Annotated in this window: 65 protein-coding genes and 2 pseudogenes (1 of these 67 running past the window's edge); 31 read left to right on the top strand and 36 right to left on the bottom strand. The window is 45.0% G+C overall.

The window, feature by feature from the left end; translation table 11 throughout:
• Positions 1–83: 83 nt before the first annotated feature.
• Positions 84–860 (bottom strand): ATP-binding protein, encoded by a 777-nt coding sequence (locus BLP57_RS01235; RefSeq protein ID WP_092068769.1) that lies wholly within the window; start codon positions 858–860, stop codon positions 84–86.
• A gap of 6 nt (positions 861–866) precedes the next feature.
• Positions 867–2,405 carry an IS21 family transposase gene (gene istA / locus BLP57_RS01240; RefSeq protein WP_092068772.1) on the bottom strand — a complete coding sequence of 513 codons (1,539 nt, stop codon included), beginning with the start codon at positions 2,403–2,405 and terminating at the stop codon, positions 867–869.
• 233 nt (positions 2,406–2,638) lie between these two features.
• On the opposite strand from istA, the gene BLP57_RS01245 reads away from it, so the two are divergent.
• From BLP57_RS01245 to BLP57_RS18410, 8 genes are all read left to right on the top strand, one after another.
• Positions 2,639–3,364 carry a LytR/AlgR family response regulator transcription factor gene (locus BLP57_RS01245; protein WP_092068775.1) on the top strand — a complete coding sequence of 242 codons (726 nt, stop codon included), beginning with the start codon at positions 2,639–2,641 and terminating at the stop codon, positions 3,362–3,364.
• Positions 3,357–4,646, top strand: a complete 1,290-nt coding sequence (locus tag BLP57_RS01250) for a sensor histidine kinase (RefSeq protein WP_092068778.1) — start codon at positions 3,357–3,359, stop codon at positions 4,644–4,646. Before BLP57_RS01245 ends, BLP57_RS01250 begins: the two co-directional genes overlap by 8 nt.
• A gap of 100 nt (positions 4,647–4,746) precedes the next feature.
• Complete coding sequence (locus BLP57_RS01255; protein WP_015528491.1) at positions 4,747–4,926, top strand: cyclic lactone autoinducer peptide; 180 nt, start codon at positions 4,747–4,749, stop codon at positions 4,924–4,926.
• Positions 4,898–5,476 carry an accessory gene regulator ArgB-like protein gene (locus tag BLP57_RS01260; protein WP_092068781.1) on the top strand — a complete coding sequence of 193 codons (579 nt, stop codon included), beginning with the start codon at positions 4,898–4,900 and terminating at the stop codon, positions 5,474–5,476. The genes BLP57_RS01255 and BLP57_RS01260 overlap by 29 nt, the downstream gene beginning before the upstream one ends.
• A gap of 14 nt (positions 5,477–5,490) precedes the next feature.
• Entirely contained in the window at positions 5,491–6,216 is a 726-nt protein-coding gene (locus tag BLP57_RS01265; protein ID WP_092068784.1) for a LytR/AlgR family response regulator transcription factor, read from the top strand.
• Entirely contained in the window at positions 6,216–7,505 is a 1,290-nt protein-coding gene (locus BLP57_RS01270; RefSeq protein ID WP_092068787.1) for a sensor histidine kinase, read from the top strand. Before BLP57_RS01265 ends, BLP57_RS01270 begins: the two co-directional genes overlap by 1 nt.
• A 77-nt stretch (positions 7,506–7,582) precedes the next feature.
• The gene (locus tag BLP57_RS01275; RefSeq protein ID WP_139148818.1) at positions 7,583–7,900 is read left to right on the top strand and encodes a response regulator transcription factor; all 318 of its coding nucleotides are present in this window, start codon (positions 7,583–7,585) and stop codon (positions 7,898–7,900) included.
• Positions 7,901–8,064: 164 nt separating this feature from the next.
• On the top strand, positions 8,065–8,196 hold the full coding sequence (locus tag BLP57_RS18410) for a hypothetical protein (protein ID WP_255363744.1): 132 nt from the start codon (positions 8,065–8,067) through the stop codon (positions 8,194–8,196).
• A gap of 34 nt (positions 8,197–8,230) precedes the next feature.
• Here the strand turns inward: BLP57_RS18410 and BLP57_RS01280 are convergent, their stop codons facing one another.
• Complete coding sequence (locus tag BLP57_RS01280; RefSeq protein WP_092068793.1) at positions 8,231–9,610, bottom strand: relaxase/mobilization nuclease domain-containing protein; 1,380 nt, start codon at positions 9,608–9,610, stop codon at positions 8,231–8,233.
• Positions 9,577–9,900, bottom strand: coding sequence for a MobC family plasmid mobilization relaxosome protein (locus BLP57_RS01285; protein ID WP_092068796.1), 324 nt, complete (start codon positions 9,898–9,900; stop codon positions 9,577–9,579). Before BLP57_RS01285 ends, BLP57_RS01280 begins: the two co-directional genes overlap by 34 nt.
• Positions 9,901–10,149: 249 nt before the next feature.
• On the opposite strand from BLP57_RS01285, the gene BLP57_RS01290 reads away from it, so the two are divergent.
• Positions 10,150–10,539, top strand: coding sequence for an MmcQ/YjbR family DNA-binding protein (locus tag BLP57_RS01290; protein ID WP_092068799.1), 390 nt, complete (start codon positions 10,150–10,152; stop codon positions 10,537–10,539).
• Between the two features lie 57 nt (positions 10,540–10,596).
• Here the strand turns inward: BLP57_RS01290 and BLP57_RS01295 are convergent, their stop codons facing one another.
• Together BLP57_RS01295 and BLP57_RS01300 are read right to left on the bottom strand one after the other, a co-directional pair.
• Positions 10,597–10,797 (bottom strand): helix-turn-helix transcriptional regulator, encoded by a 201-nt coding sequence (locus BLP57_RS01295; RefSeq protein WP_005344265.1) that lies wholly within the window; start codon positions 10,795–10,797, stop codon positions 10,597–10,599.
• 56 nt (positions 10,798–10,853) lie between these two features.
• Complete coding sequence (locus BLP57_RS01300) at positions 10,854–11,585, bottom strand: helix-turn-helix domain-containing protein (RefSeq protein WP_012744271.1); 732 nt, start codon at positions 11,583–11,585, stop codon at positions 10,854–10,856.
• Between the two features lie 194 nt (positions 11,586–11,779).
• On the opposite strand from BLP57_RS01300, the gene dinB reads away from it, so the two are divergent.
• The 5 genes from dinB to BLP57_RS01325 all read left to right on the top strand — a co-directional run bounded on the left by dinB (position 11,780) and on the right by BLP57_RS01325 (position 14,710).
• Positions 11,780–13,027, top strand: coding sequence for a DNA polymerase IV (dinB, locus tag BLP57_RS01305; protein WP_023922632.1), 1,248 nt, complete (start codon positions 11,780–11,782; stop codon positions 13,025–13,027).
• A gap of 14 nt (positions 13,028–13,041) precedes the next feature.
• The gene (locus BLP57_RS01310) at positions 13,042–13,254 is read left to right on the top strand and encodes a LexA family protein (protein ID WP_023922630.1); all 213 of its coding nucleotides are present in this window, start codon (positions 13,042–13,044) and stop codon (positions 13,252–13,254) included.
• A 12-nt stretch (positions 13,255–13,266) separates the two neighbouring features.
• Entirely contained in the window at positions 13,267–13,506 is a 240-nt protein-coding gene (locus tag BLP57_RS01315) for a hypothetical protein (RefSeq protein WP_005344271.1), read from the top strand.
• A 280-nt stretch (positions 13,507–13,786) separates the two neighbouring features.
• Entirely contained in the window at positions 13,787–14,329 is a 543-nt protein-coding gene (locus BLP57_RS01320) for a hypothetical protein (protein ID WP_227073814.1), read from the top strand.
• Between the two features lie 9 nt (positions 14,330–14,338).
• Entirely contained in the window at positions 14,339–14,710 is a 372-nt protein-coding gene (locus tag BLP57_RS01325) for a hypothetical protein (protein ID WP_055059686.1), read from the top strand.
• A gap of 76 nt (positions 14,711–14,786) precedes the next feature.
• On the opposite strand, the gene BLP57_RS18160 is transcribed toward BLP57_RS01325, so the two are convergent.
• Entirely contained in the window at positions 14,787–14,873 is an 87-nt protein-coding gene (locus BLP57_RS18160; RefSeq protein ID WP_330389289.1) for a hypothetical protein, read from the bottom strand.
• 8 nt (positions 14,874–14,881) lie between these two features.
• Between BLP57_RS18160 and BLP57_RS01330 the strand changes: the two genes are divergently transcribed.
• The 7 genes and pseudogenes from BLP57_RS01330 to BLP57_RS01360 form a co-directional block, all read left to right on the top strand.
• The gene (locus BLP57_RS01330; protein ID WP_092068802.1) at positions 14,882–15,115 is read left to right on the top strand and encodes a sporulation initiation factor Spo0A C-terminal domain-containing protein; all 234 of its coding nucleotides are present in this window, start codon (positions 14,882–14,884) and stop codon (positions 15,113–15,115) included.
• Between the two features lie 10 nt (positions 15,116–15,125).
• Positions 15,126–15,557 carry a hypothetical protein gene (locus BLP57_RS01335; protein ID WP_092068805.1) on the top strand — a complete coding sequence of 144 codons (432 nt, stop codon included), beginning with the start codon at positions 15,126–15,128 and terminating at the stop codon, positions 15,555–15,557.
• A 326-nt stretch (positions 15,558–15,883) separates the two neighbouring features.
• On the top strand, positions 15,884–16,357 hold the full coding sequence (locus BLP57_RS01340; protein WP_173021065.1) for a sigma factor-like helix-turn-helix DNA-binding protein: 474 nt from the start codon (positions 15,884–15,886) through the stop codon (positions 16,355–16,357).
• A 253-nt stretch (positions 16,358–16,610) separates the two neighbouring features.
• Positions 16,611–16,784, top strand: a complete 174-nt coding sequence (locus BLP57_RS01345) for a hypothetical protein (RefSeq protein WP_226840949.1) — start codon at positions 16,611–16,613, stop codon at positions 16,782–16,784.
• Positions 16,785–16,934: 150 nt separating this feature from the next.
• Positions 16,935–17,315, top strand: a complete 381-nt coding sequence (locus tag BLP57_RS01350) for a type II toxin-antitoxin system PemK/MazF family toxin (RefSeq protein WP_092068812.1) — start codon at positions 16,935–16,937, stop codon at positions 17,313–17,315.
• Positions 17,296–17,544 carry a DUF6870 family protein gene (locus tag BLP57_RS01355; RefSeq protein WP_092068815.1) on the top strand — a complete coding sequence of 83 codons (249 nt, stop codon included), beginning with the start codon at positions 17,296–17,298 and terminating at the stop codon, positions 17,542–17,544. The genes BLP57_RS01350 and BLP57_RS01355 overlap by 20 nt, the downstream gene beginning before the upstream one ends.
• Positions 17,545–17,652: 108 nt before the next feature.
• Positions 17,653–17,856: pseudogene (locus tag BLP57_RS01360) on the top strand (recombinase family protein); the annotation flags it as partial.
• Positions 17,857–17,919: 63 nt separating this feature from the next.
• Here BLP57_RS01360 and BLP57_RS01365 read toward each other — a convergent pair.
• The 7 genes from BLP57_RS01365 to BLP57_RS01405 form a co-directional block, all read right to left on the bottom strand.
• A complete protein-coding gene (locus tag BLP57_RS01365) occupies positions 17,920–19,596 on the bottom strand; it encodes a recombinase family protein (protein ID WP_002569190.1) in 1,677 nt (558 codons plus the stop codon).
• A 100-nt stretch (positions 19,597–19,696) separates the two neighbouring features.
• On the bottom strand, positions 19,697–19,924 hold the full coding sequence (locus tag BLP57_RS18415) for a transposon-encoded TnpW family protein (protein ID WP_004613661.1): 228 nt from the start codon (positions 19,922–19,924) through the stop codon (positions 19,697–19,699).
• A gap of 417 nt (positions 19,925–20,341) precedes the next feature.
• The gene (locus tag BLP57_RS01385) at positions 20,342–20,602 is read right to left on the bottom strand and encodes a helix-turn-helix domain-containing protein (RefSeq protein WP_002569189.1); all 261 of its coding nucleotides are present in this window, start codon (positions 20,600–20,602) and stop codon (positions 20,342–20,344) included.
• Positions 20,583–21,023: an RNA polymerase sigma factor gene (locus BLP57_RS01390; RefSeq protein ID WP_002569188.1), complete on the bottom strand. Its 441-nt coding sequence runs from the start codon at positions 21,021–21,023 to the stop codon at positions 20,583–20,585. Before BLP57_RS01390 ends, BLP57_RS01385 begins: the two co-directional genes overlap by 20 nt.
• A 101-nt stretch (positions 21,024–21,124) precedes the next feature.
• A complete protein-coding gene (locus tag BLP57_RS01395) occupies positions 21,125–21,310 on the bottom strand; it encodes a hypothetical protein (RefSeq protein ID WP_009243795.1) in 186 nt (61 codons plus the stop codon).
• A 250-nt stretch (positions 21,311–21,560) separates the two neighbouring features.
• On the bottom strand, positions 21,561–22,550 hold the full coding sequence (gene rlmN / locus BLP57_RS01400; RefSeq protein ID WP_002569187.1) for a 23S rRNA (adenine(2503)-C(2))-methyltransferase RlmN: 990 nt from the start codon (positions 22,548–22,550) through the stop codon (positions 21,561–21,563).
• Between the two features lie 23 nt (positions 22,551–22,573).
• Positions 22,574–22,753 carry a cysteine-rich KTR domain-containing protein gene (locus BLP57_RS01405; protein ID WP_002588768.1) on the bottom strand — a complete coding sequence of 60 codons (180 nt, stop codon included), beginning with the start codon at positions 22,751–22,753 and terminating at the stop codon, positions 22,574–22,576.
• Positions 22,754–23,137: 384 nt separating this feature from the next.
• On the opposite strand from BLP57_RS01405, the gene BLP57_RS01410 reads away from it, so the two are divergent.
• The 4 genes from BLP57_RS01410 to BLP57_RS01425 all read left to right on the top strand — a co-directional run bounded on the left by BLP57_RS01410 (position 23,138) and on the right by BLP57_RS01425 (position 25,710).
• Entirely contained in the window at positions 23,138–23,491 is a 354-nt protein-coding gene (locus BLP57_RS01410; RefSeq protein WP_002569186.1) for a helix-turn-helix transcriptional regulator, read from the top strand.
• Between the two features lie 267 nt (positions 23,492–23,758).
• Entirely contained in the window at positions 23,759–24,088 is a 330-nt protein-coding gene (locus BLP57_RS01415) for a plasmid mobilization protein (RefSeq protein ID WP_002569185.1), read from the top strand.
• Positions 24,049–25,395 carry a relaxase/mobilization nuclease domain-containing protein gene (locus BLP57_RS01420; RefSeq protein ID WP_002569184.1) on the top strand — a complete coding sequence of 449 codons (1,347 nt, stop codon included), beginning with the start codon at positions 24,049–24,051 and terminating at the stop codon, positions 25,393–25,395. Before BLP57_RS01415 ends, BLP57_RS01420 begins: the two co-directional genes overlap by 40 nt.
• Positions 25,396–25,458: 63 nt before the next feature.
• Positions 25,459–25,710, top strand: coding sequence for a helix-turn-helix domain-containing protein (locus BLP57_RS01425; RefSeq protein ID WP_002569183.1), 252 nt, complete (start codon positions 25,459–25,461; stop codon positions 25,708–25,710).
• A gap of 177 nt (positions 25,711–25,887) precedes the next feature.
• Here BLP57_RS01425 and BLP57_RS01430 read toward each other — a convergent pair whose 3' ends face one another.
• The 19 genes from BLP57_RS01430 to BLP57_RS01515 all read right to left on the bottom strand — a co-directional run bounded on the left by BLP57_RS01430 (position 25,888) and on the right by BLP57_RS01515 (position 45,749).
• Positions 25,888–26,253: a cysteine-rich VLP domain-containing protein gene (locus BLP57_RS01430; protein WP_002569182.1), complete on the bottom strand. Its 366-nt coding sequence runs from the start codon at positions 26,251–26,253 to the stop codon at positions 25,888–25,890.
• Positions 26,250–26,462, bottom strand: coding sequence for a transposon-transfer assisting family protein (locus tag BLP57_RS01435; RefSeq protein ID WP_004607965.1), 213 nt, complete (start codon positions 26,460–26,462; stop codon positions 26,250–26,252). The genes BLP57_RS01430 and BLP57_RS01435 overlap by 4 nt, the downstream gene beginning before the upstream one ends.
• Entirely contained in the window at positions 26,459–27,412 is a 954-nt protein-coding gene (locus BLP57_RS01440) for a hypothetical protein (RefSeq protein WP_002569180.1), read from the bottom strand. Before BLP57_RS01440 ends, BLP57_RS01435 begins: the two co-directional genes overlap by 4 nt.
• Positions 27,413–27,415: 3 nt before the next feature.
• Entirely contained in the window at positions 27,416–30,979 is a 3,564-nt protein-coding gene (locus BLP57_RS01445; protein ID WP_092068819.1) for a YodL domain-containing protein, read from the bottom strand.
• Positions 30,980–31,191: 212 nt separating this feature from the next.
• Entirely contained in the window at positions 31,192–33,282 is a 2,091-nt protein-coding gene (locus BLP57_RS01450; RefSeq protein WP_092068822.1) for a DNA topoisomerase 3, read from the bottom strand.
• A 15-nt stretch (positions 33,283–33,297) separates the two neighbouring features.
• On the bottom strand, positions 33,298–33,486 hold the full coding sequence (locus BLP57_RS01455) for a hypothetical protein (protein WP_002569177.1): 189 nt from the start codon (positions 33,484–33,486) through the stop codon (positions 33,298–33,300).
• On the bottom strand, positions 33,483–34,184 hold the full coding sequence (locus BLP57_RS01460) for a DUF4366 domain-containing protein (protein WP_002569176.1): 702 nt from the start codon (positions 34,182–34,184) through the stop codon (positions 33,483–33,485). The genes BLP57_RS01455 and BLP57_RS01460 overlap by 4 nt, the downstream gene beginning before the upstream one ends.
• Positions 34,177–34,455, bottom strand: coding sequence for a DUF4315 family protein (locus BLP57_RS01465; protein WP_002569175.1), 279 nt, complete (start codon positions 34,453–34,455; stop codon positions 34,177–34,179). The genes BLP57_RS01460 and BLP57_RS01465 overlap by 8 nt, the downstream gene beginning before the upstream one ends.
• Before the next feature lie 34 nt (positions 34,456–34,489).
• On the bottom strand, positions 34,490–36,559 hold the full coding sequence (locus tag BLP57_RS01470) for a C40 family peptidase (protein ID WP_002585096.1): 2,070 nt from the start codon (positions 36,557–36,559) through the stop codon (positions 34,490–34,492).
• Positions 36,560–36,594: 35 nt separating this feature from the next.
• The gene (locus BLP57_RS01475; RefSeq protein WP_092068825.1) at positions 36,595–37,554 is read right to left on the bottom strand and encodes a DNA-methyltransferase; all 960 of its coding nucleotides are present in this window, start codon (positions 37,552–37,554) and stop codon (positions 36,595–36,597) included.
• On the bottom strand, positions 37,551–39,989 hold the full coding sequence (locus BLP57_RS01480; RefSeq protein ID WP_002569172.1) for a VirB4-like conjugal transfer ATPase, CD1110 family: 2,439 nt from the start codon (positions 39,987–39,989) through the stop codon (positions 37,551–37,553). Before BLP57_RS01480 ends, BLP57_RS01475 begins: the two co-directional genes overlap by 4 nt.
• The gene (locus BLP57_RS01485; RefSeq protein WP_002569171.1) at positions 39,940–40,341 is read right to left on the bottom strand and encodes a PrgI family protein; all 402 of its coding nucleotides are present in this window, start codon (positions 40,339–40,341) and stop codon (positions 39,940–39,942) included. Before BLP57_RS01485 ends, BLP57_RS01480 begins: the two co-directional genes overlap by 50 nt.
• Positions 40,342–40,518: 177 nt before the next feature.
• A complete protein-coding gene (locus tag BLP57_RS01490) occupies positions 40,519–41,388 on the bottom strand; it encodes a VirB6/TrbL-like conjugal transfer protein, CD1112 family (protein WP_002595174.1) in 870 nt (289 codons plus the stop codon).
• Positions 41,389–41,407: 19 nt separating this feature from the next.
• A complete protein-coding gene (locus tag BLP57_RS01495) occupies positions 41,408–41,623 on the bottom strand; it encodes a Maff2 family mobile element protein (RefSeq protein WP_002569168.1) in 216 nt (71 codons plus the stop codon).
• 417 nt (positions 41,624–42,040) lie between these two features.
• Complete coding sequence (locus BLP57_RS17745) at positions 42,041–42,211, bottom strand: hypothetical protein (protein ID WP_002569167.1); 171 nt, start codon at positions 42,209–42,211, stop codon at positions 42,041–42,043.
• Positions 42,198–44,006, bottom strand: coding sequence for a VirD4-like conjugal transfer protein, CD1115 family (locus BLP57_RS01500; protein WP_002569166.1), 1,809 nt, complete (start codon positions 44,004–44,006; stop codon positions 42,198–42,200). The genes BLP57_RS17745 and BLP57_RS01500 overlap by 14 nt, the downstream gene beginning before the upstream one ends.
• Positions 44,003–44,479, bottom strand: coding sequence for a PcfB family protein (locus BLP57_RS01505; RefSeq protein WP_002569165.1), 477 nt, complete (start codon positions 44,477–44,479; stop codon positions 44,003–44,005). The genes BLP57_RS01500 and BLP57_RS01505 overlap by 4 nt, the downstream gene beginning before the upstream one ends.
• 41 nt (positions 44,480–44,520) lie before the next feature.
• Positions 44,521–44,742, bottom strand: a complete 222-nt coding sequence (locus BLP57_RS01510; RefSeq protein WP_002569164.1) for a DUF5348 domain-containing protein — start codon at positions 44,740–44,742, stop codon at positions 44,521–44,523.
• Between the two features lie 23 nt (positions 44,743–44,765).
• A complete protein-coding gene (locus BLP57_RS01515; RefSeq protein ID WP_002569163.1) occupies positions 44,766–45,749 on the bottom strand; it encodes a DUF6017 domain-containing protein in 984 nt (327 codons plus the stop codon).
• Between the two features lie 285 nt (positions 45,750–46,034).
• Between BLP57_RS01515 and BLP57_RS01520 the strand changes: the two are divergent.
• From BLP57_RS01520 to BLP57_RS01545, 6 genes and pseudogenes are all read left to right on the top strand, one after another.
• Positions 46,035–47,540 (top strand): annotated as a pseudogene (locus tag BLP57_RS01520) (recombinase family protein); the annotation flags it as partial.
• A gap of 1 nt (position 47,541) precedes the next feature.
• Positions 47,542–49,233, top strand: a complete 1,692-nt coding sequence (locus tag BLP57_RS01525; RefSeq protein ID WP_092068828.1) for a recombinase family protein — start codon at positions 47,542–47,544, stop codon at positions 49,231–49,233.
• A complete protein-coding gene (locus BLP57_RS01530) occupies positions 49,230–50,807 on the top strand; it encodes a recombinase family protein (protein ID WP_092068831.1) in 1,578 nt (525 codons plus the stop codon). The genes BLP57_RS01525 and BLP57_RS01530 overlap by 4 nt, the downstream gene beginning before the upstream one ends.
• A gap of 112 nt (positions 50,808–50,919) precedes the next feature.
• Entirely contained in the window at positions 50,920–51,102 is a 183-nt protein-coding gene (locus tag BLP57_RS01535) for a tyrosine-type recombinase/integrase (protein WP_226845253.1), read from the top strand.
• Positions 51,103–51,316: 214 nt separating this feature from the next.
• Complete coding sequence (locus BLP57_RS01540; protein ID WP_092068834.1) at positions 51,317–51,784, top strand: low molecular weight protein-tyrosine-phosphatase; 468 nt, start codon at positions 51,317–51,319, stop codon at positions 51,782–51,784.
• Positions 51,785–52,093: 309 nt separating this feature from the next.
• Positions 52,094–53,026: a DUF5688 family protein gene (locus tag BLP57_RS01545; RefSeq protein WP_092068837.1), complete on the top strand. Its 933-nt coding sequence runs from the start codon at positions 52,094–52,096 to the stop codon at positions 53,024–53,026.
• 163 nt (positions 53,027–53,189) lie between these two features.
• On the opposite strand, the gene BLP57_RS01550 is transcribed toward BLP57_RS01545, so the two are convergent.
• The 3 genes from BLP57_RS01550 to BLP57_RS01560 form a co-directional block, all read right to left on the bottom strand.
• Positions 53,190–53,984 carry an ABC transporter ATP-binding protein gene (locus BLP57_RS01550; RefSeq protein WP_021977269.1) on the bottom strand — a complete coding sequence of 265 codons (795 nt, stop codon included), beginning with the start codon at positions 53,982–53,984 and terminating at the stop codon, positions 53,190–53,192.
• A 2-nt stretch (positions 53,985–53,986) separates the two neighbouring features.
• The gene (locus BLP57_RS01555) at positions 53,987–54,901 is read right to left on the bottom strand and encodes an ABC transporter permease (protein WP_092068840.1); all 915 of its coding nucleotides are present in this window, start codon (positions 54,899–54,901) and stop codon (positions 53,987–53,989) included.
• An 89-nt stretch (positions 54,902–54,990) separates the two neighbouring features.
• Positions 54,991–55,601: the 3' portion of an ABC transporter substrate-binding protein gene (locus tag BLP57_RS01560; protein ID WP_022427132.1), read on the bottom strand. The gene runs 367 nt beyond the window's last position; 611 of the gene's 978 nt are visible here — the last part of the coding sequence; the start codon falls outside the window, past its right edge — the gene reads right to left on this strand; its stop codon occupies positions 54,991–54,993.

The raw sequence follows: 55,601 nt of genomic DNA on the forward strand, positions 1-55,601 counted from the left end.
ATGAATATTCCTGTGCGGTAACACCGCAAATCCGGCAGACGGGAAACCGTCTATCCGGTAATGCGGGAACCGCTTATGCGAGTTTACTCGCGTAACATTTTATCCAAGCCATACACCTCTCTCATAGAGATATCATGCTCAGCATCAATGCTTGTGATATTGATCCTGTAGCTGTCATGTGCGATTCGATCAATAATCGCATCGGCCAATGGACTGTCGTCACCACCAAGCTGATCATACCATTCTTCGAATCCATACTGAGAGCAGAAAATCGTAGATGATTTCTTGCGTCTCCGATGCAAAAGTTCAAAAATGTCCTTTTGCTCGATTTCAGTAGGTTTCAAAAGAAGCCACTCATCAAGAATAAGCACCAGTGGATTGGCATATTTGGCAAGAACTTTTCGGTAATTCCCTTCTGACCGTGCAATCTCAAGATCAATAAGCAGATCTGGAAGGCGGATATATTTAGTAGTGAAATACCGTTTACATGCTTCCATGCCAAAAGCACAAGCCATATAGGTTTTTCCACAGCCTGTTGCACCGGTAATAAAGAGATTCCGGTGTTCCGATATATACTCGCAGGTAGCAAGCCTGCTAATGAGGTTTTTATTAAGTTTACGTCCGGAAGTATAATTGATATCCATGATATTTGCTTCCGGTTGGTCGAATCCGGCATTATGAATCAGTCGTTTCAGGCGGTTGTTCTTACGGTTGCTGTATTCAATATCTACCAGCATCCCAAAACGATCTTCAAATGCAACTTCCTTAAATTCAGGATCATTGAGTTGGTTGCGAAATGCATCTGCCATTGATGTAAGACGCATCTCAATTAATTTATCTATTGTACTCTGATTTGTCATATGTGATTACCTCCGATAGTAGTCAGCACCTCTTGTGATGCCGCGTGCTTTGTGTGTGGTCTTGGAATCCGATGCTTCTGATTCCTGTTTTACAGAACCTGTTACAAGGATGTTTTTGATACTCTTGTAACTTGGCGATGCTGTATAGGATAACGCCTTTTTGCAGGCTGCTTCCAACATAGCTTCTGAATATTTATCCGTAAGCTTCAGAAGTCCCATACAACTTCGGTAAGTTTGTTGTTCCACACGTTTGGAGGTTAGTATCGCATTGACCACAGTGTACGTGTTTATCCCAATTCGCTCAGCCCATTTGCGGAATCGGTCGCCGTTCCATTCCAGATATTTCTGATGGTCTTCCGGCATATGTTCCGTGACAGTGCTGTACTTTCCAGGTCGTCCTTTCAGACGGCGGTGGGAGGCAATTCGGTTATGGTTGTAAAAAATTTCAATGGTGGTATCTGTTACTTTTACATCAACTTTCTTTTTGATGTATTCATAAGGAACTGAGTATAGCATTCCGTCCACAGATATGTGATAATTAAACTGAACGGTGGCTGTTTTCCAGTCGCTCAGTTCAAAACGGGAAGCGGGTAACGGTGCCAGTAATGGCTTTTCATCTTCAAGGAATAAACTGAGCCGGCTTCCCTCTTTCTTTTGAAAGAGCCTTTGGTTGAACTGCTCAAGCTTTTCTCTGATTGCACGATTCAATTCGGCAAGGGAAAAGAACTGTTCATTTCGAAGGGCTGCTGTTATCCAGGTAGAGATATTCCCTACTGTTCCTTCTGCATTCGGCTTATCCTTGGGAGTTCTGACACGCGCCGGAATGATTGCTGTACCGTAGTGCTCAGCCAGTTCCTGATAAGTTTCATTGATCTGCTGGTCTTTCCAGCCGCCATTGTGAACAACTGCTGTCTTGCAGTTATCCGGCACGAGAATTCTGGCAACACCGCCAAAGAACTCGTACATATGGACATGAGCAGTGATCCATGATTTTTGTTTCATATCCAGAAATGCTTCTATATACGCATACTGACTGTATGTCATCACACCAACAAATAGATAGGTTTTGATAATCTCTCTGGTATCAGGATCAATGATTGTTGCAGGATCACCCGCCCAGTCAACTTCCACCTGTTCACCGGGTTTGCGGTTGATATGCATGGTAGCACGTCGCTTTTGCTCATCCTGTTGGATGTGATAGCAGAATTGTGAATACATGAGCGGTTCATCGCCATTGGCACGGCAGTCTTCCATGTATTCTGTCCACAGGAGCTTTTTAGTGACTCCATTACGGAGTAGCTCCTTACGGATGTAATCATAGTCCGGCATCCGCTTAGTGGATGTGGTTTGCTTTGCAGAAGGGAAAAACTTTTCTGCAAGGGCAGCATCCGTGTCATTTTCTGCAAGCGGCCAGGAAATACCCAGTTCTTCTGCACGCTTTAAGACACGGTTTACTGTCTTTTTTGATACATTGCAGCTGTTAGCAATGTTTTGCTGACTGAGATTCAGGCTTTTAAGTCTGAGAATCTCTCGATATTTGGTCATGACTGTGACCTCCTTAAAATGTATTTACACCATTTGGTGCATGATTACATTCTAAGGATATAGAATAAAGGTTTCCACTACCGGAATGGTGGTTTCCTCAAAAACGGATTTACGGTTTCCTGAGTCCGGACAGCAGGGACACGGAGCCCGGATTATTCATCTGAAAACAAAGTGACTTTAAATCTGATCATGCTGAGGCTTTTGGAGGTACAAGCAAATGAGGAGGCTGAGTAATGCTGCGAATAGCTATATGTGATGATGATAAAATTTTAGTTACTCAAATAGAAGAGATGCTCAATCGTTATTTGGATAAAAAGATGATTGATCGTTATATAGATATTTTTTATGACGGAGCTTCTTTGGAAAGGATATATGAAAAAGGAGATCGCTTTGACATTATCTACTTAGATATAGAGATGTCTGGTAAAAATGGCATTGAGGCGGCAAAAAGTATCCGGAAATTAGATAGGGATGTACTTTTGATCTATGTTTCAAGCTATGAGACGTATTTTATGCAATTGTTTGAAGTTGAGCCATTTCGTTTTATTAAAAAACCAATCAAAGAGACAGAATTTGAAGAGGTTATTGACTTGGCATATGAGAGAATCATTGAGGAGGACGCATACTTTGAGTATAAATATAACAAAACGATTGGAAAGGTTCTGATAAGAAAAATTATGTATTTTGAAAGTGCGGGAAGGATTGTCAATATACATACGGAGGAGAGTACTTATCGGTATTATGGGAAACTGGATGAGGTTGAACGACGTTTGATCCAGAACAAGATTCCTTTTTTGCGTATTCACAAGTCGTTTTATGTGAATTTTCACTTTGTTGATAAAATTACTTTTTCAAAACTAATATTGTCGGATGGAACAGTTTTACAGATTAGTCAGGATAGACAAAATATTATTCGGAAAAGGTATTTGGATATTTTTGGGGGGACACTGAATGAGTGAGGTTAGGCTAGTCGTTGCTATTTTGGTTCCGGCCATTTTTACATTGATATTGAAAGATTTTTTTGATCTTTTCATGACGAATAGGTATGAGGGAAAAGTAAAACAGTACACTATTTGGATGCTTTATTTTTTATTAGATACAGTGATAAGTATGAATTTTAAATTTGTAGGCGTAATTAGTATGTTATACAGTTTTATTATTTTAATAGCATTTTGCGCTGTATTATATCGTGACGATATAAAGTATATTACACTTACGGTTCTCTTTATTATATGTATTGGGGCGGCTTCGGAGTTGATAGTTGCTTTGGGGATTAGAGCATTCTTGAATTCTTCACAGCTCCAACAGTTTTCTCTTTTTGGGTCTACATGTTCAAAACTAATTATTCTGATCATAGTCAGAATAGTGAAACTATTTCGCGTGTCTGGAATAAAAAGATTGGATTATATGAATTGGCTTGCTAATGTAAGTATGACAGCAGGGAGCCTATATATTGTATATAATCTTTATCTATTAAGTCTGAATGAAACAAAACTTTTGGGTTCAACCATGTCTTCAATTATTATCCTGCTTTTAAATGTTATATGTTTTAAGATGTTTGACAAGATTGCTGCAGATGCGGAAATCAAGCGTAAAAACGATATTTATAAACAAAGTATAGATATATATAAAAGGGAAATGGAAGAGCGTGAGGAACATAATGAAAAGTTGCGCCGTTTTCGACATGATATAAAAAACCATTTAATAGCAATAGAAAAATTAGCTCTTTCTAAAGAATACGACAGATTACGAGATTACATTCATCAACTTACTGATGAAAAAGGTGTTCTGCAGGTAACCACTATAAGTGGAAATGCACTTATTGATGGACTATTGGCAGATAAATTTGATGTTGCGCGTAAATATGAAATTGCTGTTGAATATCATATTGAAATTCCGACGAAACTTCCATTTGATGATGCCGACTTATGTATTATAGTTGGAAATGCATTAGATAATGCAATTGATGGGACAAAAGATATTGAAGGAGCTAAGAAGATTGAAATAAGTATGGGATTTAAACAAGGAAATTTTTTATTAAAGGTAAAAAACACTTTTAATCCAGAATTAATTAAATTCGACAACAATGGTAAACGCTTGCGTACAAGCAAAACAGATAAAAGTAACCATGGGATGGGAATTGGTCTCATTGAAGAAACTGCGCTGAAATATAATGGATTAATGGAAATAACTATGAATGAAAATCTTTTTTGCCTGTCCGTCTTACTCTACCAGAACTGATTTTTTACGAGTTGCTCAGGATTTTTTACGAGTATCCTCCATTTTCCTTTTTTTGTAGTATAATCCGTACTGTAAAAAATACATTCTTGGAGGTTGTGTTATGTTAAAAAAAACAGTTGCAGGTTATTTGGAAAATGTTGCAGATTTTACCGTAGACGTATTAAACGAAGGAATATGTTTCTTCCTGTTTCATCAGCCGCCATTTCCGGAAAATGCTCGTAAGATGAAAGAACATAAAGAAGAGGAAGAGAATGGAAAAAATAGCCGATTTACTAACTAAGTTTATGATTAGCGAGAGCAGTAGTGAAAATCTAGATTATGAAGTATGTAAATTTGGATTACTTATGGCTATTGAAGTGGCGATTAACACTGTTATTGCGTTATGTATATCGTTCTTGCTTGGAATGTTTAGATATGGAATTCTGTTTTTGACTTTTTTTTCATTGCTAAGAGCATTTGCAGGTGGAGTGCATTTGGAAAGATTTTGGAGTTGTACAGTGTTATCCGGTATGGTTTTGAGTACGGTTTTACTTATCGCAAAATATGCTGTTATACCGTCTATTTTTTCATTTGCTTTATGCCTTGTTATGGGAATTCTAATTTTTATTGTTGGGCCCATAGATGATAAAAATAGAAGGATATCCAGTGATGAGCGTTGCATATTTTATCGAAGGCTTGTATATGTGCTTCTATTTCTTGTTTTCACTTCTGCTTTGGGTGTTATATTGGATGCTAACCGTTTGGCTTTTATTGTATCCCTTACGATGGGGGTATTTCATATAGTACAAATTATCGGCAAAAATAAAAATATGAAATTATTGGAGCAATAGCAGGAGGTATTTCAGTGATTAATATAGCTGTTTGTGATGATGATCTAGAGATAACTAAGAGTATTAATAAACTGCTTATGAAATACCAGGATGAAAGAGATTTAGATTTTACCGTTGATCTTTTTAATGATGGAAGTGGCTTAAAGAGCAGTATACTAAAGGGTAAAAAATATGATCTGATTTATTTAGATATTGAAATGAGGCAGATGAATGGAATTGCTACTGCAAAATATATCAGAAGTATTGATACTACGGTACTGCTCATTTATGTGTCAAATTATGATAATTATTTGAAAGAATTGTTCGAAGTTGAACCTTTTAGATTTATGTCGAAGCCAATTAATGATAAACGGTTTTATATGTTTCTTGACTTGGCGATAGACCGAATAAGGAGTGCAAATGGCATTTACTGTTTCAGATTTAATAAGGACATTTTGACAGTTATACTTAGAGATGTTATTTATTTTGAAAGCTGTGGAAGTAGAGTACATATTGTATTAAAAGGTAAACTGTACAAGTTTTATAAAAAACTAGATGATGTCGAAAAAGAAATTTCAGTCAATTATAGTATTCCGTTTATTAGAATTCATAAATCGTATTTGGTCAATTTTCAACAAATTAGAAAGGTTGGATATACAGAGGTTGAAACAAAAGATGGAAGAATTTTAAAGATTAGTGATACATATAAAAAAGATGTTCGAGCAAGATATAGTAAACTACTTTGGGATGGTGATGTATAATGGCAGGCATAAATATTTTGATTCAAATATTCACTTCTTTCATGTCTTGTTTGATAATCAAATCTTTTTTGGATGCTTTGTTTATAAGGAGGACAATTAAAAATAAAACAATTTTTTTGTGGATATTTTATTTTTTGTTAAGCTTGTATTGTGAAAATAATAATAATATTACACTGCCTAAATTATTTCTGAGTGCAGCGGGTGTACTGGTAATTTGCTTAATAGCCTATGACGGGAAGCTGCATAAAAAAATAGCTATGGTATTTCTGTATCACTTTATATGGATTGCAATAGAAATGCTTTTGGGATATACAATTATGAGTATTGTTAAAGGAAATGATTATGCAAATTTTGAATTGCTTTGTTCTATAATTTGCAAAATTATAATGTTAGCACTCGTAAAAATAATTCCATTAGTTATTGATCCAAGTATAGAATGTGATATGCCAAGCAAGTATTGCTTTATGCTTACAGTTTTGCCGGTAATAAGCACTGTTGTTGTATATAATATATTTCTTATAACGAATAGAATTGATAGACTGGAATTGATTGCTTTTTCGACGGTTTCTTCTACTTTAATCCTTGCGTTGAACCTATTGGTTTATGATATATATATAAAGCTATTGGAACAAACAGAAATAAGAAGAGAAAATGCAATATACGAAAAACAAATTTCCTTATTTCAGGAGCAAATATATGTAAAAGAAACTGCCATGTTAAATGATAAAATGGTTAGAGATAAATTTTATCATCAGCTTTCTTTCATAAAAGAATTGGTTTATCAAAGAGAACTTTCCCAATTAAATGAGTTTATTGATGGTATTATGCAGAACAAAAAAATAGAAAAGGATGGACCTGCCAATTCTGGGAATGTTTTGCTTGATTACATTGTAAATAATAAATGCGAAATTGCTGTAAAACAAGGCATTGAGTGTACTGTAAAAATGGAAGTTCCTTATAAATTTCCTTTCTCGGATGGTGATATCTTTATTATTCTTGGAAACGCTTTAGATAATGCAATTGAGGGAGCTTTGAAGTGTGTATCTAGGCGATATATTCATATTAAGATTATTTATCGAAAAGAAAATCTATTTATAAAAATATCAAATTCATTTGATGGGAAGGTAAAAAAAGACAGGCATGGTCATCTGATAAGTATGAAATCCGATTTGACCCGGTATGGATTGGGGTTAGCTTTAATTGAAAAATCAGTGAATAAATACAATGGTTTATTGAACTTTGATATAGATGAGGAAAACTTTACGCTAACAGTTTTGTTATATTCATAAAATGTATATGGGGGTATTGTAAATCTATGAAAATATTGCTCATAAGTGAAAGTAGTACGGAAGATGATATTTATTGCATGATAGATCAGATTATAAAAATAGATAAAATTATTGAAGCCCATGATATTAGTGAAGAACTGTCATATATAACGGATATTCAATATGATATTATAATTATAAATTATGATAAAGTGCGAATCCGACATGGGGATTTTAAGATGATTTTTGATATACGCTGTAAGACTCAGGCTCCATTGTTAGTTATTCTGGAAGGATGTGAAATACGAGATAAACTGCATGTACTGAATATGAAAGCAGATGATTACATTGAAAAACCAATAAACATAGATGAGTTGGAAGAAAAGATGTTACAGCTACTACATAAATTGTCATAAAACATACGATTTAGAATGTGAATTGAATCGATTAAATTATATAAACGTATTACTAAAGATCTAAAGAAGGAGTAAGCTCCTTCTTTTTTTATGGATTTTATGCTTATGTCTGATGATAGTTTTTGGTGTAGTGTAACGATAAAAGTAAAACTATGACGAAATATATGTCAGAAAATAGTATAAAATCTGAACGGGAAATAAATAAAAAAAATGTCACCAGTGGTCACTATGCAGATGTATTTTTGATCTATATAATAAAGCACACCAGGAGGAAATGGGCTGAAACCTTGGGATGATTTGGAAGAGAATAATTGGGTTGTCAGTGCAATCTTATTTATCTCTTGTGACAGAAACAGGTTTCCGTTTTGCCGGAAGTAAGTCTGAATTGATTTCAGGAGCATCGAGCAGTGCAGTGAAATTCTGCTGAATGATATCCAGTGTCTTTTGTTTTTTCTGTAATTCTTGCTTTTCCCGGACAGTAGTAGCCTGTTCAGATTCAAGATTTTCAATCAGCTTTTGGACTTTATTAGAGCTTGGGATTTTGGTAACTCCGAGATCCAGAAGCTCTTTTTTTAGTGAATCGTGGAGCTGGTATTCTGCCTGATGTTTGGTGCGGTATGCTTTTGGATTTTTATCAGATTTACAATCTTCAATTACTTTACGACAAAGTCGGTAAGAATCGCAGTGTTTCTGAATGACTTTCTGCGTGCTCAGCTCACTGTTGATTTGTGCTATTCTTTGATCGGCAGCTTTAACAGAAGCTTCAATGTCAGAAACATGCTGCTGGAAATCCTCATAATTCAGCAGGTTATTTTCAGAAAGATAGTTGAAGGTACGAGCCGCTTCTTTCAGGTTATTGAGTTTTGCCCATCGTTCAAATCCTTCACGATTTCCTGTTGTTACATAGGTGGAAATATTGATATACAGGCGAGCTTCTCTGGACAGATGCCTTGGAGTTTTTACTTTGTTACGATTTTTAGCCAGCCGGATGCGGACATTTTCTTCTGAATAATAGTTTCCAAGAGATTTTATATAAGTGAAGTTTTTCTGCTCCGGTGCACGGAAGGATAAATGTTTTCCATGTCGAACTTCATATCCTGCTAACTGCATCTTTTGTAGAAATTCCTCATAGTTGATGGAAGTCCAGATTGCTTTATCAACTGCGACACGCAGTTTGGCTTTCCAGCTGGTGCCACGATGGTATTCCATGTTCTCCTTATAACTTTTGCCTTTTTCTCCGGTTGGCATACTGGTGGCAAGTCCATTTTCGTGACAGATATGATTACTGATCCGGCAGATTTTATGATAGCTCCGCTTATTAGAAACATACTTGTGATGATCAACAAAACTTGCAGCGTTGAAGATGATATGGTTATGAATGTGATTTTTATCAACATGGGTGCTGATTACATATTCATATTTTCCCTTTAGCACTTCATCTGCAAATTGCTGCCCCAGCCGGTGAGCAGTTTCTGCATCAACCTCACCAGGCTTGAACGACTGGATCAGATGAAATGCCAGGTTATCACCTTTATCCATTCCGTTCTTTTTTGTCTGTTCTCTCGTCATGGCAAATTCCAAATCAGCTGTTTCAGGAGAACAGCCAAAACTGGAAACCAGTAGTTTTTCATCAGTCTTATCTGGATTGGTAATGTAGTCCAGAGCTTTTTTGTCCGTTACTTTGATTGGGAAGATCTTAATATATGCCATATCTCTTTTACCATCTCTTTCAATTCTTGCATTTCTTCCGGATATAGATCTCCGGTGGTATTTACCTTTTTTGCAATCTGGTTGATATTTATACCAATCTTGTGCATTTCCTCATACTGTTTCTTAAGTGGAGTGGTATCTGTGTTGACGATGTAACCGTCGATTGCCATTTTACGCAGATAAGCTCCCATGTTTTTGGTTTTTGATTCTATCATCTTTCTGCGGATAAGCTTCCGTTCTTCTTCAGTGACATAAAAATGAATTTCTTTGTTTCTTTTTCTTTCAGCCATTATCAGTTTCTCCTTTCTGAGAGGACAGTAGTATCGTTGCTTTCAACGTTTTTCAATTTAGGGCAGGGTACCCTAAATTGGGATTTCCCGGAAGTGTATCCTCACTTCCTGTCCTTGCTGTTTTACCCCTCTATTAGTTAAAGTCAGGAGAACCGGGAAAATGCAAAAGAATTTGGCAGGTAGTACGGGAACTGAAAATATGGTATGATTATGGGCAGGATATCAGAAGAATCAGGAGTTGAATAAACTGTGAAGAAAGAAGAAATTTTTGAATATGTGAAGAAACAGTATGGTACGGTGCCGGAGTATTTATGGGCACAATCACCAGATAATGCTGTGCTACGACATAAGAATGGAAAATGGTATGCTGTGGTCATGACGGTTGAAAAATCGAAACTGGGATTAGAAGGAAAAGATCCGGTTGATATCATGGACGTAAAGTGTGATCCGGACATGACGAATATGATTATTCAGACTTATGGATTTTTACCTGGATACCATATGAATAAGCAGTACTGGATCACGATTTTACTGGATGGTTCTGTCAGTGAGGCTAAGACACTGGACTTTTTGGATATGAGCTATGACCTGATTGACGGAGCAGGCAGAAAAGAAGAAAATGTAAGTGGATTACAGTGATTTTTGAGCAAAAGGAAAACCGGGGATTTTACTCCTCGGTTTTCTGGCTGTTGTGCTTCAGTCTTCAACTTGAAAAATATCTTCTACAGGCACTTTCAGGTAATGTGCCAGCCGGATTGCAATCTCAAGAGAGGGATTTCGTTCTCCACGTTCGATGCGGCCTATCGTCTGGCTGCAGGAACCTATGGCTTCAGCCAAATCTGCTTGAATGAGATTCCGTTCTTCACGAATATCTTTTAATGTATTATTGATTGCCATTCAATCACTTCCTTTGCTTATTGTTATCAGTAGGATCATGAACCTGCTGTTGAAATCTAATGAAATCCTGGAATTTCTGCACCTTTGCATTTCCCGATTACTTTTCCAAAAATCTTAAAAGAGTCAGATTCCAAAACTTGGATAGGACGATATTTTTGATTTAAAGAGATCAGATAAACACCATCTGGCTCATCGTGTAATTCCTTGATGTAAGTATTGCCGTTGAGATAGAAGATTCCAATTTCACCATTAGCAAGAGAATCTTTTTTCTGAATCCATGCAACATCGTCTGTATGATAAAGTGGCTCCATACTATCACCAGAGATCCGCACACCAAAGTCAGTCTGCTCAGGAGCAAGATGTCCTACGTCATAGGTTTCTTTTACAGAATCTTCCAGGTAATTTCCAGTACCAGCAGAAACTGGTTCCCAGGTAATTTCTACAGGATGATGGAATGGGATAATCTTTGCAGACAGTGGAGAAAACTTTTTAGAAGCTTTCAAAATATCAGCAAATTCAATCAATTTATTTCTGCCTTCTTCATTCAATCCACTCATAATGTTATATGGATTTTCTCCAAAGAAGGATTCATATATATCTTCGATATCAAGTAACTGGCAAAGTGTCAGGAAAACATGTAAAGCGGGTTCTCGTGCATTGTTCTCCCATTTGGAGAGTGCTTTTGTAGTGACCTGAATACCTTCCTGAGAAAGCAGGTTTACCAGATCTGATTGAGAGTATCCTTTCTTTTTTCTATTTTCTGCTAATATTTCCCCGAAATCACGCATTTGTTCGCCTCATTTCTATTTGAATTTTCTATATGCATTATACCGTATGTTAGAAATAAAATCAACAATAATCTCCGAAATGGAGAAAATACAACCAAGATGTTACTTGACTATCTCCGAAATGTCGATATATACTAAACATACAGAAATTGATAAGACATTATGTTGAAGGAAGCAGCTGGGAGGTGAAAAGTTTGAGTGAGCGTGTGATCCTGCATAGTGATATGAACTGTTTTTATGCCAGTGTAGAAATGCTACATCATCCGGAATTTGCTGGAATGCCTCTGGCAGTCGGTGGTGATCCGGAAGCCCGGCATGGAATTGTGCTGACAGCAAATTATATTGCCAAGAAAAAAGGAGTAAAAACCGGAATGGCATTATGGCAGGCGAAACAGGTTTGCCCGGAAATTATTTTTGTACCACCACGGATGGATTTATATTTGCGATTTTCTCAAATGGCAAGGGAAATCTATTCAGAGTATACAGATAAAATTGAGCCATATGGAATTGATGAAGCCTGGCTGGATGTATCAGATAGTGGAAATCTGAAAGGAAGCGGAATGACGATTGCGAGAGAAATCAGCCATCGGATTAAATACGAACTTGGAGTAACAGTGAGTATTGGAATTTCCTGGAATAAGATTTATGCGAAACTTGGTTCAGATTACAAAAAGCCGGATGCAATCACAGAGTTTAATCGAGAAAATTATAAAGACAGGATATGGCAGCTTCCTGCGTCAGATTTGCTTTATGTCGGAAGACAGACAAATAAGAAATTGCAAAAACTTGGAATCCGGACAATCGGGCAACTTGCGGAATCAGACGAAAAGTTGTTAGAGAGCCATTTTGGAAAAATAGGAAATGTATTATGGGCTTTCGCAAATGGCTGGGATGAAGATCCGGTTTGCAAGGAAGGGTATGAAGCTCCAGTAAAGTCGATAGGTAATAGCACCACAACACCGAGAGATCTGGAAAATGATCTGGATGTTTGGATCATTCAAATAGCATTGGCAGAAAGTGTAGCTGCACGATTGCGGAAACATGGATTTAAATGCAAAACAGTAGAAATTACAGTTCGAGATAATGGATTGTATAGTTTTTCCAGACAGATACATTTACGACAGCCAACGAATATTACAAATGAGATTGTAACTGCAGCATTTCAGCTATTTAAAGATAATTACAAATGGGAACATCCCATTAGAAGCCTGGGAATCCGAGCTGCGGATCTTGTGTTAGATGATATTCCCGTGCAGTTGGATTTATTTGGAAATCAGGAGAAAAAAGAAAAGTTAGAGAAGCTGGATCGTACTGTAGATGAGATAAGACGACGGTTTGGATATTTCAGTATACAGCGAGCGGCAATGTACCAGGATAAAGTCTTATCCCACTTAGACGCTGGTACGCACACGGTCCATCCACACAGTTATTTTCATGGGTAATTGGAGGGATAGATTTGAAAAAAGCATTAACCAGAAAACAGGAAGAAAGTTATCAGTGTATTTTGAATTATACGAAGGAGCATGGATATCCGCCGACAGTTCGGGAATTTGGAGAGTTGATCGGGGTGAAATCAACATCATCTGCTTTTTCCAGAATCAAGCAGTTGGAGCAAAACGGATATATCCGAAGGATTCCGGCATCGCCAAGAGCAATCGAGATTTTATAGTGAGGTGTCGGCATGAACAAAGTATATGTAGATGTAGTGGCAGAGTTTCGGAAAGACGGACAGCTGGTTCCCATATTTTTTACATGGGAGGATGGAAGAAAGTATAGCATTGACAGAATTTTGAAAATCGAGCGATGCGCCAGCAGAAAGGCAGGCGGTGTAGGAATGATGTACACCTGTATGATACAGGGACAGGAAAGCCATTTGTTTTACGAAGTGGATAAATGGTTTATGGAGAGAAAAACAGCATAAGGAGAGATAGGTATAGACGATATTATTTGGATTATTAACCGGCAGGGATAGTCACTTTCCCTTTATATTCCTGCAGGTTTTACATAAGAAGATGGATTCCGGTCAGCAAAGGCAACTCCCACAATGCCTTTTGGATATCCGCTTCTGCAAATTGTAGTAAGTAATTGCTTCCCATCAAAATCATGGGGAAAGCGAACTGGTCTGAAAGACCGCCAGTTAGTGTGATGATGATAAGGAGATTTTGAAACTGATGACAGACAGAGATTATGCAATTAAATCAATGAAAGAAATTACCTTCCAGATGGCAAGTCATGCACAGGATTATCTGGAAGTTACAATCGAAAGACATTATACTGATATTAAAGAATTGATGACAAGCTATCAGAAATTGATTTTGGAAAATCAGATTGTGTTAGAAGAACTGGATATGGAATGCCAGGAGAAAATCAATGAAGATATGGCATATGCATTGAGTTATCTGAGCATTTATAACAACCAGCTGAATGTGCCAAAGATGCACCGGGAGATGAATAATCTGATGATTATTTATGGATTGTCGGACATGATCTATCGGGGAATGACTTTGGTGAAGTTCTATGCACCGAATGGTGTGATGCTCAGTGAAATCCTTCATTCCTGTTTTTGCAGTCATTATAATAAGACAGATGTGGAAGTACAACAGGAGTTAGGAATAGGCAGGACTTCTTTTTATAAAATGAAGAAGCAGGCACTTGGGTATTTAGGATTTTATTTTTATGAGATCGTGGTACCGCAGGCAAAGGATAAAAGATTTAAGCCGTCACTGGGCGTTGAGGAAGAGTAGGTGAATAATATGAGATACGAAGATTCGATGAAAGGTGTAGCTGCTCAGATAATCAAAGAACAGCTGAGAGCCAGTAAAATTAAAAACAATCCAGAAGAGTTCCATTGGCATGATGAATATGCAACGTTGAATTTCTTTCGGTTTATCTGCAAAAATATCGGTAACTTGGGAAATGGAGAAATTGAAAAAATGGTCACACGCTTGAAAAGCATAGATCAGAAAGCAGTGGAAAACCATGTGAATGGTGCTGTTTGGGCATTTGATTATGATAAGATGTTCTGTGTATTGATGGAGAATGAAATTTGCCGAAAGGTGTGTGAAAAGAATAAATATAATAGTTGGATGAAGCTGATTGGACAGTATTGTATCTCAATGGCTTAAAGATAAAGAAAGTTGCTGGAGAGAAAAAATATTCTCCAGCAACTTTGTCTTTGATGAATAAAGGTCAATTTTTTATTTAACTATTCTCACTATTATTTGATTTAGTGATTTTTTTCTTCTTTGGAGAAACCAGTTTGTGACCGGAATAAATGGACATGCCCATACAAAGCAATGAATAATAGGCAAAGTATTTATGTGCAGAAAACTATTTATGAGAAGATTGCAGAAAAGTACAACACAACACCAGAAGAGGTACGCAGAGAAATGCAGATAGCCATAGATGCAGGATTTGATAATCCCGATCCGGCTGTGCAGGAAGAATGGAAGAAAATGACACTTAAAGGAGACAGACCCACACCGGAAGAAGTAATCAATTACGCAGTAAAAAAACTAAAAGGAAAATAAAAATAAAAATATGAAGAAAAAGATAATTGCATTGATTTCAGGAGCAGTGATCTTGATAATTGCTGCAGGAAGTATTTATGGGAAATCTGAATCTGGTCATAAGGAAGGCGAACCGGATGTAGTTGGAACATTTTCCGTAAATCGAGATGAAAATATTACAGTGGTTGCTAACCGGGGACATATCGGGGATAAAGAAGCTTTTGCAAGAGAACTTTTGCAGATGTACAAGGATGATTCATTTTATTCGACAAAATTCTCCATAGACAGGGGATATGCGACGAGCCTTGATATGAACATCTATTTATGGAAAGAGGATATTGAAGATGGGGAATCGGTAATGACAGCCGAATATAGACCTGTAGAATACGGAGAGGACTATGATGTAGTCAATAATCCTGATAAATTTCAACTATATATAGATGGAAAAGAAGTAGAAGAATAACACGGTGAACTTTTTATACTGAAATATGTACGATTCCAATAATGATATGAACTTATGGGAATATATTGCGGATATTTTGTGAACTTTATCCTGATACAATGATTATGCTGATGAAAGAAGGCATAGATAACTGAATACAAGAAAGAGACGAAAGCCTCAGTAGTTAAGAAAAAACTACTGGGGCTTTTTTTCGTGCCTGAATTTCTCAGCCAATAACTGCGGGCGTATCCCGGCAGGATAAAGGCGGAGCAGGCATGATCCTAAACAGAGGTCCGCCTTCTGGATTTGAAACGAGCAACAAGATTTCAAATTCAGGAGGAACGGATATGTATATTGAACACCCATATTTTTATGAAGGAAAGTACTACGCAAATATTGATGGAGAAATGATCGAGATTACAAAAGAAGTTGCGTATGCGATGAACAATTTTTACAGAAGCAGCAAGGCAAAAAAAGTTGAGATTAAGAACGAGCTGGGGGAAGTCGTGGATAAGATGCTGCGGGAGGTGCCTTACAGTGGACAGTCCATTGATGGGGAAGGATTCATGATTGAGGATTTCCCGGATCTGAATTGTGACGTGGAGCACAGTGTACTGACGAAAATGGAACAGCAGGATATTCACAAAGTGATCGATCAGCTGAATACCGAGGAACGCATGATTATTTATAGCATTTTCTTTGAAAATAAGACACAGACACAGATGGCAGAGATTATGGGGATTTCCAGACAGGTATTAGCGTACAAGCTGAAAACAATCCTTAATAAAATGCGTGAAATGTATATGAAAGAATTTTTTTAAAAAATTTTGGAAAATTTTTTGCATCAGCCGAAGTCATTTGACTTTAGTAATTAGAGGAGCTTTAAGGACTCCCTAAAATGCACCATGATAACTGAATATCCAATAATAACTGACGTGACATTTCATACAGTGAGCACGAGGAAGATGCCGCTATAGGATTATAAGACAAAACCAAGATTTTTGGTTCAGTCTGTAATGCTGCGAAAAAGCACTGACCGAAGCCAGCTGGCAGGCTGGTGATGCGATGATATGTATGAGATGCGATACACTTGCAGATCCTGAGAAGTCTGTAACTGGTAAACCTATGAACTGCTGGAGCCTGGAAACGAGAGTTTCCGGGTTGTGGTCCGGAGTGTGCATCCGGGCAGGTTATTATTCCCTTCCTGCATATGCGGGAGTAACGATTCGGGGTATCGAGGATAAATAGAATCGAGCGAGCACTGTTTAATAATCAAATTGGCTATAGAGGTTATGCGGCAGAGCTTTCCTTATGGGAAAGAAACTCTGCCGTATTCCTGTGGAGCCAATATAGCGCTATGAATGCTTTACAAATAAAAAAAGATTGGAGAGATGACAAGTGACGATTCGAAGAGGCGATATCTTATGGGCGGATCTCGGTATGTTCCCGACAACTTCGGTTCAAGGTGGAGTAAGACCGGTGATCGTAGTGAGTAATAATAAAGCCAATACATACAGTTCAGTCATAACGGTAGTTCCGCTGACATCAAGAATTTATAAGAAACGATATTTGCCAACGCATGTATTTATCAGCAAATATGATATGACGGGAATCCGAAAAGGAAGCTTGGCACTGGCTGAACAGGTTATGAGCATTTCTACGAAATGTATTATTGAGAAATGCGGAAGAGTGAACAAGTGGAGCCTGGATCGGGTACTGAAAGCAGTACGGATTCAGATGGGAATGGAAGGAGAAGGGCATGACTGCAGAGGAATATAGAAATTATCTGGATCAGGATTTCAGTGATGTAGATATCAATGAAATGACTGATCTACGGATGATAAAAGCAGACAGAAATAAGTCACTTCAGGAACGGAGAGATATTTTTCTGAATAAAGTAGGAAATCCTTATCTGGTCCGGATCGGTAATATGAAAGTAAAAGTCAGATTTGCTAATAACGGTATATCTATGGAGCAGGCATTTGAGAATATGCTTCTGAGTGTCTGAAAAAGTACTGGCAAGATTGAGGGGACTGTGTTAGAATGTCGGTAAGGACAAATTATGCAGCCCCCTTTTATTACATGGATTTTCTGACGTAATAAAAGGAGGTAAGATATGTATCAGAATATCAATAAAATCTATCATGCCGCCATCTATGTCAGATTATCTAAAGAAGATGGCGATATTTCCAGTTCAGCAAAACTGGAAAGTAACAGCATTTCTAACCAGAAAGCTTTGATTCTGGATTTCCTGAAAGACAAAAAAGATATTGAAGTTGTTTCAGTCCGAGTTGATGATGGTTACTCAGGCTCTAATTTTGTTGAGGTAAGATAACGATACCTTTTTTGCAGAGGGTGTTATCTTACCTCTTTTTGATGTATGTTAGATAGCATAACTCTTTACGTCGGCTCCTATCTGTCTGAAATAGGAGATACTTTCGGTAGGCTTGTCACCTGTATCAACTCTGCCGACAAAGCTATAAAAGATTTCGATTTTGCGGGTGTTCGTTTCCTTATCCAGTTCGTGAATAAGAATACGGTCAATAAATTCATGGACGTTTTCGTAGGTCAGTTCTTCAATCGCTGTGTATCTGCGTACCAGTGCGACAAACCTTTTTACGTCCGCGCTGCGCTCGGTGGCGTTGTCGATTTCCTGTGACAGCTCCGCAATCCTCCGGGTCAGCGTCTTTTTTTCTTCATCATAGCCGGAAGTCAGAAAAGCAAATTGTTCATCTGAAAGTTTCCCTAAAGCGTTGTCCTCGTAGAGCTTGCGGAATAAGATGTTCAGCTCGTTAATACGGTTCTGCGCCTTGTCAAGCTCTTTCCGCTGCTGTGTCAGCGTCTTTTGTACTGCCTTTGCGCTGCACTCGTTGGCTGTTTCGATAAACTCCTGTTCATGCTCTTTCACATAAGACGTTACTCGCTGCAAGTCTGCAAGGACAAGTTCTTTCAATACGCTTTTGCGGATATAATGCGTAGTGCAGAGCATATCATTTCTTGCCCGGTTGCGGTAGTTGCCGCAAGTGTAGGCGTGTTTCCGTTCAAGCGTCCCGGCTCCGCGTACTGCATACATTTTGTAGCCGCAGTCCCCGCAAAAGAGCAGCCCGGAAAACAGGTCAATTTCATCAACCTTTGTCGGGCGTTGCCGGGTGGCAATCCGCTTCTGTGCAAGTTCAAAGGTTTCTTCATCAATCAAAGGTTCGTGAGTGTTGGGGAAGAAATACCTTTTTTCCTCCGGGTTCTTTTTCGTCTTTTTCGACTTATAAGATACCTTGTAGGTTTTCCCGGTTATGGTATGCCCTAAATATTCTTTCCTTGTCAGAATGTCGTACAGCGTCTTATCCGGCCAGTTGTACCATGCGTTGAGCTGTGGGCGGGGGTGGCGTTTGCTCCCTGTCCTGCGGTAGCGCAGTTCCCCGACGGTCAGTATTTCATTGTCCCGCAGCCAGTTCTGGATTTCACACATACGGTCGCCCCGTACATACATTGCAAAAATCTGTTTTACGACGTGCGCCGTTTCCGGGTCGGGTATCAGATGATTGCGGTTATCCGGGTCGATAAGGTAGCCGTAAGGAGCTTCGCCGTTGACGCGCTCGCCTTTCTGCGCCTTTGCCTGTTTGACAGCCCGGATTTTCTTTGAGGTGTCGCGGGCGTAAAACTCGTTGAACCAGTTCCGCAGAGGGGTAAACTCGTTATCTTCCCTTGCTGTGTCTACACCGTCGTTAATGGCAATGTAGCGCACTTCATATTCGGGAAAGACAATCTCTATCAGCTCCCCGGTTTTCAGATAATTACGTCCCAGACGGGAAAGGTCTTTTGTTATGACGGTCGCCACGTTCCCGGCTTCAACCTCATGCAGCATGGCTTGAAGCCCCTCACGCTCAAAGCTCACGCCGGAAAATCCGTCGTCTACGAAAAAGCGCGTGTTGAAAAAGTGGTGTTCGTCAGCATACTTTTGTAAAATCAGTTTTTGGTTCTGTATGCTCTCGCTTTCCCCGGCTTGCATATCTTCCTGGCTCAATCTGCAATATAAAGCGGTAATCTTGTCTGTCTGTAACATTTTGTCCTCCTTTCCGACGACAGACAAGCATGGTATTTGTACTGTCTATATTATACCACATACCGCTGCCTGTGTCATGTATAAAATGTGAAGAAACGCCCTATTTCCGGGCGTTTGCGGGGTTCAGTTCCATGTCTTTGCGAATGAGTTTTTTTATCTTTTTATCCAGTGTGTCCGTTGCGCGTTCACTTGCGGACGAACATACAAGGTAAGTAACTTTTCCTATTTTATGCTCCGTTGTGGTAACGGGCGTTTGGTTTTGCGTCAAAGAAAATCCCCCTTTCTTTCGCAAACATATAATATAGTCTATGAATAGCAGCAAGTCCACTATTCAATAAAACAAAGGCTTTAATCGGACGGTTATTAGCATAACCTCATGGGAATTTCACCCCGGCATGGTTCTCATGCCGCCCTACCCATTGCCTGCGACGCTCTTAACGCTCGGACTGTGGCTGTAAGGAAGTATCATTGTATATTCTGCGTGTCGTCGCCCGCAAGCCGCTACACTTGCTTTCCGGCGCGGTGTTGGTCGCTCGGCTGTCCGGGCGGGGATAACCTCACCCGGATAGCGTCATGGCGCACCCGCCGTATGGCTCGGCGCAAAAGGAACGTATCCGATTTGCCCTATGCTGCGCCGCCGTTATCTTGCGCCGCTTTCTTTGTCAAGGTTCAGAATGGCTTTGCTGCCGCGTCAGCAGCGGAACGGAAAAGGGGGAGAGAGAAAGCGTCCCGCCGCCGCTGCGGTTTATTCCTCTGCCTTAAAGGTGAGGACAGCCATCATCAGTTTTGCTTGCAGCCGTTCCCGAATGTCGTGGTCTACGCCAAAATAGACGTTCCCGCGCTCGTCGTACAGCTTCCGCATGGAGAGGCGGGCTATGTAGCCGCTGAAATGCTGCAAGACAATCTTCATGGCGTCCGGGTCGCCCTTTGTCGCTGCCACAATGACAGGATAAGGAACAAGGGCATTTTCCGGGTAGCCGGGTTCGTTACCATTCGTCCCATTCATCAGCATTTTCCTCCAGATATTTTCTTAATTTCTCAAAAGAGCTTGTCCGCCTGTACTGTATCGTGCTTCTCGACGTGTTGAACAGCTCCGCAATCTCGGTATCGTTCATTCCCTCGAAGTAATACAGCAATATGGCTTTGCGCTTTTCTTCCGGCAAAGTACGGATTGCTTCAAGAAGCAGCTTTGGCGTGATTTTCTTCCCGGCTTTCTCAAAGACGGTTTCGGCGGCTTCACGTTTGAAATATTCATCAAACGTATGAAGCTGCCGCGCTTCGTCTAAGGTCATGTCGGAAAAGGTCACTTCCTTTGCCTTGTGTCTGCGAAGTTCTCTATGGGTGTCGCAAGCTTCATTGTGCAATACCGTATTACAAAACTTCTGAAAAGCACACTGTTTGTAAAACTCCCTGCTATTAGGTTCCACATTCTCACCTCCTTTCTCGTTGGAAAGTTGGTGGTGCTTCCCCCCTTTTCGCGGGGCAATACGGCGTTTTTCAAAAACGCCGAAGATTTTTTGAAATTTCTTCAAAAATTTTTTGAACGTACAAAATGCGCCCGTCCGAAAAGCCCGGACGGGCGCATAGGCATTGTAAGCAGTATCCAGATGATTAGACAGTTCATATATATAAGCGTAGTTTCCCCCGGTGGTGGGCGGGCTTTTTTTGATAAGTCAATAACTGTCGGATTTTGTCGATATGCTTTTTGCTTCATGGCGGCTACCTCCTTTAGCCGCCGATTTCAACAGTGATACCGCGTCATTTCATTAGAAGATAAAAAGAAACGGCGGCTTTGATTTTTCAAAGCTGCTGCGGAAATCAAAGAACGACAAGCAACAGTTCTGATTTTGCTCCAATATGGTTATTAGGGGCACAAATTAAAATCAAAAAAGAGCCGATAACAGCAGTATTTCAAACTGCATATTATCGGCTCTGCGTCTGTGCGTCTGGCTCTTTTAATTAAATTATTTCTGTTGTTTTTTGGCTTTATTATATGTATTAGCTAACTGTCCACAAGCTGCTTTAATCTCTCTACCATGAGAAACTCTCATGGTAACTTCAAGTCCTGTTTGCTCTAATTGATGTTTGAACGCAACCATTTCTTGTTTTTGTGGTGCTCTAATTTTTGAATTACTCGTCGGGTTGTATTGCAGCACGTTAATCATAACATTTTTGCCCTTAAACCATTTTGCAAGTTGCCTTATATCTGAGGAACGGTCATTTATACCTGGTAAAAGCAAATACGCAAATACCACTTTTCGATTATGCCTTTGAGAATAGGACAATGCTTGCTTAACAACATCTTCAATAGCGTACATGTGCATATGAGGAATGATACAGTTTCTCGCAGCCTGTGTTGCTGCATGTAAAGATATTGTCAACTGAATTTTTAGATGTTCTTCGCGCAATTTTTTTAATTGATTAACTGGACCAACTGTTGATACGGTAATGCCGTCGGTTGGAAAGTTAAGTCCATTTCTATCTCGAAGAATATGGATTGCTGCAATCAAGTTGTCGTAATTGAATAAAGGTTCTCCCATTCCCATAAAAACGATACGATTTACTTTTTGACGTATCAATACAACCTGCTGCACAATTTCAGACGGTGTTAGATTACGAACAAAACCATTGCGTCCGGACTCACAAAAAATACAGCCAACAGAACAACCAACTTGCGTACTTACGCAAACAGTCCCACCATCTCGCCGTTTAATAAAAACCGTTTCAATATACCTGTTATCTTTCAATTCATAAACATACTTTTCAGTATCGCTACTTTTATAGACTTTTTTTGTTGATATTGATAGATTTTCTTTGTGAAATGGCTGTTTATACAATTCCGTATATAAGGCTCTTGCTTTATCCTCTCCAATTACTTCCGACATTTCTTTGTAAGTAAATCCGTATGGGTCATTCAATATTTCCGTAGGTGTACTTTTAGGTAAGTGTTTCATTTAAATATCCTTCCTTTTCAAAATTAAAAAGTTTGTTTTTCAGAGTTTTTGATTATGATTTCTAGTTTTTCAACATCAACGATATGCGTTAATTTACATTTAGGGCAGAAAAGAGGAAAATTTCTTAATACCGTATTATAAAATACTTGAACCCTCGTCTTTCCGTTACAAATTGGACATTTTATCCAATATTTTTCAAGCATAATATTTCTCCTTTTGCGCAAAAAAATGCAGGTCAATTCTCAACATGAGCATTGACCTGCATTTATACATATAATACTACAACAAAATTAAGGCATAGTTTTTATACTATGTCTATACGTCGTTAGTTTTGTTGTATAGCATACGCAAAATAAGCATGACAAAAAAGCCCATATTGAAAATGGGAAAAATCTTTTTTGATTTCAATGCTTATCGAATACGCATGCTATGTAACATAAACATTCCCCCCCTTTTATATAATATTATATACAAAAGCAGCTTGTTGTCAACATATATATATATGAATTATTTTGGCTAACTGATAGAACTACGTAGACATATCCAAGAAGAAAGGGGAACAGTAAAATGTAATAGGGTGAATAACTATGGCAAAAAGACCAGTACCACGATACGACTTTAAGGCTTTTGGGGCAGCGATAAAGGCAGCGCGTGAGGGATGCAAGGAGAGCCGCAAGAAAGTAGGCGACGAAATGTTTATCTCGCCGCGCTACCTTGCGAACATTGAGAACAAGGGGCAGCACCCAAGTTTACAGATATTCTTTGAGCTGATACAGCGTTACCATATATCCGTAGACCAATTCCTTTTAGAAACGCCGCCGGAGAAGAACACGCAGCGGCGGCAGCTTGACGCGCTTCTTGACGGTATGAGCGATACAGGCATACGGATTGTAACCGCAACGGCAAAGGAGATTTCCGAAGTCGAAAAAGAGGGCGAATAGGAATGTCCGACTTAAAACTGAACAGGATTTAGAAAGCGTTGTAATCTTTTTTGAGGTTGCAGCGTTTTTCTTTTGCGTAAGTTTGGCAAAATCGCTTTTTCTCCGTAGTAGGTGATAAGAGCCTAAAGGATAAAAACATTCGTAGCAAGCATAGGAAGCGGGTACCACTTCCGTATTTTCGCCCTCCCGCGCTGCGGCGCGTCGGTTGAAAATTGCTTGTTGGGAAGTGTCCCAAACCCTCGGAACGGAAAGGAAAGGAGCGAACACATGGACGGACGCAAAAGGACAGTGCAAATCAAATTCAGAGTGACGGAAGCGGAACGGGATTTAATACTGGAAAAAATGAAGCTCGTACCCACCCGGAACATGGCGGCGTATCTGCGGAAGATTGCCATTGACGGGTATATCATTCAGATAGACCACGCCGATATAAAGGCTATGACCGCAGAGATACAGAAAATCGGTGTCAACGTCAACCAGATAGCACGCCGCGTAAACGCGACGGGGAACGCATACCAAGAGGACATAGAGGAAATAAAGGGGGTGCTTGCGGAGATATGGCGGTTACAAAGATTAAGCCTATTAAAAGCACTCTAAGCAAAGCCCTTGACTATATCGAAAACCCGGACAAGACGGACGGGAAAATGCTTGTGTCCTCTTTCGGTTGCTCCTATGAAACGGCAGATATTGAGTTTGAATATACCCTGTCGCAAGCACTCCAAAAGGGGAACAATTTAGCCTTTCATCTGATACAGTCCTTTGAGCCGGGGGAAGTCGATTATCAGAAAGCCCATGAAATCGGAAAGCAGCTTGCCGACGCGGTAACAAAGGGGCAGCATGAGTATGTACTCACGACGCACATTGACAAAGGACACGTCCATAACCATATCATTTTTTGCGCGGTGAACTTTGTAGACCACCATAAATACAATTCCAACAAAAGGAGCTATTACGGCATACGGAACATGAGCGACAAGCTGTGCCGGGAAAATGGCTTGTCCGTTGTCGTCCCCGGCAAGGGCAGCAAGGGAAAGAGCTATGCGGAGTACCAGGCAGAAAAGACGGGTACAAGTTGGAAAGGCAAGCTGAAAACCACTGTTGACGCGCTTATCCCCCAAGTTTCCAGTTTTGAGGAATTGCTAACGCGGTTACAGGCGGCGGGCTATGAGATAAAGCCGGGGAAATATGTATCATGCCGCGCCCCCGGACAGGAACGCTTCACCCGCCTTAAAACCCTCGGCGCAGACTATACAGAGGAAGCCGTAAGGGAACGGATAGCGGGCAGACGGACAAAGGTGGCGAAAGCTCCCAGAGAGCAGCGCGGCGTGTCGCTGCTTATCGACATTGAGAACAGTATCAAGGCAGCGCAGAGTAAGGGCTATGAACAGTGGGCGAAAATCCACAATCTGAAACAGGCAGCTAAAACAATGAATTTCTTGACGGAACATAAGATTGAGCAGTACGCGGATTTAGTCAGCCGGATTGAGGAAATGGCAGCGGAAAGCGGACAGGCGGCAGACGCATTGAAGAACGCCGAAAAGCGGCTTGCGGAAATGGCGGTGCTTATCAAGAATGTTTCCACCTATCAAAAGACAAAGCCTGTCTATGACGCATACCGCAAGGCAAGGAACAGGGAGAAGTACCGCGCCGGACAGGAACAGGCAATTATCCTCCATGAAGCCGCCGTAAGGTCACTGAAAGCGGCGGGCATTGCGAAGCTCCCGAACCTCGCCGCGCTGCAATCGGAGTATGAAGCCCTCCAAGCGCAGAAAGAAGCCCTTTACGCCGACTATGGAAAATTGAAAAAGAAAGTCCGGGAATATGATATTATCAAGCAGAACATTGACAGCATTTTACAGGCAGACAGACAGCCGGAACGGGAAAAGGAAACAGAACGCGGATAAGGATAGCAAAATCCCCGCCGCTGTGCTATGATAGGGCTATCAAAAAGCAGAGGAGCGTTGAGCATGGAAAACCAGAAAATGCCGGAATATGAAACCATACGCGCCGCCGTTGCCGGGGAGAAATGGGCGGTGGAGAAAGTCGTGGATTGCTACAAGGACGAAATCGACAGGCTATCGACGGTAGCGGTCAGACAGCCAGACGGAAGCACGAAACAGGAAATCAACGAAGATATGCGCCAGTCTATCACAAAGAAGCTGATAGAAGCCCTCCCGCAGTTCCCGCTTGAAGAAATGGAAAAGGGAAATGTCAGATAGGCAAAAAAAGAACAGGGCGCGGAAGCCAGTATATGACTTCCGCGCCCTGTCTTTTTATGGGTGCTGTTTTCGTGAATGTTACGCAGTAGAACGCCATTTTCGGGGGTAAAGGTATAAAGTATCGCCTATCCGATTTTCACGCCCGGAAAGCCCTGTAAATCAAGGGATTTTCCGCACCTACTGCGTAACAGGGGTGCGTCTTTTCCTCATGCGCTCGGCAGCTTGTCTGCGGGTGATACGCTTCCGGCAGACGGGGCAGTATTTGACACTGTTAGAGGTTGACGCAAAGAACGCGCCGCACTCGGTACACTTCTTCTTGTCCCCTGTCTGGTAAAGCTCCGCATAGAGTAGCCTGTCGGCGGGAAGCACCGCAGCCCGGAACCACTTGCAGAGAAGCGAATAGGAAATGAGCTGCGGACAAACGCACTCGTCCCCGTCGTCCAGTAAGATACAGTTCCCGTTATCATAATTGCAGCACGTCCGGCGCACAAGGGCGTTGACTTTCCGGCTCTGGGGCGGCGTCAGCCGCTTAACCCCGTTCATACTTCATCAGCGGCGTAAATGGGAAGCTCTGCAAATTCCGCTTCGGTCAAAGCGTCCACTTTGGAAAGGGTGCGCTTTGCAAGCTCCCGCATATCCGCGTCCATGTAGGGCAGCGCGGCGTTGACATTCTCAATCAAAGCCCGCTTGCCGCCCTCGTTGTAAATGCTCAAAAGGTTTGTTTCTTCAACAGTCAGTCTAATCATGCTCATACCTCCATATCGTGATTTTTTGTTTTTGCCGCCGCCTTTTTCGGGGCGGTCTTTGCCTTGTCTGCTTTAAGCTGCGCCCGGATAGAGGGGCGGGGCTTCCTTATCTTCCTGTCCCGGTTCTCCCCCTTGTCAATCAGCGCATACGTCCCATGTCTGCCCTCGATTTTGGAAAAGGCAAGGGTCTTGTAGGGCAGCATGGAGAAAAGGCGGTCAGTGTCCTTTGTGGCTGCAAGCTGCATGAACGCCGGGGAAAGCTCTACCATGAAATGGGTCTTGTTGGGGCTGTTCGGCGTGTCGTGCCGCTTCATTTCCCGTACAATGCGCCGCGCTTCCGTTTCAATCAGCCCGTCCCGCAATGCGGCGATATGCGCCTTGAAATCCCCCGGCGGAAGCTGCTCCCGGCTGCGCCGTTCTTCCTGTAAGAGCGATTGCAGCGCGTCCGGGTCGTTGGGTACGGCTTCAAAGCGTTCAAACTTTCCAAGCTCATAATCGGGATTGCCGTTGAAAAACTGTCCGGCGGGTATCTCCCGTTCCCCATGCTCATAAATCAGCTTCACCGTATCGGCGGGCAGCTCCTTTTCCTTGACGCGCTCATAATGTTTAGCGTAGTCCAGTTCGTACAGATTGCCCTTGATTTTCCCGCGCTCCGTCCCCGTTAGCTCGATTGCATAGGCAAGGACGCGGTCGCTCGTCTGCTCCATGTAGAAACGCCATGTGTTGTGGGGCGCGGTGTCTTTGAGGAAAACGTCGCGCTCCCGGAAGCAATGCGTCCCGGACGGGCGGCAGAACCACAAAAGGGTCTTGTCCTCCTTGCGGGGGCTTGCCGCCGCCTTTGCGATAATCTCCTTGTCAATCTCCAAGTCGCTCTGGTAAAAGCCTGTGTTCTGCTTCATAACCGCATTGAGGGAAGCGAACAAATCCACGTTCTCAAATTTACTCTGTTTCGGCATGGGTCAGCTCCTTTCCAAATCCTGTAATTTCTGCTTTGCGTTTTTCTTCTGCGCCTTTTCCTTGTCAGCCCTAAGCTGCGCCCGGATAGAGGGCTTCTTTTCCGGCTTCGCTTCCTTGCCGCGCTCTTTGTCGGCTTTGACCGCGTTAGCCAGGTCAACAAGGGAAATTGTTTCTCCCGCCTTAACCTTTGCTTCCAGTTCGTCAACGGTAGGGGTGTTGTTGATGATACCGTCAAAGTTGTTGTCGTTCTGCTCTACGGTGTCCTCGATATGCTTCAAGGGGTTTGCCTTTTCCGGCTGCTCTGCGGCAACAGCAAACGCCCGCGTCCCGTTCCCCATAATCAGATACTTTCCGTCGTCCGACTGGTGGTGAAAGCCATATCCGGCGGCTTCTATCTGCTCCCGGCTCATGGCGGTCACATGGAAAGTCCCCCTCGGTGTCTGGATTGTTTCGCCCGTTGTCAGCTCGTCCGGGGTAAGCTGCTTCTGCTCCTGTAAAAACTCCGGCACTTGCCGGAAGCCTACGCTGTCAACGTAATGCGCGGTGTCCTGTCCGTTCTGATGAAGCACTACCACGTCCGAAACGGAAAGGCTGTGTCCCTTAAAATCTTTTGGGTGGTCGATATTGAAGCGGGTATAAATATCTTCAAGGGAAGTTTCCGGCGCAAGGGGCGCGGAATAGACAAGCTCATAGTTCGCTTTATCAACCACATTTCCCGCCGCCTGCAGGCGGTCGTAAGGCTCAAAGCGGAAGTCCCTTGTTTCGTCCCCGCCCTTTATCTGGTAAATGGAAAAGGTGTCCTTGTCCTGTCCGGTGGTCTGCGCCGTTTCCTGTGCCTTTGCGTAAAGCTGCTTTACGTCGCCCTCGGTCAGCTCGCCGCTTTTGAGCTGCCCCATAAGCTCGCGGCATTTCTCCGGCGTTCCCGTATAAAGCACGTCGCCCATTTTCGCCCGCCCGTTCTCCTGTGTCACATAGGCTTGCAAGAGGTGGCTGTTTTCCCGGCTGTCGCTGTAAGGGTTCCGGCGCACTCTGTAAATCGTTTCCGGGGTAAAGGCTTCTTTCGGGGCTGCTTCCGGCTTTTCTTTCCCGGCTGTATCTGCTTTTTTCGGGGCTTCCGGCTGTGGCGCGGCTTCTTGTCCCTCTCTGGTGGGCTGCTCCTGTCCGGCGGTCTGCTCCTTGTCCTGTGCCTTTTGCAGCTCCGCAAAATTCGCGTCTATGGAATTGATAATCTCGGCGGCTGCGCTGCGTATCGTTTCAAGGGAGCTTTTCAGCTCGGACAGCTCCCGCCCGCTGCTCCACCCGGCGACATAGCCGAAAGAATAGTCCGACGTGTCAAGCCCGTAATGTTGGCAGACGGTATAGGCGACGCTTTCCGCTTCGACTTCGCGGGTGCGGCGGTCAACGCGGGGTTGCTCGTCCTTTGGCGCGTTGAGGTCAATGTCGTGCAGCTTCGCATGGGCGATTTCGTGAATGGCGGTCTTTAAGGTCTGTAATTCGCTCATGCCCTCGTTGATAGCAATGCGCTTGTCCTCCAAGTGGTAGTAGCCATGAGAGCCGCCCTCGATATTCTCAAAGGCGATAGGAACGGGGGAAGTCTTTTCAAGGGCTGCGAAAAAGTCCTTATAGCGGTCAACGTCGCCTGTCAGTTCGTCAACGGCAATGTCCGGCAGTTCCTTTCCCTCGGTCTGGGAAACGTCAAAGACGGATACCACCTTGTAGGCGGGTATGGTGATTTCCTTTTCCTCGGTGACGGGCTTTCCGTCCTTGCCGATTATGGGCTTCTGCGTGTGCGGGTCGATTTTCTGCATTTCCTGTTTGATTTTATAGGGCGACGGGGCAATGATTTTAATTCCCTTTTGCCCTCTCATCACATTTCGCTCAAAGTTGTTCTTCCAAGCGGAAAAGCCCGCCAAAAGGGAAGCGTCCGGCTTCTGCATGGCGATAAGGACGGTGTTTCGGAAGCTGTAATTATGGAATTTTGACATGACTTTCAGATATTCCTTGTAACGCTCGCTGTCAAAGAGTTCCGTAATGCCCTGTTCCAGACGGTCGGTAATCTCTTTTAATTTCTCGGCGGGCTTCCCGGCTGTCAGCACGATAGGGATAACCGGGTGCGGCTCCTGTGGCTGCTCTGCGGCGGTTCGGGCGGTCTGCTCTGTGGCGGCTGCGTCCATAAAGGTCTTGTCCTGTCCGCCGCGTTCCGGCTGTGGGAAGCTCATAACGCGGTATTCTTTGGGTATCTCGTTTTCCGTTCCCCGATACCATTCGGTAAAGGTGTTCTGATTGTTATAGATATAGCCCTGTTCGGTAAACTGCCCCTTATCCTTGCTAACTGCGTCCCGCCCGTATTCTTCATACTTGAAATATTTCTTTGCTTCTTCGGGAAGCTCCAGCTCGTCCAGTTCGTCGATAAGATAATAACCGTAATCTTCTTCGCTGCGGACAGTGGGATAGAGCCAGTAACAGTCAAGGTTTTGTGCAAGGTTGATAAGGTCTTTCATGCTTCCGGCATACTCGCCATGTGTAACCGCCGCCGCAAATTTATCCTTGTCCCCGTCACTCTGCATTTCCAGAAGTTTTCCAAAATAATTCAGCTCGTCCATGCTTGCGCTTTGGATAACGGAAAGCGGCAAGTCAAAGGGGCAGTCCTCCGTAGAAGAATACCCGTTGATGAAAAAATCCTGCGGATTGTCTGCGGTAATGCCGACGCTTTCCATAGCCGCATGAAGCTGCTCTGTTGTGGTCGGCATGGGAAGCCACACGCCGCCCGGTTTGCCTGTTTCAAAGCGGCTGCGGCTGTCGATAAGAATTGAAAACTGCTCGTTTATGGTTTCACGCTCCTTTCTCTGTTCGGTGTCCTGTGGCGGCTCTGCTGTGGTGGGGGCTGCTTTTTCAGCGGTAGGCTGCGCCCGTTCCTCGCCCTCGATAGCATAGCCCGGTAAAAGCTGCCCGTTTACTTTGAAATGCTCTGCATACTCTGGCGGGATAGGCGGCGATACCTCGGTGAATAAATGCTGATAGGCTTTGATACGCCCATTCAGATATTTTTCCATAGCTGCCTTGTCTGCAAAGACTTTCCTTTCCTGTCCGGCGATTTTTGCCTGTCCGTAATTGTGGGGGCTGTTGGTGTAAATACTCCATGAAAGCGTCCACGAATAGGGAATGGATTTCTCTTTTTCCCTGTCATACCGGGTATTCTCGGATATGTGGTAGCGCATTTGGTAGACGCGGTTGCTGATGTGCTTCCCGTAGTCCGTAGCTTCCCACTGGTTCGCGGTATGCGTAGCTTCGGGTGTCCTCACATACTCAATGGCTTTGTCAATGGCAAGGGTCTTTCCCGCCTGTTCGTCCCATGTCGCCGCCTGTTCTTGCAAGGCTTCAAAAGCTGCCTGTTCAGCCGCCGCGTATTCTTCCCGCAATGCCTGTAACTGTTCTAAGGGCAGGGCGGTAAGCCCGGAAAGGTCAGCGGTCTGTTCCTCAAAATAAATATTTCGCTCTATCCGCATACTGTCAGCCGGGTCTAACTTGTCACGCTCAAACATGGAGTAACCTTTTTTCTTTTCCATTCATTCGCTCCTTTCTGAAATGGCGGCGCACCGCCGCGCTTTTGGGGTTCGCCCCGTACTACGGTGGGCTGTGCGTTATGCCAACAATTTTTTCATTTTTTTAGAGGGTTTGGGAAACTTCCCAACAAGCAAAATCCCCGTCCGGCGCGTCAGCGGCAGGACAGGGATTTACGGAAGTGGGTACCCGCTTCCTATGCTTGCTATTCAAGTTTTTAGTTCTTCTGTACTTCGATACGGTAGTTGACGTATTTCCTGCCAGTGTCAGCCAGAACGATAGTTCCGTCATAGGTCTTGCCTGTTTTCGGGGAATAGAGCTTCTTCACATTCACTTTGCCGGATTTAAGGAGCGCGGCGGCAATCTTCGCGGAAAAAGCGGTCTTGCGTTCCTCGAAAAAGCGGTCATTCTTCCACATGACAAAGGCACATTCTTTGTTGCTGCAATAATAGTTTTTCTTCCCCTCATGGACGGGGGAACCGCAACGGGGGCATTTGCCGACAGAGGGCTTTTCCTCCCGGAACAAATCCTTTTTCCCGTCCAGTGCTGCGGCGTGTGTCTGCACAAGCTCCCGCGCCATAGCTTCAATGCCGGACAGAAATTCGCCGGGGTCTGCGGCTCCCTTTGCTATCTGCGTCAGATTGTTTTCCCATTCTGCGGTAAGCTGCGGGGAAGTGAGCATATCCGGCAAGACTGATATAAGGGCGGCTCCGTTCTGCGTGGGGATAAGCTGCTTCCCCTTGCGCTCTGCAAAGCCGCCCTTTACCAGTTTTTCAATGACGGCGGCGCGGGTGGCGGGAGTGCCAAGCCCCCGGCGTTCCGCGTCCGGGTCGGTGTCCCCGTTCCCGGCTCGCTCCATAGCAGAGAGAAGCGACGCTTCGCTGTGGGGCTTCGGCGGCGTTGTGGTATGCTCCGTTACTTTTGCGGCGGGGTTAGGAAAGTTCTGTCCCTCGGAAAGCTCCGGCAGCGTCACGCCCTCATTTTCCCCGTCCTCTGCTTCGGGCTTATCTTTCAGCGTCGCCCGGTATCTGCGTTCAAGCTCTTTCCAACCCTCCGCAAGTACGGTCTTTCCCCTTGCGGTGAAGTCTGTCCCGGCGCATGAGAAAACCGCCGTAACCGCTTCATAAATATGCGGCTCGGCGGTGGCAAAAAGCAGACGCGCCCCCGCAAGGGTAAGGATATTCTTCTCGCTTTCCGGCAGCGCGTCCGGGTCAGCCTTTGCAAGCTCCATAGTGGGAATGATTGCGTGGTGGTCTGATACTTTCTTGCTGTCTAATACCTTTGCAATCTCCGGCGTGAAGTCCGCGCCCGCCATAAAGGGGAGCTTTTCGCAAAGCAGCGCGATAATGTCCGCTGCGGTGCCGCCCATGTCGTCAGTAAGAAAGCTGCTGTCCGTCCTCGGATAAGTAAGGAGCCGCTTTTCATAAAGGGATTGTGCAAGGTCAAGGGTCTGCTTTGCGGTGTAACCGAAAATGCGGTTCGTTTCCCGCTGCAAAGAGGTAAGGTCAAAGAGCTTTGGCGGGGCTGCGGTTTTCTTCTCTCTGGTAAGGGAAACGCATACCGCCTTTCCCGCTTCGCAAGCCCCTTTCAGCGCGTCGGCTTCTGCCTTGTCCGAAATCCTTTCGCTTGCCGCGTCCGCGCCGGATAAATCAAGGCGAACATGATAATATTTTTCTTTCTGGAAATGGGAGATAGCCGCGTCCCGGTCGGTGAGCATTTTTAAGGTCGGGGTCTGGACGCGCCCCACGTTCAAGGTCTTTCCATACAGGCAGGAGAAAAGCCGGGTGGCGTTAATGCCGATAAGCCAGTCAGCCTTTGCGCGGCAGAGGGCGGACGCAAAGAGCGCGCCATAGTCCCGCCCGTCTTTGAGGGAAGCAAAGCCCGCCTTAATCGCCCCGTCCTCCATTGAAGAAATCCACAAGCGGCGCATGGGCTTCTTGCAGCCCGCCACTTCGTAGACAAAGCGGAAAATCAATTCACCCTCGCGCCCCGCGTCACACGCATTTACCACTTCGGAAACGTCGGCGCGGTGCATAAGCTCTTTAATGGTTTTGAATTGCTTCCCCTTGTCCGGGTCAACGGCGTACTGCCATTCCTCCGGCAGAATGGGTAAGCTGTCAAAACTCCATTTTTTATATTGCTCCCCGTAGGCGGCAGCTTCCGCAAGCTGTACCAAATGCCCGACGCACCATGAAATGAGGTAGCCGCCGCCCTCGATATACCCGTCCTGTTTCCCCTTAATGCCAAGCGCGGCGGCGATAGTCTGCGCCACGCTCGGCTTTTCTGCAATCACAAGTCTAAATGCCATGAAAAAATCCTCCTTTCAGCGTTCCGGCGCGGTGTGCTTCTTCTCCTGTGCCTGTTTCAGACAATAGCCGATACAGGGGGATTGCGCCTTATAAGGGCAACGCATACACGCCGGGGATTTTGGAACGGGCGGCGCACTGTCACGCCGCCCGGTGGGTCTTTGTACCATCATTTTTTCTAAAGGGTTTTCGGTAAAAAGCGTCATGCTTCCTCGTCCTCCTGTTCTTCATCAGAAAGCCCGTCCCCCTCGTCCTCGTCGTAATCGTCAAAATCGAAATCTTCAAGGTCGGTGTCGCCCTTGACGTTCTGCTTTGGCTTCATAAACTTAAAATAATAGAACGCGCCCCCGCCGCCAAGAAGTGCCACGACAAGGAAAAGCACAAGCCCGCCTGTATTGCCTTTCTCTTTGGGCTGCTCTGTTGGTTTCTCGGTTTCCGGCTCCGCTTCCTTGCCGCTGCAAGCGGTCATGTTGTCCTTGCAGACAGGGCAGCTCACATTTACCTTTCCGGCTTCGCATTTATCGGTGCAACTGCAAACGGCGGGCGGGGCTGCTTCGGTGCTTCCGTCCTCCATGAGTGCCATAAGGTCGGCTTCGTCCACTTGATTAAGGAAATGTACGGTGTCCTCGCCCTCGTCGTCCCGGTCGATAAGGATATAAAAGTAATTGCCGTTTTTGGTCGTCACTGTGATAAGCTGCTTGTTGCCGCCGAAATCGTCTACAAGGGTCGCGTTCCCGTCCGGGGTAAGGGGTTCTTCCTTTTCGGGTTCCTCATAGACAACGCCGCTGTCGTCGGTCGCGTCCTGTCCCTCCGGGGTCTGTGCAAAGGCGGTGACGGAAAAGCCGCCCGTCAGCATGAGGGCGGCGCAGAGTGCGGTCAAGGTTCTAAGGATTTTCTTATTCATTCTCGGTGTCCTCCATTTCTTCGGTGTCGTGGTCTGCGGGTTCTGCGGGGTAGCCCGGCGCGGCTTCCATGCCCGGAATACCGCCGCCGGAAAGCATAGCGGAAAGCTCATGCGGGGAAAGGCGCATGGAGCGCACAAGCTGTACGATTTGCAGGTTTTCCGCTTCGGTTTTCTGCGCTTCAAGCCCCCTTAATCTGTTCTGGTACTCGGTGATTTTCTCGCGGGTCTTTGCAATCTCTTTGTCGATACGTTCAATTTTGTTCATAGCCATCAATAAATTTCTCCTTTCTTTGCTCAAAAATATGTTAATTCCAGTTCATCAGCCCATAGCCTTTGATACAGGAGTAATTGACGGGGTAGCTCTTTATCTTGCAGGCGTCGCCGGAATTGCCCTCGACGGTATAGACGCGCTCCCCGTCCGTTCCGATAACAAGCCCCACATGGTCTGCGCTCCCGTCCCCGTCCCAGTCGAAAAAGATAGCGTCGCCGGGGGCGATATTCTCATAGCCCCTCGCGCCCCATTGCCCGCGTGACTGGAACCAGGGTACGCCCTGTGACTGGCACCCGGCAAAGCGCGGCTCGCTCTTTCCGGCTTGATTGTAGCACCATGAAACGAAACAGGCGCACCATTCCACGCGGCTGTTAAATCCGTACCAGCTCCAAAAGGGTCGCCCGCCCACGTTGCCGACTTGCCGCTTCGCAAGGTCTACAACGGCGGTGTTGCCGGGGCGTGTGCCGTTTACAAGCTGTACGCCGCTTAAATCCTCGGACGCGCCCATATCGGGGGAGCCGCCGCCGAAAATCAGCGGTTTGTTTCCGCTTGTTTCCAGATAGACGCGGTACATTTCAAGCTGCTGTGGCGTTAGAAGTTCCTCCGCAATCTCGGAAATGGGCTTGTTCGTCAGCTTCACGTTGAGGATATGGTACTCGTAGGGTACTTCCTCGGTGGTCGTTTCCCCTGTTTCCGGGTCTGTGCTTGTTTCTGTGCGGTAGCGGATTTCCGTTTCTTCTGTCAGCGTCAAAGTGTACTGCATGGCAAAGACGCGATTTAGCTCTGCCTGTGCGCTCTGCGGGGTGTAGGTCTGTAAAAGGGCGGTGAGGTAGGACGCTAACTCATGGGGGTTATGCCCGATACTGTCAAGGTCATAGCGGTATTCGTCATAGCCGGGGTGGGTGCTTTCGATATTGTCAATCTGCTGCTGAAGCTCGTTTTCCTTTGCGGCGTAATTGTTCTCCGTCGCCACAAGGTCGCTGTCCTCCGACGTGTAGGAAGTCCCAAGTATGCCGTTCATCAAGCCGGAGAACATGGAACCGCAAGAGGAAAGCCCCGCCGATACCATGATGAATAAGAGCAGCGCGGCAACGGCGATACATACGCCCGCCGGGTGCCGCCCTACAAAAGCGATTGCCCGTTTGGTTTCCTCGGCGGTTTTCTTTGCCGCTTTCCTTGTATTCTCCGCTGCCTTTTTTGCTGTGGCTGCGCCCCCTTTTTTCGCTGCCTTTGCATACTGCCGCTTGATTTGCTGCTTCTGCATGAAGCGGGAAAGGGGATTGCTCGCAATCTGCGGATTGTCATGTAAGGCTTTGTGGTACTGGAAATCCACATTTGCCTTGAACGCCGCTTTCTCTGCCTTTGCCGCCGCCCGGTAGGGTTTCAGCTTGTGGCTGCGGTAGCCCTCCTTGACTTTCCTCGCCCCGTACTTTGCGCCGCGCTCTGCCAGTTCTTCGGATTTGTGCGCCCCCTCAACGCCGGAATTGTCCTTTTCAACGGAATGTATCTTGTTGTGGACGAAAATACCCGCTTCCTGTGCGGGGCGGGATAGCGGGTTATTGTGGGGCTTATTCTTTCCTATGGGCTTTTCCCGTTCCTCAAAGCGTAGGCGGGTCTTGCCTTTCCCGGTAGCTTCGTCAAAGGTGCGCTCCCGTACAAGTTTCTTTTCTTTGGGGATAGCCGCCTTTGCCGCGTCCAGACGGTCGGCTGCTTTGTCCGATTTTCGGATATACTTTTCAAGCTCCGGCGTTGCCCGTTCCTCGTCGGTAAACTGCAAGCGGGAAGATTTTTCTTTTGCTGTGGCTTCTGCCTGTGCTTTCCTCGCCGCCTTTTTGCTCGCCTTTCTGGTACGCGCCCCGTCGATACGCTCCAAGACGCGCTCGGCTGCGGCGGTGTCCTGTTCCCGTTCTGCCCCCGGCGCATGGGGAAGTGGCGGCGTGTCGGTTAAGGGCGGGGAAGTTGCGCCGCCCGGTAGGGGCTGCGCTGCCTGTTCCGGCGGCTGCGGTGCTTCGGTCTTTGCAAAGTCCGCGTCCCTTATCCGCTTGCTGATACGTTTCTTTTTCCCGGTGGCGGCGTTTACCTCGACAGCCCCCTCGCGGGTCATTTTCTGCGTGACTTTCTCACGCGCCTTATATTGTTTTATGTGTCTGTCCCTCCAATCCGCGCCCTTGCAAGGGCGCAATACTCGGCGTTTATCTCAATGCCTATATAATGCCTGTCAAGCTGCCTTGCGGCTGCCCCCGTCGTGCCGCTGCCGAAAAAGGGGTCAAGCACAACGCCGCCTTTCGGACAGCCCGCCTTGATACAGGTTTCGGCAAGTTTTGGCGGGAACGCGGCGAAATGCCCGCCCTTGTAGGGAACGGTATTGATAAGCCACACGTCCCGCCTGTTCCGCATGGTCGGCATGAGGGCTTCGTCGTAGTAGCTGCCGCTTCGCGCCCGGTTAAGCCCCTGTACGTTCCCCTGTCCGGGTACTTCGTCCGCATATTTCTGTCCCGCGCTGCGCCCGGTGCGGTACCGCGCCGCCGTTGTGGGGGCTAACGGCTCGGCTATGGCGGCTGCGTCATAAAAATACTTCTTTGACTTCGTAAGCAGAAAGATATGTTCATAGCAGCGGGTAGGGCGGTCTTTCACGCTCTCCGGCATGGGGTTTTCTTTCTGCCAGATAATGTCGCTCCGTAAATACCACCCGTCAGCGCGTAGGGCAAAGGCTAAAAGCCAAGGGATACCGATTAAGTCCTTTTGTTTGCAGCCGGAAACGCGGTTGTTTCTTGCAATCTGCTGTCCGTTTCTGCCTTTCGGGTTCTTCGGGTCTGCATGGTAGCCTTTATTTCCTGTGCCGCAGTAGGTGTCCGCGATATTCAGCCAGAGCGTACCGTCAGAACGCAGTACCCGGCGCAGCTCGCGGAAAACCTCGGTCAGCCTGTCAATGTACTGCTCCGGCGTGTCCTCCCGCCCAATCTGCATATCAAGCCCGTAATCCCTAAGCGCATAGTAGGGCGGGCTTGTGACGCAACAGTGTACGCTTTCCTCTGGAAGCTCCCGCAAGGCATAGAGCGCGTCCCGGTTGATGATTGTGTCAGTTTTCAGCCCGTTCATGCTTCGCCCACTTCCTCCGGCTTCGTCGTCATTACCCGGTAAAGCTCGGTGTCTTTCGGGAAGCGGTCTACAAAGGGCAGCACCACGTTCCCGTAGAAGATAAGCCCCTCGCCCGCTTCGGTGTGGGTGACATACTTCATCTGCTGCGGGGAGATGTTGAGCTGCTTTGCAAGGATAGCCCGGTCGCCCGCCGCCTGATTGAGCATGAGGACAAAATCAGAGTTTTCAAAGATATTCTCCACTTCGCGGGAAGCAAGCAAATCTTTGACGTTCTGCGTGATTGCTGTGGGTATGCCGCCCCATTTTCTGAAACGCTTCCAGATTTCAACGGAATAGGCGGCGGTCTGTTCCTCTTTCAAGAGAAGATGAAATTCGTCCATAAAATACCGGGTGGATTTCCTTTCTGCCCGGTTGACGGTGACGCGGTTCCATACCTGGTCCTGCACAATGAGCATACCTAATTTTTTGAGCTGCTTCCCAAGCTGCTTGATGTCAAAGCAGACAAGGCGGTTTGAAAGCTCTACATTCGTCCTGTGGTTAAAGACGTTAAGGCTCCCGGAAACATAAAGCTCCAACGCCGCCGCGATACGCGCCGCTTCCGGCTCCGGCTGCTTCAAAAGCTCGTTGTAGAGGTCGCCCAAGATAGGCATTTTCTCCGGGTCGGGGTCTGCAAGGAAAGGGCGGTACACGTTCCTAACAGCGCGGTCAATGACGGTCTTATCGACGGGCTGCAAGCCCTCCTTGCCGCCTATGACAAGCTCGCAGAGGGAGAGGATAAAGTCGGATTTCAGCGCAAGGGGGCTGTCGTCCTCGCTGTAATTGAGGTTAATATCCATAGGGTTCACATACTGGGGCTTCCCGTCAATGCCCTTGCCCGTAGGCGATAACCGTATCACTTGCCCGTCAAGCCGCTGCACAAGGGAAAAATACTCTGCTTCCGGGTCGCAGATAATTATGTCGTCGTCGGTAATGAGGAAAGCGTTTGTCATTTCCCGTTTGGCGGCAAAGGATTTCCCGCTTCCCGGCGTACCCAAGATTAAGCCGTTGGGGTTCTTTAGCTGCTTGCGGTCGCAGAGTATCATGTTGTTAGACAGGGCGTTTAAGCCGTAATACAAAGCCGCGCCCGTCTGAAAAAGCTCCTGCGTGATAAAGGGGATAAAGATAGCGGTGCTTGACGTGGTAAGCCCTCTTTGAATGGGGATAAGGTTCTCCCCAAGCGGTACAGAGGACATAAGCCCCGCTTCCTGTTGGTAGTCAAGGCGGGTTAAGGCGCAGTTGTTCTTCTGTGCAATGCCCGCCGCCGCGAATACGTCATTTTCCAGTTTCCTTTTTGTGTCTGCCATGTTCACCACAAGGAACGTCAAGAGGAACATTCTTTCATTCCGGCTCTGCAAGTCCTGTAAGAGGTTCTTCGCTTCGCTGCCGAAAGTGGCAAGGTCGGACGGGATTATATCCATGTCGTAGCCGCTGCGTACCGCTTTTTTCTGTTCTTCGATTTTCATTTTGTCAAGGTCGGTGATTTTCCGCTTGATTGTCTTTATGGCTTCGGTCTGGTCGATACTGTGGATATGCAGATTGACGATAACGCCCGTTTCCAAGTCCAGAATGTCAGATAAGATACGGTCGTTTAATTCCGGCGCAAGGATTTCAAGGAATGAAACCGCGCCGATTTTGCGCCCCATGCGGAAATAACGCCCCTCGCCAAAACGGAAAGAGGACGGGGCGATAAAGTCCTTTGTGGAAAGCCCGGACGGGGCAAGCCATGAAAAATCAAAGGCAAACTGCCCGCCCTCCGGGTGGAAAATGCCATGCAGCATTTTAAGGCGTTCATAGCCTGTCATGGGGCGGGCAGACACGCCCAAGAGCTTAAAGTTGTTGAGTACGTCCGTTTCGATACGGGCAAGGCGGGATTTCGCCGCGCCCAGACTGTCGGCTTCAATGGCAAAGGTGATATATTTTGCTTTGACAAGCCCGTTGTTGCCCTTTGCAAGCTGGTTTTTCAGCATATCCCGGTATTCTGTGCGGATAGAATTGAAAGCGTCCTCCTGTGCCGGGATATTGACCGCCTTTTCCGCTTCGCCGCGCTGCGTCCCCTGATTGATGAAAGAGAGCTGCACCGAAACGGAAGCGTCAAAGTAGTTGAGGAAGTCGCACCAGTTCTCAAAAATGGCGGTCTTGTCGTCTGCCTGTGCAAGCTGATAGTTAATATCTTCAAAGGCGACGGTCTTTGAGTATTTCCGTCCCGTAACCTTGCAGATACCGTCCGGGTACATCTGGATATAAGGGATTGTCTGCTGCGCGGTGTGCGCTTTCCCGTCGCCCTTTGCCTGTCTGATGATTTCCGCAATCTGCTTTTTCTCGGCGCGGGTGAGCTTGCGGGGCGGGTTAGGCTTTGCGCTTCCCGCCGCGCTGTTTCTTCGTGTTTCCTTTTGCAATCGCTGATACCTCCTTTTCAAGTTTTCTCTGCCGTTCTAAGACGGAATAAAAGTTGTCTGTCCTGTATGGTCGTTCTTTGGGGGCTATGAATTTCGTCTGAATGATGTTCTTCACCACCACTTCAAGGGGCTGTCCATGCTTCTCATACATGGCAAAGAGGAAACAGGGCAGCATGACGGCAATCATAGCCATAGACGCAAGGCTTGTGCCTGTGCTGTCTTTGAGCAGAAAGAAAAGCGGCAAGCCGAACAGGAGAGCCGCCGCAAAACATACAATCTGCCGTTTGGTAAGGTTGAACGCTACTTTTGTCTTGACTTTGGATAAGTCTTTGGGTACGGGTACATACGCCAAGTGAAAACCTCCTTTCTCTGGGTTTGGTGTTGCTGTAACTTCCCATAAGGGTAATCAAGGCAAAGGTCAATCTATGCCCTTTGCCCGCCCGTATTATATGGGGGTTATCCGCGTCAAGGTCGGGTCGTATTTTCGCCGCTTCGCTCTGAAAATCTCCACCCTGCCCTTGACACGCCGCTAATGCGCGGAGAATATCGACTTCGCCAGTGCGCCGGATTTGAACAGGGAGAAACAGAGGATAACGGTATAGGCTGCAAGGGAGAATATCGCGCTGTGCAGATTGTCCGCTATTATCATGTTGTTTACCAGAACCGCGTAAATGCCGACGCATATCATAATGAGGAAGCCTTGAAAACCGATAGCGAACAGGGATTTTAGGTAGTTGTTTCCTATCTGCCCCCATTCCCGGTTCGTCATTGTTGCAAACGGGATAGGCGATACCGAACAGTAAAGGTAAATCTCTATCATGCGCCCGTAGAGGATAACGGTTATCAGTACGGACATGATTTTCATGCACAAGCTCACAAGGCTTGTTTCCATGACAAGTAAGAGCAGTTCGGGGATTTCCATAGCGTCAAGCCCGTCCTGCATGGAAGCAAGGGCGGCGGCAACATCAATCTCTGTGCTGCCGCCGATTACCCCCGCCGCGCCGGAAACAACGTGCTGCGCCATATCGAACACCGCCATAGTGATGTCAAAGGTGTGCGTCACAAGGTAGACTGCCACAAACGCCTTGAACACCCACTTGAAGAACATGGAAGTGTCAACGTCGTGCATATTGTTCTTTTCCGTTACCATGCTGATAAGCTCATAGCATAGGACGTAGGTAATGACAAGCCCCGCAATGGGTACGATTACATTCTCACTAAGGGTCTGTATCATGGAGAATATATTTGCGTTCCACCCTTGCGGGGTCTGCCCTACCTCTGCGGCGATAGTGCCGACTTTCTCGTTTACGTCCCCGAACATAGTTGACAGATTACCGTTTATGGCTCCTATGAGGATTTCCTTTATCCATTCGTTAATCGCGTCAAGTATGCTCTGCATAAGCCTTTACCCGCGCTTCTTAACCGAACAAGCCGGAAAGCAGCGGTACAAGGGTCATGCCGATAAGGGCAACGCCGCCGCCCGCCATAAGCTGCTTCATGCCCTGGCTCTTCGCGCCCGGATTGTCGTTGCCGTAGCCCTCCATGAGATTGATAACGCCCCAGATACCAAGCCCGGCTCCAAGTGCTACAACAAGGGTCTGCAAAACGTCTACTGCGCTATTGAAAAATGCCATAAATAAATCCTTTCTGCCGCGTCTGCGGCTGTCCGGCAAGCGGACAAAAGGCGGTCAGCGTATGCCGCCGCATAAAAAAACCGCCCTCTGGTAAAGGCGGCTGTCCCCGCGCTGCGTAAGTTCTGCGGCGCGGCGGTATTCAGTTGTAGGGGGGTGCGGCTCCTGCCGCTGTGTGCTGCGCCGGAAAGTAGGGGCGCGTATCATGTAGCCGATATTGATATATGTGATTGCTTCGATTCCTCCTTTCGGTGTCCCGCTGTGCTGCCGGACGGGTATTATTCAGACTTGCGGGAAGTGAATAGCTTGCATAGCAAGGTGTTCGCTTCCCGCAAGTTCACAAAGGGGTAGCTGCCGCAAGGCAGCGTAGGGGAAGTGTAGCTTCCCCTGTCCCCCCCTCCCCGGCGGTCTGCCATGCTGTCACTGTTGAGGGATAAGCCCCCGGCGCGTGACATACTCCGTTGCAAAACGGCGGTGTTCCGCTTCCTTTTCCCGCCAATACTCCCATAATGCAGCGTCGGCGGCTTCCGCAACATTCATTAAAAACCGTTCAAGCTGCTTTTGTTTTTCCTCTGCGCTACGTTTCCTCATGGTCTGCGTCCTCCTGTAAGTCTGCTGCGTCAATCTCGTAATAGTCAAAAACCTCGTCGGGCTTGACAATGGCGGGGCGGCGTTTAAGGTGCTTTTCCATGTCAAAGGCGTTCTTCGGGTCTGCGTCGGATAGGTACTTGTATTTCGGGTGTTTCGTTATGTCGAATTTGTCCGAAAAGAACGGGCGCACCCCGCGTAGCTGCAAGATACATTTCCCTCCGTCCATGACTGCGATTTCATCTTCCGTCATAAGCTGCTTTCCCAATTTCTGATAGTTCAGCCCATGCGAAAGCTCCCGCCCCCTTGTTTCGGAAGTGTTGAAGCTGTCTATCGTTTCCTTGCCTAAAATCTCCGATATTTCTTTGAGCGTGGTTTTTTCCTTGCCGCCCAAGAAAAGCGTGGTGTCGCAGTTGCCGACTATGGTATCGGCGTTGTCCTTGTAGATTGCCTTTAGCTGTGACTGGCTCTGCAAGATGATTGACGCGGAGATTTCCCGGCTCCGTATGGTTGCGATTAGTTTCTCAAATTTGGGGATTTGCCCGATATTCGCAAATTCATCAAGTAAGCACCGTACATGGACGGGAAGCCGCCCGCCGTATTCATCATCTGCTTTGTCGCACAAGAGGTTGAATAGCTGTGTGTAGAGAATACTCACGACAAAGTTAAAGGTGTCGTCGGTGTCGCTGATAATCACGAAAAGGGCGGTCTTTCTGTCACCTATGGTGTCAAGCTCCATTTCGTCGGTTTCCATAAGCTCCCGCAGCTCCTTAATGTCGAATGGGGCTAACCTCGCGCCGCATGAGATAAGTATGCTTTTTGCGGTCTTGCCCGCCGCCAGTTTGTATTTTTTGTACTGCTTGACTGCAAAATGTTCCGGGTCTTTTTCTTCCAGACGTTCAAACATGAGGTCAACCGGGTTCTGGAAATCCTCGTCGTCCTCGCGGGCTTCCGACGCATTTATCATTTCAAGCAGCGTCGTGAAGTTCTTCTCGTCCTCTGGGGCTTCATACCAGATATAGCCGATTAGTGCGGTGTAGTAGAGCTTTTCCGCTTTCACCCAGAAATCCTCGCCGGATTTTTCCCCGTCGCCTTTGGTGTTGGCGATAATGGTATTGACTAATTTCAAAATGTCCTTTTCGCTCCGCAGATAGGCAAAGGGATTGTATTTCATGGATTTTTTGAAGTTAATCGTATTTAGCACTTTGATACGGTATTTGTACCGCTGCAACATTTTCCCGGTTTCCAAAATCAGTGTTCCTTTCGGGTCAGTGACGATATACGACGTTGGAAAATCCTTTGACGTACATTGCATGAGCGACGGTTTCACAAAGAACCGGGTCTTGCCGCTGCCGGAACCGCCGATTACAAGAATATTTTTGTTTCTTGCGTATTTCGGCTGCTTCGGGCGGCTGTTCATGGTGAGCCGTTCCGTCTGCGTTAAGGGGATATTGTTCTCAAATACCGGGTCTGTGTACGGCTTTATGTCGTCAGCCCCGCCCCAACGCGCCGAACCGTATTCTGTCCCGCGGCGGTATTTCTTCGCGTTCTTGCCTTTGGTGTAGATAATCAGCCGGACAATGACCGCCCCCGCAATGCCGATAAGTAAGTCTGCCGGGTGGAAGCTCGGCGCGATACTGGAAAAGGCGGTGGTAAAACCGTCCCCAAGATGTAGCAGCTTTGCGCTTGCGTCCGCGCCGGGGGATAGACGGACAGCCGCGCCCACTTTATCAAAGAGCCAGACAAAGAGCAGATACGGGAGATTTAGGATAAGCAGCTTCTTGATTTCCGGCTTCATAGCGATACCTCCCTGTCCTTGTTCTTGACCTTTGCCCGTTCCGCGTTCTTGCCCTGTGCGGCTTCTTTGAGCGTAGAGAGCAGCTTTCGGATAGAGGGCTTTTTCTCCTGTGTCAGCTTCTTTGCGGAAAACTCCTTAAAGGCTGCGGTCAGCACGTCCGCGTCCCGCCCCTTGAAAAAAACCAGATAGCGGGGCGGGCTTTCCGTTGCGTCCTTTTTCAGCGCAAAGTCGATACCGTACTTTTTCGCCGTACTCTCAAAGGCTTTGATATTGCCCTCGGTAATCTCAATGTTGGAAACGCCCGCGTTCTGCTTCATAAGCTGCTTTAAGCTCTGCTTTCCCTGTGGCGGTTTTGCAAGCTGCTTTTTGCCCTTTGACAGTATGGCTTTCATTGCCTTTTGGAGCGTCTGGGCGGTCAGCTTCCCGGTCTTGATGTAAAGGGCTATGGTCTTTTCGTTTACTTCGTCCTGCAATTCCTCGCGTCCTCCTTTCGCGTTTCTTTATGGGGCGGCGGTCAGATACGCACCCGCAGCCCGTTCAAGTCCTCGGCTCTGATACCCACAAGATACCAGTTGTCGCCGTACTCAATCCGGGTCGGCTTCCACTTGCCCCGCACGAATACGTCAAAGCACTCACCGCAATGCAAGCCCCCGTAGTAGCTGTTTAAGTCAAAGCGAATGTCGTAACGGTCGGTGCGCTCGTCAAATACCAATGCTCCTGTCATTTTCTGTGCCATAATAAAATCCTCCTTTTGTTGTTTTACAGGCTTTCGCCCGGTTTGAATGAATAATAGTCCGGGTCGCCGTACTGCGGCTTCTTCGGTGACAGTGCGCCGCTTGCCATGTCATGGGCGACAAGGGAAGTGTAATAATTGCCGATAGTGGACGGGGCGTTGAAAAGGGCTGCTTTCAGATATTGCTTGATGTTGCGGATTTTCGTTGTGTTCTCCCGCATACAGTCAAGCACAAAGCGGATATGCTCGCCGTCCAGTTTCATAAACTTAGATTTCACAAGCTCTGCCGGGTAGTCGTCCCCCGCAATCCGTACCCGCTTTCTGGCGGTGCATACGGTTTCAAGCATGAGGTCTACAATCTCGTCCAGCCTGTCCCCGTCAAACTTCATGTCCTGTTTGAGAATGTGGTAGTCGATATTGTCCTTGATGATTTCCCGGTATATATCAACTGCGCTCTGTGCTGCCGCTTCCGTTCCTTTCCGTTCCGGCGGCGTAGCCGCTTCTCTGCAAGGAGAGGGGTTAGGGGAAAGGATAGGAATGGAATGGGTACTTGATAAATCTGTATTTGATTTTTCTTTTTTTGGTAAGTCAGTTCTTTGTATATCTTTATTTAATTGCGTTGGATTTTCCAACGTAGGTTTTTCCAATGTTGGTTTTTCCTGCGTTGGATTATCCAATGTTGGATTTTCCAATGTAGGTAAATCCGGCGTAGGCGGCTGCGGCTGCTCGAATATCACATAGTCCGCGCCCCGCAAGCGTCCTTTCTCGTCGCGCTCCCTTGACCGAACGATATACCCGGCGCGTTCAAGCTCCTTAATGGCTTCGCGGATAGCGTCTATCTTCTCCCGGTTGATAAGGGATAAGCCTTTCAAGGTGTAGTCCCAATCTTCGGGGAGTGACAGCATTTGCGACAACAGCCCTTTTGCCTTTAAGGAAAGCTCCTTGTTGCGTAGGTGGTGGTTGCTCATTACGGTGTAGCCCTTGTTCCGTTCCACTCTGAAAACTGCCATAGTAAATCACTCCTTTTGCTGTGGATTTGTTACGCAGTAGAAGCGCGGTTTCGGGGGATAAGGTATAAATCCCTTGCCGCGCCAGATACGCGCCCGCAAAATCGCTTGTAGCAAGGCTTTTTCTGCCCCTACTGCGTAACAAAGGGCATAAAAAAGCGGCGTTCCTGTTCTCCCATGTAGAGAGTAAGAAACGCCGCTTCTGCGTCGTATTCAGTTTTTAGTACAATACCCTGCTTGTCCGTCGCTCGAAAAACCTTGATTTTCCAGTGTTTTCAAAAGTATCGTTATCTAACGTCAGCTTTTGATCGTCCTGCATTCCAGGCAATGCTGGAAGATATCCGGCGTGGAATTGTAGATTGCGTAGTGGTAAAAGACTTATCACGATTTGGAAGGGAATATATTGATTCCGGGAAGTATATCGAGAGATTATTCCCGGCTCTTGGTGTGCGTTTTATTGCCATCAATGACAATTATGACAGTCTCAAGGGAAAGAATCAGGCAGACGAAATCATTATCCCATTTAAGAATTTAATCAATGATGCTTATTGCCGTGACATTTCTATTAAGATCAGGAGTAATCTTGAGATTAAGAGGAAAAAAGGTGAGTGTGTGACTCCGTTTGTAGCTTTTGGATACAGGAAGACAAAGACAGATAAGCATAAATTAGAGATTGATCCATCTGCAGGCAGTGTAGTACAGGATATTTTTAAGATGAAGCTGCAGGGAATGAGTCAGGATGCGATCGCTAATCGTTTAAATGAACTGGGTATTCTTTCTCCATTTGAGTATAAAATCAGCAACGGCAGTCATTATGAAACTGGCTTCCGACAGAAAGAACAGGCACTTTGGAGTTCTGTTACAGTCCGCAGAATACTGGAAAACGAGGTTTATATCGGAAACCTTGTACAGGGAAAAAGGACAACACCAAACCATAAAGTGAAGCAGACTTATGTGAAACCGGAAGATGACTGGATCCGGATTGAGAAAAATCATGAACCTCTGGTGAGTGACCGTGATTTTGAAATTGTTCAGAGGCTTCTTGGCATGGATACACGTACTTCACCTGACCAAAAGCAGGTATATCTGTTATCCGGAATTGCTGTATGTGCGGATTGTGGAGCACCTATGACAAGAAAGGTTTCTACTGTGGCAGGGAAAAAATATGCTTATTATCTATGTTCCACAAATAAAGAAACAAAACGCTGTTCCAGTCATAGAATACCGGAAAAGGATCTGGAAGATGCCGTACTGGTGATGCTGAAACAGCATATCCAGAATATCCTGCACCTGAAAAGAGTCCTGGAATTTGTTGGTACTGTGCCATTTCAGGAGATCAATATGAAGAAGCTGCAGGACAGGCTGGAGAAGAAAAAACAGGAGACAGAACGCTGTAAGGAGTTACGGATGATGCTCTATTCGGATATGAAAGAGGGCATTGTATCAAAAGAAGACTATGTAGAGCTTCATGCAGCCTATGGAAAGAGGCTTAGAAATGCGGAAGAGAGTATCCGTGCGATCCAGAAAGAAATGGATAGTGAGCTGGAAAAAGCAGACAAAGCCAATACCTGGCTGGATTATTTTGTGAAATATCAGGATATTGAAGAACTGTCCCGCACTGTGGTGGTAGAACTGATCAGACAAATCAGAGTATATGATAAAAAGAATATAGAGATCACTTTTGATTTTGATGATTGTTATCAGACATTGCTGAATCAATTACCGGCCATGGGAGTTGATACGGTAATAGATGATGATAATAATCTTCAGGTCAAGGTAAAGGAGGTTGTATAAAATGGCACGAAAGAGCAGGAAAAACATTCCGGAAGTAGTCAGCAGTGCAACCGTCCAGACAGAGATGAGCAGACCATTCCGGGCAGGATTGTATGCCAGAATTTCAATGGAAACAGAAGAAACCTTAGAAAGAGGAACGATAGAAACCCAGGTGGAATTGATGAAAAACTTTGTAGCAGATACGGAAGATATTTCGGTTGCGGAAGTTTATAAGGACTCAGACTATTCAGGTACAAATTTTGACCGTCCTGGATTCGTACAGATGATGGAAGATATCAAGCATGGAAAAATCAATTGTGTTATTGTAAAAGATTTGTCCAGACTTGGAAGAAATTATGTCGAAACCAGTAATTATATTGAACGAGTATTCCCGTTTTTCCATGTAAGATTCCTGGCTGTGACAGATGATTTCGATTCCTTCAGAGAGGGTGTGGATCTTACAGTTCCACTGAAGAATATTATCAATGAGTTCTATTCGAAAGACCTTGCCAAAAAGAGCAGCAGCGCAAAAAAAGCTCTTTGGAAAAAAGGAAAATTTACAAGTGCCTGGGAACCGTATGGTTACAGAAAGTCAGAAGAAGACCATCATCAGCTGATCGTTGATGAAGAAGCTGCAGAACATTTGAAAAGTATATTTTCTATGTATATGGATGGCAGGAACTATAGTGATATTGCAAGACAGCTCAATAAAGATGGAGTTTTATCGCCGACTTTACAGAGAAAATTCTATAAAACCGGTGAAAAGCCGCTTCCGGAGTCAAAACCCTGGAACAATTATGAAGTGAAACGAGTTCTTCAGGATGTTCATTGCACAGGTGATTCTGTATTTGGAAAATATCAGCAAAGTGTTTTCCAGGGAAATAAACAGAGAAATCGACCAGAGAGTGAATGGGTGCATGTGGAGAACACGCATGAAGGGATTATAGATAGAGAGTTGTTTCAACAGGTACAATCTAAAATCCAGGAATATACGGAAGCTTATAAGAAGAAACATCAGCAGAACAATGGGGCTATTAGAAACCATAATTTCTATACAGGAAAAATATGGTGCGGAGGCTGTGGCAACCGCATGACGTTGTCCAGAGAAAGAAATGGCACATTCTTTTATATCTGCGGAGCAAATACTAACCATAAATCCGGAGGAAAGCAATGCAAAGGGCACAGAGTCAGAAAAGAATATGTGGATGACGATGTTCTTCGCCTGATCCAAACGCATATGAAAACCGTATTGGATACAGAAAAAATGATTCAGAAAATGAATGCAGCTTCCAAAAATCAGACACAGTACCTGCTTTTGGATAAAGAGGTGGGAAAACTTCGACGGGAACTAAGCCGTATCAGTAAGCGTAAATCGGATTTATATGAAGACTATTCCGAACGTTTGATTACAGAAGAAGAATACATACAGTTTTCTCGGATCTATTCCAATGAAATTGAGAATATCAAGAGCCGTCTGGACACAGTATTGGCGGCACAGGTTCGGTATTCCCAGGATTACCACATTGAAGAAGGCTGGGGAAATGTGATACATACTTATATGTCAAAGCGTAAGCTGACAAAAGAAATGGCAGATGCCTTTGTGGATTCAATTATTATCCATGGTAAGTATGATTATGAGATCAAGCTGGTATATGACGATCAGTTTGCAGATTTACAGAAACTAAAGAAAGAGAAGGAGGCGCAGTCAAGATGACAGATCTTAGAAAAACAGCTGTTTACATCCGTTTGTCTGCAGAAGATGACAATGTAGATGGCAGAGCCAAAAAAGAGAGCGACAGTGTAACTTCTCAGAGAATTCTGTTAAAATCATTTGTAATTGATGAGCTGGGTGTAGCTGAGTCGGATATTCTGGAATATGTGGATGACGGTGTCAGCGGTACTCATTTTAAAAGGCAGGGATTTCAACAGCTGCAGGATGACATGAAAAGCGGAGAAATCGGCTGTGTAGTTGTGAAAGACTTTTCCAGATTTGGAAGAGACTATTTGGAAGTTGGATTTTATATTGAATATATTTTTCCACTTCTACAGATTCGATTTATTTCGATTAATGACAGCTATGACAGTGCAGCAAGCAGCGGAATGACTGGTGGAATGAATGTAGCATTGCAGAATCTGGTATACAATATGTATAGCCTGGATTTGTCAAAGAAAATTTCATCAGCATTGCAGACAAGAACGAGAAATGGTACACGCCTTCCGGTAAATGCCAGATATGGCTATAAAAAAGGAAAAGATGGAAGGCTGGAAGTAGATCCGGAGGCTGCAAAAGTCGTGAAAATGATTTTTCGGATGGCAGCGGAAGGAACAAGTTTTGCGGATATTACAAGGGAATTGAACAGACAGGCGATTGCCACTTGTGATGAGCAGAAATTATCAAGAGGGGATCAGGTGCAGTTCCAGAGGTTTGACACGATCAAAAAGAAACACTGGAGCCCTACGACAGTAGCGGCAATTGTCCGGGATGAGATTTATATTGGAACCAGAATCTGGGGAAAAACACGTTGCAGTATGCATACCGGTCATAAAGCAGTTCTGAATGATGAAACAGAATGGGTTCGCCTGGAAAATCATCATACGGCAATTATAGACAGGGCATTGTTTGAAAAAGCAAATGAAATGCATCCGAAAAAGAAGAGAAGTGTTGCGGAATCACGCACCAATTTTACTCTGGAAAGACGTAAAAAACAGCCGGCATTGCTGTTGTGTGCCAACTGTGGGCATTCTTTACTAAAAGAAACGGAGCATCTGCTAAAATGCTCAGATGCTCGAACAAATGGAGATCCTGTGTGTCGAAGTCTGGTGATCCGACGGGAACCGCTGGAGGAGAATATCCTTGGGCTTGTCCATCAGTATGTAGCGTCAATGTTGGAAAAAGAAAAGAAAGTATCTTCCAACAGGCAATGCGACTACAAAGAGATCAATACCGCAGAATTGCAAAAACAGAGCCGACAGTTGACCTCGGAAAAGATGAAACTCTATGATGATTACAAAGATGGTCGTATAGATTGTGATTCGTATAAGCAGAGAGCTAGAAAGATAAGTGTGCAGCTGGAGGAAATAAAACGAAAGATAGAAGATGCGGAGAATAGTAAAAAGCTTCTTGAACAAAATGAACTTTCTGATAAAATAAAACTAAAAGATTTCTTGGGAATTCAGAAGTTCGATACAGAGAAGCTGCGTGAGATTATCAAGGTGATCCGTGTTCATAGTCAAGATGAAATTGAAATCGAATGGAATTTTGACGATATTTTTTCGGAACAGAGATAACTTGAGCAGGACAAGAATGACTTATCAGAAGATAATAAAGGTGCTGGGACTACCTGATGGGAGCGTCAGATAGTCTTCGGCAGAAAAAAATAAAATTTTTTTTGTCCTATACTTGACACATCCACATGTATGCAGGCATACATATTGTTCCAATATGGCGAAAGCTGGAATGAATCCGAAAGCACTCCAATATTTAATGGGACATTCTGATATAGGGGTTACGTTAAATGTATATACGCATCTGGGATTAATTGATGCAAAAGAAGAGATGAATAGGATTGCAAAACTGGCATAGTATGATAAAATAATAGAAAAAAGAATTAAAAATAATCTGATTATAAGGTTCTTAGAAAGCCTGTTTTCCAGGCTGGTTATTACTAAGAAGTTACTAAATTTGGATAAGAAAATATACGAATTTATGCTGTGATATACAGGAAAATGACAGGATTGAAGATTATCGGAAATGCCTGTAAACAGCGTAAATACAGCATTTCAAGGAGTTTTAAGCAATGATAAGTGTGCTATTTGTCTGCCACGGCAATATCTGCAGATCAACCATGGCCGAGAGTGTTTTTACGCACAAGGTAAAAATGCTCGGCCTTTCAGATCAGTTTTTGATCGACAGTTTTGCAACAAGTACAGAGGAGATTGGGAATCCACCTCACAGAGGAACAGTGAACAAGCTGAGAGAAGTGGGAATACCACTGGTTCCGCACAGAGCGAAGCAGATTACGTGGGCGGATTATGAGAAATCCGATTATATTATTGGTATGGATTCTGCTAATATGCGTAATCTTAACAGGATGCTGAAGAATGACCCGGAAGAGAAGCTTTATAAGTTTCTGACTTTTGCCGGATCAGGACGGGATATTGCGGATCCTTGGTATACAGGAAATTTTAACGAAACTTATGAAGATATACAGGAAGGTTGTGAGGGATTTCTGGATTATCTGGAGAAACATGGAGAAATCCATTAGTGATATTTCGGAATGAGACACAAATCTGAAACAATACAAAAGGTATGACAGCAAAAGGCAGCGGAAGTTGCTTTTTCTGTCGATGAAAACTTCTTTACAAATCTGAAAACTTCTATTATACTTGTCCATACAGCAAGCAACTCAAATTCAGCAGAGAAATCTGCTCTCTGCAATTCTACAGTGGAAGTTCTTTCCACAGAAATATCTAATCATGTTATCAGATCAGAATCATTTTGTGTGTCGTTGTGAGAGCGCACAGGATTTTGTCAGGACATTCGTCCGCTTTGTTTCACAGAAAGGAAATTAAATATGGAAAAAAGTTATAAAACTTTTGTCACGGACCTGAGAAAGCTCCTTCTTGCGGCTATGGATCTGAAGGAAGAAGAAATTTATTTTTCAAACGATGGAGAAAAATATGGCTGTTTGGGAGATAGGCTATTTGTAGAGAGTGGTCATATGGAAAAGGCAAAAACAGTTTGCGGGTTGCATACAGAAGAACTTTATAAAAGGTACTGTCAGGAACATTCTTTTGAAAATATCGTTCATGATTGTGTTGGGGAGATAAAGAAAGTCAGTGAAAATTGTGTGCTATGTGATTTGGATGATCTGAAAGATTATGAGAAGGTAAAAAGCAGACTTTTTATTCGACTTCTGAATGCAGATAAAAACAGGACTATACTGAAGGAGTTGGTTCATCACAAAATCGGAGATATTGCTTTAGTGGTTTATTATCTTGCAGGAGAAAAAGAAGGATATGTTCTGAGTGCAAAGATCAAGAAAAGCTTTGTGGAGAAATGGGGAAAAGATGCGGATACTGTTTTCGAAGCTGCTCTAATAAATACATATTTTATCAGTCCACCAAGAATCTATCATTGGGAAAAAATGCTGTTTGATAAGACATATGAAGGAGATAATTTCATGGATATCCTTGGAACATACCATCCAAATAAAGGGATTGCCGGGAATTGCCTGAGTACAGAAAAGCGTACTAATGGAGCGGCAGCAATCTTTTTGCCCGGGGTAGCCAGACGTCTTTCTGAACTTCTGGGGTCAGACCTGTATCTGGTTTTTACCAGTGTTCATGAAGTAATGGTCCATAATGCGGATGTGGTTTATCCGGAAGATTTGAAAGAAGTTCTAAGTGATACGCTCGAGAAAGCAACTCCGGAAGAGGATTATCTGACATCTTCCATTTATCGATACAGCAGAAGGAGTGGTGAATTCTCTGTGGAATTGAAATGAGCTAAAGAGAGGTGACATATGGAAGTGCTTTGAGTTTATCGTTATTTGGGCATTAGAACAGAAATTAAGGCCGGAATCCATCATAAAGAATGAAATTCCGGCCAGGTTCTTTCCATGTGTTATGCTGTTTGTCTAACTATTATAAGAGTTCTTTTTTTGTGGTTTAGCTGAGAAGTGCGGAATCGTTGGAAAATTCTTCACCGCTGGCTTCTTCGAATTTGTCCAGGAGATCTTTGACTGTAAGCTTTTTCTTTTCTTCGCCCTGGATATCCAGAATGATCTTTCCCTCCCACATCATGATCAGACGATTGCCGTGAGTGATTGCATCACGCATGTTATGGGTGATCATCATGGTTGTCAGATGATCGCGGTTTACGATCATGTCTGTGATCTCGAGAACCTTGGCTGCAGTCTTCGGATCAAGAGCAGCAGTGTGCTCATCCAGAAGAAGAAGCTGAGGCTTCTTTAAAGTTGCCATCAGAAGTGTCAATGCCTGACGCTGGCCACCGGAGAGGAGTCCGACTTTGGAAGTGAGCCGGTCCTCAAGACCAAGACCGAGAATCTTCAGGAGTTCGTGGTATTCTTCCCGTTCCTGGCGGGTAATGCCCGGACGGAGAAGGCGGGATTTTCCGCGGCGTTTGGCAAGAGCGAGATTTTCTTCAATTCCCATAGTTGCAGCAGTTCCGGTCATAGGATCCTGGAATACACGGCCAAGATACGCGGCTCTTTTATATTCGGAAAGTTTTGTGACATCGGTTCCACCGATAATGATCTTTCCGGAATCTACAGGCCAGGCACCTGCAACTGCATTCAGCATAGTGGATTTTCCGGCGCCGTTTCCTCCGATGACTGTAACAAAATCACCTTCGTTCAGATGAAGATCCACGCCGTTTAAAGCAACCTTTTCATTGATAGTGCCCGGATTAAATGTTTTATGTATATCGATCAGTTTCAGCATGATCATTTACCTCCCTGTTTGGCTTTTGTAAAGTATTTGCCCTTCCAGTATGGGAAAGCAAGGAACAATGCAACGACGAGTGCGGAAAGCATTTTCAGAAGGTCTGTATCAATTCCCATCCAGATAACAATCTGAAGTACCAGATAATAAAGAATAGAACCAAATACAACGCTTAACAGCTTCAGTGCAAAGTTGCGGAAAATACGGCTGAAGATCGCTTCACCGATAATTACTGCAGCAAGACCGATAACGATGGAACCACGTCCCATGTTGATATCTGCAAATCCCTGGTACTGTGTGAGAAGAGCGCCGGAAAGAGCAACAAGTCCGTTGGAAAGCATCAGTCCCAGAACCTTATTGCGGTCTGTGTTGATACCCTGTGCACGGGACATGCTTGGATTACATCCGGTCGCACGCAGGGAACATCCGAGTTCAGTTCCGAAGAACCAGTAAAGGACTGCAATCAGAATGATGATCATAATTGCTACGATAAAAAGCGTATTCTGTGTCAGAGCAACACCCTTGACACGTCGAAGGGATACCAGAAGATTAAATTTATCAACATTGATCGCCTGGTTTGCTTTTCCCATGATCTTCAGGTTGACAGAGTAAAGGGAAAGCTGTGTCAGGATTCCGGCAAGGATAGCCGGGATGCCCATAAAGGTATGAAAAATACCAGTGGCAAGACCGGCCAGAAGTCCGGCTCCTGTTGCAGCCAGCATGGACACCCATACATTGTGTCCGCTAAGCATCATCATGATACAAACAGCGCCGCCTGTACATAAAGTTCCGTCAACGGTAAGATCCGCAATATCAAGAATGCGGAATGTAATGTACACACCGATCGCCATGATTCCCCAGATAAGCCCCTGTGCGGCAGCTCCTGGAAGTGCGGTTATTAAACTCATAATCTGCATGTTAAATTATCCTCCTCTTTTTTATGCACGAACAGCGAGAAGGGGAACTCCCTTCTCGCTGTATCAGTGTATAATAGGTTTTTTACCGATTATTCAGCTGTTTTATCTGTTTCGATTGCTTCATATCCATCCGGAATTTTAATACCAAGCTCGTCACAGATGTCTTTGTTGTATTCTTTTGTGAATTTTGGTGCATATTCAATCGGCATTTTGGAGATATCTTCGCCATCCTGAAGGATGCTGACTGCCATTTCGCCGGTTTTGTATCCAAGATCATAGTAGCTGATGGAAAGTGTTGCAACACCACATGCCTGGCAGATACCTTCTTCACCAGCGATTACCGGAACCTTTGCCGGAAGACAGATGTTGTTGATGATCTCAGTATTGGATGCTACAGTATTATCTGTAGGTGCATAGATCACATCACTGTCATTGGCAGCTGTGGTAACAACGGATGAAAGATCGTTGGAATCAGAGAATGCATAATCTTCACAGGTATAACCAAGCTTCTCAAGAGCATCTTTTACTGTATCTACCTGATACTGGGAGTTTGGCTCTGCTGAGCAGTAGAGAAGTCCGACATTTTTTGCATCCGGGAAAAGCTCATGGAGCATATCGGCCTGCTCATCAAGAGGAGCAAGATCAGAAGTACCGGAAATGTTCCCGCCTACTGTTCCGTCAAAGTCATCGATTCCGAGAG

Origin of the sequence: Blautia sp. SF-50 (assembly GCF_900101315.1) — a bacterium.
Lineage (GTDB): Bacteria > Bacillota > Clostridia > Lachnospirales > Lachnospiraceae > Blautia_A > Blautia_A fusiformis.

Bases quoted from the DNA above. Each gene is read 5' to 3' on its own strand.
- BLP57_RS01515 (WP_002569163.1), bottom strand. From the start codon at position 45,749: ATGGCAGTTTTCAGAGTGGAACGGAACAAGGGCTACACCGTAATGAGC.
- BLP57_RS01420 (WP_002569184.1), top strand. From the start codon at position 24,049: ATGGCGGTTACAAAGATTAAGCCTATTAAAAGCACTCTAAGCAAAGCC.
- BLP57_RS01285 (WP_092068796.1), bottom strand. From the start codon at position 9,900: ATGGCTGAAAGAAAAAGAAACAAAGAAATTCATTTTTATGTCACTGAA.
- BLP57_RS01445 (WP_092068819.1), bottom strand. From the start codon at position 30,979: ATGGAAAAGAAAAAAGGTTACTCCATGTTTGAGCGTGACAAGTTAGAC.
- BLP57_RS01405 (WP_002588768.1), bottom strand. From the start codon at position 22,753: ATGCTTGAAAAATATTGGATAAAATGTCCAATTTGTAACGGAAAGACG.
- istA (WP_092068772.1), bottom strand. From the start codon at position 2,405: ATGACCAAATATCGAGAGATTCTCAGACTTAAAAGCCTGAATCTCAGT.
- BLP57_RS01260 (WP_092068781.1), top strand. From the start codon at position 4,898: ATGGAAAAAATAGCCGATTTACTAACTAAGTTTATGATTAGCGAGAGC.
- BLP57_RS18160 (WP_330389289.1), bottom strand. From the start codon at position 14,873: ATGGGCATGTCCATTTATTCCGGTCACAAACTGGTTTCTCCAAAGAAG.
- BLP57_RS01415 (WP_002569185.1), top strand. From the start codon at position 23,759: ATGGACGGACGCAAAAGGACAGTGCAAATCAAATTCAGAGTGACGGAA.
- BLP57_RS01430 (WP_002569182.1), bottom strand. From the start codon at position 26,253: ATGAACGGGGTTAAGCGGCTGACGCCGCCCCAGAGCCGGAAAGTCAAC.
- BLP57_RS01315 (WP_005344271.1), top strand. From the start codon at position 13,267: ATGAACAAAGTATATGTAGATGTAGTGGCAGAGTTTCGGAAAGACGGA.
- BLP57_RS01355 (WP_092068815.1), top strand. From the start codon at position 17,296: ATGACTGCAGAGGAATATAGAAATTATCTGGATCAGGATTTCAGTGAT.
- BLP57_RS01345 (WP_226840949.1), top strand. From the start codon at position 16,611: ATGAGATGCGATACACTTGCAGATCCTGAGAAGTCTGTAACTGGTAAA.
- BLP57_RS01525 (WP_092068828.1), top strand. From the start codon at position 47,542: ATGGCACGAAAGAGCAGGAAAAACATTCCGGAAGTAGTCAGCAGTGCA.
- BLP57_RS01300 (WP_012744271.1), bottom strand. From the start codon at position 11,585: ATGCGTGATTTCGGGGAAATATTAGCAGAAAATAGAAAAAAGAAAGGA.
- BLP57_RS01245 (WP_092068775.1), top strand. From the start codon at position 2,639: ATGCTGCGAATAGCTATATGTGATGATGATAAAATTTTAGTTACTCAA.
- BLP57_RS01255 (WP_015528491.1), top strand. From the start codon at position 4,747: ATGTTAAAAAAAACAGTTGCAGGTTATTTGGAAAATGTTGCAGATTTT.
- BLP57_RS01330 (WP_092068802.1), top strand. From the start codon at position 14,882: ATGAATAATAGGCAAAGTATTTATGTGCAGAAAACTATTTATGAGAAG.
- BLP57_RS01395 (WP_009243795.1), bottom strand. From the start codon at position 21,310: ATGAAGCAAAAAGCATATCGACAAAATCCGACAGTTATTGACTTATCA.
- rlmN (WP_002569187.1), bottom strand. From the start codon at position 22,550: ATGAAACACTTACCTAAAAGTACACCTACGGAAATATTGAATGACCCA.
- BLP57_RS01500 (WP_002569166.1), bottom strand. From the start codon at position 44,006: ATGAAGCCGGAAATCAAGAAGCTGCTTATCCTAAATCTCCCGTATCTG.
- BLP57_RS01530 (WP_092068831.1), top strand. From the start codon at position 49,230: ATGACAGATCTTAGAAAAACAGCTGTTTACATCCGTTTGTCTGCAGAA.
- BLP57_RS01540 (WP_092068834.1), top strand. From the start codon at position 51,317: ATGATAAGTGTGCTATTTGTCTGCCACGGCAATATCTGCAGATCAACC.
- BLP57_RS01320 (WP_227073814.1), top strand. From the start codon at position 13,787: ATGAAAGAAATTACCTTCCAGATGGCAAGTCATGCACAGGATTATCTG.
- BLP57_RS01495 (WP_002569168.1), bottom strand. From the start codon at position 41,623: ATGGCATTTTTCAATAGCGCAGTAGACGTTTTGCAGACCCTTGTTGTA.
- BLP57_RS01250 (WP_092068778.1), top strand. From the start codon at position 3,357: ATGAGTGAGGTTAGGCTAGTCGTTGCTATTTTGGTTCCGGCCATTTTT.
- BLP57_RS01555 (WP_092068840.1), bottom strand. From the start codon at position 54,901: ATGCAGATTATGAGTTTAATAACCGCACTTCCAGGAGCTGCCGCACAG.
- BLP57_RS01280 (WP_092068793.1), bottom strand. From the start codon at position 9,610: ATGGCATATATTAAGATCTTCCCAATCAAAGTAACGGACAAAAAAGCT.
- BLP57_RS01545 (WP_092068837.1), top strand. From the start codon at position 52,094: ATGGAAAAAAGTTATAAAACTTTTGTCACGGACCTGAGAAAGCTCCTT.
- BLP57_RS01340 (WP_173021065.1), top strand. From the start codon at position 15,884: ATGTATATTGAACACCCATATTTTTATGAAGGAAAGTACTACGCAAAT.
- BLP57_RS01490 (WP_002595174.1), bottom strand. From the start codon at position 41,388: ATGCAGAGCATACTTGACGCGATTAACGAATGGATAAAGGAAATCCTC.
- BLP57_RS01550 (WP_021977269.1), bottom strand. From the start codon at position 53,984: ATGCTGAAACTGATCGATATACATAAAACATTTAATCCGGGCACTATC.
- BLP57_RS01270 (WP_092068787.1), top strand. From the start codon at position 6,216: ATGGCAGGCATAAATATTTTGATTCAAATATTCACTTCTTTCATGTCT.
- BLP57_RS01335 (WP_092068805.1), top strand. From the start codon at position 15,126: ATGAAGAAAAAGATAATTGCATTGATTTCAGGAGCAGTGATCTTGATA.
- BLP57_RS01450 (WP_092068822.1), bottom strand. From the start codon at position 33,282: ATGGCATTTAGACTTGTGATTGCAGAAAAGCCGAGCGTGGCGCAGACT.
- BLP57_RS01470 (WP_002585096.1), bottom strand. From the start codon at position 36,559: ATGACCCGCGAGGGGGCTGTCGAGGTAAACGCCGCCACCGGGAAAAAG.
- BLP57_RS01435 (WP_004607965.1), bottom strand. From the start codon at position 26,462: ATGAGCATGATTAGACTGACTGTTGAAGAAACAAACCTTTTGAGCATT.
- BLP57_RS01295 (WP_005344265.1), bottom strand. From the start codon at position 10,797: ATGGCAATCAATAATACATTAAAAGATATTCGTGAAGAACGGAATCTC.
- BLP57_RS01385 (WP_002569189.1), bottom strand. From the start codon at position 20,602: ATGAATGGGACGAATGGTAACGAACCCGGCTACCCGGAAAATGCCCTT.
- BLP57_RS01325 (WP_055059686.1), top strand. From the start codon at position 14,339: ATGAGATACGAAGATTCGATGAAAGGTGTAGCTGCTCAGATAATCAAA.
- BLP57_RS01460 (WP_002569176.1), bottom strand. From the start codon at position 34,184: ATGAATAAGAAAATCCTTAGAACCTTGACCGCACTCTGCGCCGCCCTC.
- BLP57_RS01425 (WP_002569183.1), top strand. From the start codon at position 25,459: ATGGAAAACCAGAAAATGCCGGAATATGAAACCATACGCGCCGCCGTT.
- BLP57_RS01275 (WP_139148818.1), top strand. From the start codon at position 7,583: ATGATAGATCAGATTATAAAAATAGATAAAATTATTGAAGCCCATGAT.
- BLP57_RS18410 (WP_255363744.1), top strand. From the start codon at position 8,065: ATGTCAGAAAATAGTATAAAATCTGAACGGGAAATAAATAAAAAAAAT.
- BLP57_RS01410 (WP_002569186.1), top strand. From the start codon at position 23,138: ATGGCAAAAAGACCAGTACCACGATACGACTTTAAGGCTTTTGGGGCA.
- BLP57_RS01510 (WP_002569164.1), bottom strand. From the start codon at position 44,742: ATGGCACAGAAAATGACAGGAGCATTGGTATTTGACGAGCGCACCGAC.
- BLP57_RS17745 (WP_002569167.1), bottom strand. From the start codon at position 42,211: ATGAGGAAACGTAGCGCAGAGGAAAAACAAAAGCAGCTTGAACGGTTT.
- BLP57_RS01455 (WP_002569177.1), bottom strand. From the start codon at position 33,486: ATGACGCTTTTTACCGAAAACCCTTTAGAAAAAATGATGGTACAAAGA.
- BLP57_RS01440 (WP_002569180.1), bottom strand. From the start codon at position 27,412: ATGCCGAAACAGAGTAAATTTGAGAACGTGGATTTGTTCGCTTCCCTC.
- BLP57_RS01235 (WP_092068769.1), bottom strand. From the start codon at position 860: ATGACAAATCAGAGTACAATAGATAAATTAATTGAGATGCGTCTTACA.
- BLP57_RS01465 (WP_002569175.1), bottom strand. From the start codon at position 34,455: ATGGCTATGAACAAAATTGAACGTATCGACAAAGAGATTGCAAAGACC.
- BLP57_RS01475 (WP_092068825.1), bottom strand. From the start codon at position 37,554: ATGAACGGGCTGAAAACTGACACAATCATCAACCGGGACGCGCTCTAT.
- BLP57_RS01365 (WP_002569190.1), bottom strand. From the start codon at position 19,596: ATGTTACAGACAGACAAGATTACCGCTTTATATTGCAGATTGAGCCAG.